General features: G+C 70.7%; 43 protein-coding genes (1 of these 43 only partly in view). 25 read left to right on the forward strand and 18 right to left on the reverse strand.

Annotation, left to right across the window (positions count from 1 at the left end):
* Positions 1 to 412 precede the first annotated feature (412 nt).
* Positions 413 to 1108: an A24 family peptidase gene (locus tag O7632_RS03600; protein WP_278111404.1), complete on the forward strand. Its 696-nt coding sequence runs from the start codon at positions 413 to 415 to the stop codon at positions 1106 to 1108.
* Positions 1109 to 1287: 179 nt separating this feature from the next.
* On the opposite strand, the gene O7632_RS03605 is transcribed toward O7632_RS03600, so the two are convergent.
* The 6 genes from O7632_RS03605 to O7632_RS03630 form a co-directional block, all read right to left on the reverse strand.
* The gene (locus tag O7632_RS03605) at positions 1288 to 1485 is read right to left on the reverse strand and encodes a DUF397 domain-containing protein (protein WP_278111406.1); all 198 of its coding nucleotides are present in this window, start codon (positions 1483 to 1485) and stop codon (positions 1288 to 1290) included.
* A 179-nt stretch (positions 1486 to 1664) separates the two neighbouring features.
* Positions 1665 to 2144, reverse strand: a complete 480-nt coding sequence (locus O7632_RS03610; protein WP_278111407.1) for a nuclear transport factor 2 family protein — start codon at positions 2142 to 2144, stop codon at positions 1665 to 1667.
* A gap of 89 nt (positions 2145 to 2233) precedes the next feature.
* Positions 2234 to 3124 (reverse strand): SDR family oxidoreductase, encoded by an 891-nt coding sequence (locus O7632_RS03615; protein ID WP_278111409.1) that lies wholly within the window; start codon positions 3122 to 3124, stop codon positions 2234 to 2236.
* Positions 3121 to 4614, reverse strand: a complete 1494-nt coding sequence (locus O7632_RS03620; protein WP_278111411.1) for a hypothetical protein — start codon at positions 4612 to 4614, stop codon at positions 3121 to 3123. Before O7632_RS03620 ends, O7632_RS03615 begins: the two co-directional genes overlap by 4 nt.
* Positions 4611 to 5789: an FAD-dependent monooxygenase gene (locus O7632_RS03625; protein ID WP_278111413.1), complete on the reverse strand. Its 1179-nt coding sequence runs from the start codon at positions 5787 to 5789 to the stop codon at positions 4611 to 4613. Before O7632_RS03625 ends, O7632_RS03620 begins: the two co-directional genes overlap by 4 nt.
* Positions 5786 to 13144: a non-ribosomal peptide synthetase gene (locus tag O7632_RS03630; protein WP_278111415.1), complete on the reverse strand. Its 7359-nt coding sequence runs from the start codon at positions 13142 to 13144 to the stop codon at positions 5786 to 5788. The genes O7632_RS03625 and O7632_RS03630 overlap by 4 nt, the downstream gene beginning before the upstream one ends.
* Positions 13145 to 13614: 470 nt before the next feature.
* Between O7632_RS03630 and O7632_RS03635 the strand changes: the two genes are divergently transcribed.
* The 16 genes from O7632_RS03635 (at position 13615) to O7632_RS03710 (ending at position 33179) form a co-directional block, all read left to right on the forward strand.
* Positions 13615 to 14982 carry a cytochrome P450 gene (locus O7632_RS03635; RefSeq protein WP_278111416.1) on the forward strand — a complete coding sequence of 456 codons (1368 nt, stop codon included), beginning with the start codon at positions 13615 to 13617 and terminating at the stop codon, positions 14980 to 14982.
* On the forward strand, positions 14979 to 16424 hold the full coding sequence (locus tag O7632_RS03640; RefSeq protein ID WP_278111418.1) for a glycosyltransferase: 1446 nt from the start codon (positions 14979 to 14981) through the stop codon (positions 16422 to 16424). Before O7632_RS03635 ends, O7632_RS03640 begins: the two co-directional genes overlap by 4 nt.
* The gene (locus O7632_RS03645; RefSeq protein WP_278111420.1) at positions 16421 to 17530 is read left to right on the forward strand and encodes a sulfotransferase; all 1110 of its coding nucleotides are present in this window, start codon (positions 16421 to 16423) and stop codon (positions 17528 to 17530) included. Before O7632_RS03640 ends, O7632_RS03645 begins: the two co-directional genes overlap by 4 nt.
* Positions 17531 to 17851: 321 nt before the next feature.
* Positions 17852 to 18940, forward strand: a complete 1089-nt coding sequence (locus tag O7632_RS03650; RefSeq protein ID WP_278111422.1) for a Glu/Leu/Phe/Val dehydrogenase dimerization domain-containing protein — start codon at positions 17852 to 17854, stop codon at positions 18938 to 18940.
* A 44-nt stretch (positions 18941 to 18984) separates the two neighbouring features.
* On the forward strand, positions 18985 to 20070 hold the full coding sequence (locus tag O7632_RS03655; RefSeq protein ID WP_278111423.1) for a class I SAM-dependent methyltransferase: 1086 nt from the start codon (positions 18985 to 18987) through the stop codon (positions 20068 to 20070).
* Positions 20070 to 21164, forward strand: a complete 1095-nt coding sequence (locus O7632_RS03660; RefSeq protein ID WP_278111425.1) for a class I SAM-dependent methyltransferase — start codon at positions 20070 to 20072, stop codon at positions 21162 to 21164. Before O7632_RS03655 ends, O7632_RS03660 begins: the two co-directional genes overlap by 1 nt.
* A complete protein-coding gene (locus tag O7632_RS03665) occupies positions 21157 to 21993 on the forward strand; it encodes a hypothetical protein (protein ID WP_278111427.1) in 837 nt (278 codons plus the stop codon). The genes O7632_RS03660 and O7632_RS03665 overlap by 8 nt, the downstream gene beginning before the upstream one ends.
* Positions 21994 to 22025: 32 nt before the next feature.
* On the forward strand, positions 22026 to 22907 hold the full coding sequence (locus O7632_RS03670; protein WP_278111428.1) for a DUF3291 domain-containing protein: 882 nt from the start codon (positions 22026 to 22028) through the stop codon (positions 22905 to 22907).
* Positions 22908 to 22979: 72 nt separating this feature from the next.
* Entirely contained in the window at positions 22980 to 24500 is a 1521-nt protein-coding gene (locus O7632_RS03675) for an aminotransferase class V-fold PLP-dependent enzyme (RefSeq protein ID WP_278111429.1), read from the forward strand.
* Between the two features lie 610 nt (positions 24501 to 25110).
* Complete coding sequence (locus O7632_RS03680) at positions 25111 to 25815, forward strand: hypothetical protein (protein ID WP_278111431.1); 705 nt, start codon at positions 25111 to 25113, stop codon at positions 25813 to 25815.
* A 331-nt stretch (positions 25816 to 26146) separates the two neighbouring features.
* Positions 26147 to 27169, forward strand: coding sequence for an Inducer of phenazine A (locus O7632_RS03685; protein WP_278111433.1), 1023 nt, complete (start codon positions 26147 to 26149; stop codon positions 27167 to 27169).
* A gap of 48 nt (positions 27170 to 27217) precedes the next feature.
* Positions 27218 to 28570, forward strand: a complete 1353-nt coding sequence (locus tag O7632_RS03690) for an aspartate aminotransferase family protein (RefSeq protein WP_278111435.1) — start codon at positions 27218 to 27220, stop codon at positions 28568 to 28570.
* Positions 28567 to 29532, forward strand: a complete 966-nt coding sequence (locus O7632_RS03695; protein WP_278111437.1) for a dihydrodipicolinate synthase family protein — start codon at positions 28567 to 28569, stop codon at positions 29530 to 29532. The genes O7632_RS03690 and O7632_RS03695 overlap by 4 nt, the downstream gene beginning before the upstream one ends.
* Positions 29533 to 29608: 76 nt before the next feature.
* Entirely contained in the window at positions 29609 to 30904 is a 1296-nt protein-coding gene (locus tag O7632_RS03700; RefSeq protein WP_278111439.1) for an ATP-grasp domain-containing protein, read from the forward strand.
* On the forward strand, positions 30901 to 32136 hold the full coding sequence (locus tag O7632_RS03705; RefSeq protein ID WP_278111441.1) for a hypothetical protein: 1236 nt from the start codon (positions 30901 to 30903) through the stop codon (positions 32134 to 32136). The genes O7632_RS03700 and O7632_RS03705 overlap by 4 nt, the downstream gene beginning before the upstream one ends.
* Before the next feature lie 242 nt (positions 32137 to 32378).
* Positions 32379 to 33179 carry a BTAD domain-containing putative transcriptional regulator gene (locus O7632_RS03710; RefSeq protein WP_278111443.1) on the forward strand — a complete coding sequence of 267 codons (801 nt, stop codon included), beginning with the start codon at positions 32379 to 32381 and terminating at the stop codon, positions 33177 to 33179.
* A 32-nt stretch (positions 33180 to 33211) separates the two neighbouring features.
* On the opposite strand, the gene O7632_RS03715 is transcribed toward O7632_RS03710, so the two are convergent.
* Positions 33212 to 34861, reverse strand: coding sequence for a ricin-type beta-trefoil lectin domain protein (locus O7632_RS03715; protein WP_278111445.1), 1650 nt, complete (start codon positions 34859 to 34861; stop codon positions 33212 to 33214).
* A 244-nt stretch (positions 34862 to 35105) separates the two neighbouring features.
* Here O7632_RS03715 and O7632_RS03720 point away from each other — a divergent pair, with 244 nt between their 5' ends.
* The 4 genes from O7632_RS03720 (at position 35106) to O7632_RS03735 (ending at position 40800) form a co-directional block, all read left to right on the forward strand.
* A complete protein-coding gene (locus O7632_RS03720; protein ID WP_278111446.1) occupies positions 35106 to 35864 on the forward strand; it encodes a response regulator transcription factor in 759 nt (252 codons plus the stop codon).
* A 7-nt stretch (positions 35865 to 35871) separates the two neighbouring features.
* Entirely contained in the window at positions 35872 to 37500 is a 1629-nt protein-coding gene (locus tag O7632_RS03725; protein ID WP_278111448.1) for an ATP-binding protein, read from the forward strand.
* A 125-nt stretch (positions 37501 to 37625) separates the two neighbouring features.
* A complete protein-coding gene (locus O7632_RS03730) occupies positions 37626 to 38576 on the forward strand; it encodes a DUF2993 domain-containing protein (protein WP_278111451.1) in 951 nt (316 codons plus the stop codon).
* Positions 38577 to 38778: 202 nt separating this feature from the next.
* On the forward strand, positions 38779 to 40800 hold the full coding sequence (locus O7632_RS03735; RefSeq protein WP_278111453.1) for an ATP-binding protein: 2022 nt from the start codon (positions 38779 to 38781) through the stop codon (positions 40798 to 40800).
* A gap of 63 nt (positions 40801 to 40863) precedes the next feature.
* Here O7632_RS03735 and O7632_RS03740 read toward each other — a convergent pair whose 3' ends face one another.
* Together O7632_RS03740 and O7632_RS03745 are read right to left on the reverse strand one after the other, a co-directional pair.
* Complete coding sequence (locus O7632_RS03740; protein WP_278111454.1) at positions 40864 to 42900, reverse strand: AAA family ATPase; 2037 nt, start codon at positions 42898 to 42900, stop codon at positions 40864 to 40866.
* Positions 42901 to 43093: 193 nt separating this feature from the next.
* Positions 43094 to 43672 carry a hypothetical protein gene (locus O7632_RS03745; protein WP_278111457.1) on the reverse strand — a complete coding sequence of 193 codons (579 nt, stop codon included), beginning with the start codon at positions 43670 to 43672 and terminating at the stop codon, positions 43094 to 43096.
* Positions 43673 to 43779: 107 nt separating this feature from the next.
* On the opposite strand from O7632_RS03745, the gene O7632_RS03750 reads away from it, so the two are divergent.
* Complete coding sequence (locus O7632_RS03750) at positions 43780 to 46020, forward strand: ATP-dependent RecD-like DNA helicase (RefSeq protein WP_278111458.1); 2241 nt, start codon at positions 43780 to 43782, stop codon at positions 46018 to 46020.
* A gap of 262 nt (positions 46021 to 46282) precedes the next feature.
* Here O7632_RS03750 and O7632_RS03755 read toward each other — a convergent pair whose 3' ends face one another.
* From O7632_RS03755 to O7632_RS03780, 6 genes are all read right to left on the reverse strand, one after another.
* On the reverse strand, positions 46283 to 46981 hold the full coding sequence (locus O7632_RS03755; protein WP_278111460.1) for a hypothetical protein: 699 nt from the start codon (positions 46979 to 46981) through the stop codon (positions 46283 to 46285).
* Between the two features lie 69 nt (positions 46982 to 47050).
* A complete protein-coding gene (locus O7632_RS03760) occupies positions 47051 to 47392 on the reverse strand; it encodes a hypothetical protein (RefSeq protein WP_278111462.1) in 342 nt (113 codons plus the stop codon).
* A gap of 47 nt (positions 47393 to 47439) precedes the next feature.
* Positions 47440 to 47694, reverse strand: coding sequence for a hypothetical protein (locus O7632_RS03765; protein ID WP_278111464.1), 255 nt, complete (start codon positions 47692 to 47694; stop codon positions 47440 to 47442).
* Positions 47695 to 47742: 48 nt separating this feature from the next.
* Positions 47743 to 47922, reverse strand: a complete 180-nt coding sequence (locus O7632_RS03770) for a hypothetical protein (RefSeq protein ID WP_278111465.1) — start codon at positions 47920 to 47922, stop codon at positions 47743 to 47745.
* Positions 47923 to 48079: 157 nt separating this feature from the next.
* The gene (gene mscL, locus O7632_RS03775) at positions 48080 to 48550 is read right to left on the reverse strand and encodes a large conductance mechanosensitive channel protein MscL (protein ID WP_278111466.1); all 471 of its coding nucleotides are present in this window, start codon (positions 48548 to 48550) and stop codon (positions 48080 to 48082) included.
* Between the two features lie 105 nt (positions 48551 to 48655).
* Positions 48656 to 49363: a FadR/GntR family transcriptional regulator gene (locus O7632_RS03780; protein ID WP_278111467.1), complete on the reverse strand. Its 708-nt coding sequence runs from the start codon at positions 49361 to 49363 to the stop codon at positions 48656 to 48658.
* A 242-nt stretch (positions 49364 to 49605) separates the two neighbouring features.
* Between O7632_RS03780 and O7632_RS03785 the strand changes: the two genes are divergently transcribed.
* Entirely contained in the window at positions 49606 to 50826 is a 1221-nt protein-coding gene (locus O7632_RS03785) for an MFS transporter (protein WP_278119801.1), read from the forward strand.
* A 24-nt stretch (positions 50827 to 50850) separates the two neighbouring features.
* Here O7632_RS03785 and O7632_RS03790 read toward each other — a convergent pair whose 3' ends face one another.
* Together O7632_RS03790 and O7632_RS03795 are read right to left on the reverse strand one after the other, a co-directional pair.
* Positions 50851 to 51207 (reverse strand): STAS domain-containing protein, encoded by a 357-nt coding sequence (locus O7632_RS03790; protein WP_278111469.1) that lies wholly within the window; start codon positions 51205 to 51207, stop codon positions 50851 to 50853.
* Between the two features lie 211 nt (positions 51208 to 51418).
* Positions 51419 to 53515, reverse strand: coding sequence for a S9 family peptidase (locus O7632_RS03795; protein WP_278111470.1), 2097 nt, complete (start codon positions 53513 to 53515; stop codon positions 51419 to 51421).
* Positions 53516 to 53667: 152 nt separating this feature from the next.
* On the opposite strand from O7632_RS03795, the gene O7632_RS03800 reads away from it, so the two are divergent.
* On the forward strand, positions 53668 to 54990 hold the full coding sequence (locus tag O7632_RS03800) for an FAD-binding oxidoreductase (protein ID WP_278111472.1): 1323 nt from the start codon (positions 53668 to 53670) through the stop codon (positions 54988 to 54990).
* 74 nt (positions 54991 to 55064) lie between these two features.
* On the opposite strand, the gene O7632_RS03805 is transcribed toward O7632_RS03800, so the two are convergent.
* Positions 55065 to 57143 (reverse strand): SpoIIE family protein phosphatase, encoded by a 2079-nt coding sequence (locus O7632_RS03805; protein ID WP_278111474.1) that lies wholly within the window; start codon positions 57141 to 57143, stop codon positions 55065 to 55067.
* A gap of 111 nt (positions 57144 to 57254) precedes the next feature.
* Here O7632_RS03805 and O7632_RS03810 point away from each other — a divergent pair, with 111 nt between their 5' ends.
* On the forward strand, positions 57255 to 57671 hold the beginning of the coding sequence (locus O7632_RS03810; RefSeq protein ID WP_278111475.1) for a HAMP domain-containing protein. Its footprint extends 3963 nt past the window's final position; only the first 417 of its 4380 coding nucleotides appear in the window; the start codon lies at positions 57255 to 57257; its stop codon lies off the right edge, out of view.

The raw sequence follows: 57671 nt of genomic DNA on the forward strand, positions 1-57671 counted from the left end.
TCCCGGCAGTAGTGCATCACTCAAGGGGGGAGCATAGGCTGACGGTCGCGACAGCAACAGGGGCAATTCAGAACAACACTCAGCGTTACGATCTTCGGGTCCGGTGTCGTCGTGAGGTGATTCGATGTCCGTCCATTGCGGTCGACTCGCCGTGGGCGGGGGCCGCCATCGGGCGCGACAACGATTGGTGATCAAAAACAGTCTGCGACTCTAGTGAATTGCCAGCAACGGACATGTTGTGTCCCATTTGGAAGCAGGTCTGATGCTCACCCGCCATCGATCCGCCCCCGCGTCGACGCGCCAGCGGGAATCCTCCGCGACGGCTGTCCCGGGGGTGCCGTCCCCCGAGTCCAGCGATCATGAAGTTACTCAAAGTCATCAACCGTGGTGGGCTCGGGCGCTCGGCGTACTCATGATCACGCCCGGGTCGCGCTGGGCCGTGGCCACCCACGCGGTCGCCCCCGGCGAACCGTGGCGGCGGGACTGTCCACGGTGCCGGACCAAGATCGGCGGTCCCGGCCTGTCGCGGGCGTTGTCGCCAATGGCCCGGTGCGGCGGCTGCGGCGACCGGATCGGAGCGCCACCGCTGCTCGTCGAGGCTGCCGTGCTTCTGGCGCTGGCCGCCGTGCTACTCGCCGGCCACCCGCCACTGGTGAGCATAACCCTGCTGTGGTGGTCGGTCTGGATGGTGCCATTGGTCTTCGTCGACGTCGCGGTGCACCGGTTACCTGACCGGCTCACCTATCCGGCGGCGGCCGGGACCTGGCTGCTACTCGGCCTGGCCGCGGCGGTGTCCGGCCAGCCCGGTACCTGGCTGCGGGCGCTGGCCGCCGGCATCGCGATGGCCCTGCTGTTCGCGACCACCACGCTGCTGTTCGGCGCCCGGGGGTTCGGGCTCGGCGACGCCAAACTGGCGCTGAGTATCGGCGCGGTGCTCGGCTGGTTCGGCTGGCCGGTGGTCGTCTTCGGGCTGTTGGTGGCTTTCGTCACCTCTGGTTGTTGGGCGCTGCTACTGCTGGCCGTACGGCGGATCCGGTGGTCGCATCATCTGCCGTTCGGACCGTTCCTGATCCTCGGCGCGGTCGTCGGGGTCGCCACCGCCGGCTGATCACCGACACCGGCCGATCACGGATACACGGCCACGCCGAGTTGAGGGCTCACGAACCCTAAAGCCTTCCGTAACGTGCGTGAGCCCTCAACTCGACAACCCGACAGCGAAGGGCCGACCTTGGCGAAGCAGGACTGGCGCGCTCGCACTGTCCTGCCAGGGCGGGAGGCGTCGGACTGTCAGTGGTGGTGCTTCGCCAGGCCGACGAACGAGCGCCACGCGGGCGGGGCAAAGGTCAGGGTGCCGCCGTCGCGGTTCTTGGTGTCCCGGACCAGGACGCGGCCTGGCAGGTTGTCGGCTACCTCGACGCAGTTGTTCTGTCCGTTGCTCCGGCTCGACGTGAACCAACGAGCCGCTGAAACGTCGCCAGTGATCATGTGCCCATCTCCTTCATCGCGTCCCTGATTGCCTGCCTCGACGCCTGTTCGTCGAGCGGGCGTCCCAGATGTTGCTGAATGCTTGCTCGTACCGGTCGATTTCATGGGGCTTGTCCAGGAACAGCCGCCCAGCGGAGCTGGCGGGGCGGATCGGACCCTGACGTGACGCGGGCCACGAGTCAGGCCACCCCGCGTTTGGCTGACGGGCGTACCAGGTCGACGATGCCCCGCCAGACGTGGCCGACCGTGGCGGCGGTCCGGATCGTCACCAGCGGGTTCCAGAAGTCCCGGAAGTGGACGATCTTGCCGTCCCGGAAGCGGACCACCGAGATGTAGGTCTGGTGGAACGGTCGTTTGGTGACCACGCCCCGGCCGTCGCCGACGAACTCGGCGATCACCAGTTCGGGATCGGTCGTCTCGTGGAAGGTGAGTCCGGAGAAGCGGACGGACAACTGCTTCGGAAAGTCCTTCATGTGCTCGTACAGTTCGTGGTGTCCGACGAACCGGGACGGCACACCCGGCAGCGGATAGGGGAACTCCAGCACCCCTTCCGGGTCGAACAGCTCCACCCACTCCCGGATCCGTCCCGCCGTGATGTGGTCGAGGTTGCGGGCGAACACCTCCTGCGCCTGCGCCCTGGTTTGCTGCTCTACGTCCACGATGGCCACCTTTCGAGGTCGGTCGTCATGAGTCGGGGTTCGGGTTCGGGGCCGGTCACCGGTCATTGCCGGGGACCGGGCGGCGGGAGTCAGCCCTCGCGCGGTCGGGTCTGCGCGGCGAGGTTGCGGTCGATCAGGGTGTCCGGCAAGAGCCGGGCGGCCAGGCTGGCGAACCGGACGTCCGGACCGACCGGATACCGGGTCTTCGGCCGGGTCGCGGTGAGGGCACGGGCGACCGTCCGGGCGTACCGCTCGGGTGTGGTCCTGCTGCGCCGCACCTGGCGGGCGTTGCCGCGTAGGAACGCCTGGAACGGACGCCTGTACAGCGCTGCGGTCGACTCCGGCGCGCCGTCGATGACGTCCGCGCCGGCCTGGTCGAGCTTCTCCCAGATCGGGGTACGGATCGCGCCCGGCTGCACCACCGACACCGTGACGCCGAACGGCCGCAGCTCGCGCCGCAGGCTGTCGCTGATCGCCTCCTTCGCGAACTGCGCCGCCGCGTACGCGCCGAGGTACGGCAGCGCGACCCGGCCCAGTCCCGAAGTGACGTTCACGATCCGGCCCCGGCCGGCCCGCAGCAGCGGCAGGAACCCCTGGATCGTCGCGACCTGCCCGATCACGTTCGTCTCCAACTGTCGCCGGAGCGCGTCAGCGGGCAGGCACTCCAACGGGCCGGGTTGGGCGACACCGGCGTTGTTGACCAGGCCCCAGAGCCCGGTCGCGCCGAGCCGCCCGGTCACCTCGTCGACCGCCTGCCGGATCTGCTTTGCCCGGGTCACGTCGATGAGCAGCGGAAACAGCCGGCCGTGCGTCGACTCCGCGCGCAGCTTCTCGCCGTCGGCCGCAGACCGTACCCCGGCGAAGACCTGGAAGCCGATCTGTTCCAGGTGCAGCGCCGCCGCCCGGCCCAGGCCGGTCGACGCGCCGGTGATCACCACGGTACGGCCGGCTGGCGTGATCCGCCGTGTCTGCTGGGTCATCGTGGACTCCGCTCCGTCTGGCCGCCGACCACGTTGGTGTGGCCGTCGATCGCGGCGGACACCGCGTCGACGCTCGCCGCCACCAGCGCGGTCGCCCGGTCCGCCGACAACGCGTCGGGTACGTAGGTGAAGTTCCAGGACAGCTGTCCGTGGCTGGTGTTCGCCGTGGACACGAAGTAGCCGACCACGGAAAGCCCGGCGACGAACTGGGCGCCGGACAGTCGCCACGGCCCGACGCGGTCGGGGAAGTCGTGTCGGCCGATGTTGGACAGGCACAGGTTGACCGGTCCGGTCCGTTCCATCATCTCGATGAACCGCCCGGCGGCGGCCACCGACTTCGGGCAGGAGAGCGTGACCAGGTCGACCATGGCGAAGTGGCTGCCCACCCGGCGTCGGGTCGCGAGGTCGTCGCTGATCGCGCGGGCGAGGTCCCAGAGTGACCGGTCCGGCCCGTACGCGACGAAGGTGGGCACGGTCGCGACGTAGGTGCCGACCGCCCGCTCGGGTACGGCCGGTTCCAGCGCGTCCCGGAAGGTGATCGGCGAACCGATCGTGACGTGGCCCGGTGCCGGGGAGCCGGCCTCGGCGGCCACCGCCAGCACCATCGCCGCCGCGAGCGCGCCGTGCACCGTGGTCCGCTCCCGCCGGCAGGCCGCCACCAGTGCCTCGACCTGATCGGGGGCGAGGGTTCGGGCGATCAGCCGGGTACGCCGTTCGGTGAACGGCACGAAGCGGCTCGGTACGACCCGGGCCGGCCGGTGTCGGCGTACCCGGAACAGGTCCTGGGCCAGCAGCCAGCGCAGCCGCAGCGTCCCGACCAGGCCCCGGAACCGGCGGGGGAACATCGCCTCGGAGCCGGGCAGCGCCGGCTCACCCACCTCGCCCGGCTCGCCCGACTCGGTGTCCACGGCGCTGTCGGTGCCGTCGGTGGCTCCGACGCGGACCCGCTCGGCGAGATCGATCCACTGCCGCAGCAGGGCAAGCACGGTGGTGCCGTCGGCCACGCAGTGCGGCATCGTCAGCAGCAGGTCGTGCGTCTCGTCGTCGGCCAACCCGGTGGCCGACGGGTGGGTGATCACCACGGCCCGGCACAGCGGACCGGTCCGCCAGTCGACCCGGTCGACGAGTTCGTGCTCGTCAACCCGCTGTACCCAGGGGGGCGGCGACCCGTCGCCCGGCGGCACCGCGTCGCCCGGCGCGACCGGCGCGTCGGCGGTGACCAGCCGCAGCGGGATCGGCCGGTCGCTCGGCACGAACCGGGGGGACCGCCCGTCCGGCTCGGCGGCGATCGCCACCCGCAGCAGCGGGTGGCGCCGACGCAGCCGGTCCAGCGCGGCGCGCAGCAGCGGTTCCGGCAGGTGCCCACGCACCTGGACCCGGCCGATGACGTTGAGCGGCGACACCTGGTCGGCGATCCAGTACCAGCGTTCGAGCGGGCTCAGCGCCCGCCGTACCTCGGTCGGCGGCCGTCCGTCCGTCGGTGCCGTCATCGCGGAGCCACCGTTTCATCCAGCGCACCGGGGAAGGTGAGCGCGATCTCGTTGCGTCGGTCGAGCAGCGGGCCGGGCAGCCAGCGCAGGTAGAGGCGGCGGGCCAGGTCGGCGAGCGGGTGGGCCAGCTGCTCGACCCGACTCAACGCGTACGCCTGGTCGACCATCCAGCGGGTCCGCTCGCGCCGCGCGGCTTCGTAGCGGCGCAGGGCCAGCTGCAGGTCGTCGGCCTGACGCAGACAGTGGGCGAGGACGACGGCGTCCTCGACGGCGACCGCCGCGCCCTGACCGAGACTCGGCAACATCGGGTGCGCCGCGTCGCCGAGCAGCGTCACCGGCCCGTGGCCCCACCGGTCGAGGAAGGGCCGGTCCCGGGCCGGTACGGCGATGATCGCCGATTCGGGGGTCTGGGCGATCGCGGCCCGGACCTCCTCGGCCCAGCCGGTGTACGCCCGTTCGATGTCGGCCTTGCCGCCCCGCCAGTCGCGGGCCTGCGCCGGGGCCATGTTCGACGTGCCCCACCAGTAGACCCGGTCGCCGTCGAGTTGCACCAGGCCGAACCGTCGGCCCCGGCCCCAGTAGTGGGCGGCGTAGCCGTCCCGGATGATCGGGTGCCGCATGGGCAGGGTCGCCAGCCAGCAGACGTAGCCGGGTTCGCGGGGCTGCTCGGGCCCGGCGATCTGCCGGCGGACCACCGAATGGAATCCGTCGGCGCCGATGAGGAGGTCGCCGTCGGCGGTCCGCCCGTCGTGGAACTCGACCCGGACCCGGTCGCCGGTCACCTCGAATCGGCGGGCGGCGGCGTCGAGACGGACCGGCGGGTCGCCGGCCGCCGCGAGCAGGGCCTGGTGCAGTTCGGCGCGGTGGATGGCGAGGCTCTGCGCGCCGACCCGGTCGCCGAGGTGCGCGAACGGCACCGTCCTGATCAGACGGCCGGTGGCGGTGCGCAACTGCAGCGCCGGGTAGACCCGGCCCCGCCGTTCGAGGTCGAGGTCGATGCCGAGGGTGCGCAGCGCGACGCGTGCGTTGCCGGTCAGCGACAGCGCCGACCCGGCGGGTCGCAGCTCACCACCCTGTTCGTAGAGTTCCACGTCGATGCCGACCCGGCGCAGCGTGGCCGCCGCCGCCAGTCCACCGATGCCCGCTCCGACGATCAACGCCTTGGGCGCGGTCACTGTGCACCGCCGACCGGTGCGGCCAGCAAGTCGGTGATCCGGTCCGCCACCCCCGTCACGTACGGCGGTTCCATCAGCGCCAGATGGTTGCCGGGTACGTCGCACACGTCGATCCGGCCGGTGGTCAGTTCGCCCCATCCGTTGCGGGGGTCGAGGTGCAGCGTTCCGGCGATGTCGTGCATCGGTACGAGCAGCGCCGGTAGTGGGTCGCGGGCCCGCAGCAGCGTGACGTCCTGGTCGACCACCTCGGGTCGGTACGTGATGATGGCCTCCCAGTTGGCCTTGAAGACCTCGAACAGTCGGCGGACCGCCGCCCGTGAGTCGCCGGCGCGCAGCAGCCCGGCGGCGCCGGCCCGGCGGGCGACGAAGTCGAGCTTCTCCTCCGGGGTGACCAGGTTCGCCGGGATCGGCTCCAGGACCGGCCGGTCCTGGTCGAGCGGGAGCAGTTCCCAGAAGAACCAGTCGATCAGGACGTCGTCGGCGACCGGCACCGGATCACCGGGCCGCCGGGCGATCGGGTCGATGAGGATCAGCTGCTCGACCTGGCCGGCCGCGACGGTGAGCTGGCGGGCCATCTCGAAGGCCACCACGCCGCCGAACGACCAGCCTCCGATCGTGTACGGGCCGTGCGGCTGCACTCGGCGGATCGCCGCCAGGTAGCTGGCCGCCAGCGCCGGTACGGACCGTTTCGGTTCGGTTCCGGCGTCGACACCGGACGCCTGCAGCGCGTAGACCGGTTGATCATCGGGTAGGTGCTTGGCGAGCTGGAGGTAGCACAGCACGTTGCCGCCGATCGGGTGCACCAGGAACAGCGGCCGTCGCCGCCCGCCGGTGCGGATCGGCACCAGCGGGTCGAACGACGCCGGGTCCGCGCCGCCGACCCGCAGCAGTTCGGCCAGGCTGGCCACGGTGGGGGCGGTGACGAAAGCGGAGACCGGTACGGCGATGTCGTACCGTTTCTCGATCAGGGTGACCAGGCGCATCGCGGTGAGCGAGGTCGCGCCAAGTTCGAACAGGTTGTCGTCGACGCCGATCCGGGGCAGGTGGAGCAGATCGGCGACGATCTCGGCGAGTACCCGTTCGTACCGGTTGCGGGGTGCCACCGACCGGGAGGCCTCCGCGCGCAGCGGCAGCTCCCGCAGCCGGCGGTCGTCGCGTTTGCCGCTCGGGGTCAGCGGCATCTGCGGCAGCCAGCTGAACTGGGTGGGCACGAGGTGTTCGGGCAGCGTTTCCCGCAGCTGTCGGCGCAGATCGGTGAGGTCGACCCGGGCCGGGTCGCCGACGAGGAAGGCGGCCAGGAAGGAGTCGACGCTGTCCCGGCGGCGGGCCACCACGGCCGCCTCGCGCAGGCCCGGATGCCGTGCCGCCAATTTCATGATCGCTATCTCGGCTTCGAGTGGTTCGACGCGGAAGCCCCGGATCTTGGTCTGGGTGTCGGTCCGGGCCAGCCAGACCAGGTCGCCGTTGGGCAGCACCCGGGCCAGGTCACCGGTGCGGTAGATCCGGTCGCCGGGCGGGCCGAACGGGTTGGGCAGGAACCGCTGGCTGGTCAGTGCGGGCTGGCGGTAGTAGCCGCGCGCCACTTGGATCCCGCCGAAGTAGAGCTCCCCGGCGACCCCGGTCGGCACCGGGCGGAGCCGGTCGTCCAGCAGGTACGTGTCGACGCCGGGGATCGCCGGCCCGATCGGGGGCAGGTTCGGGAAACGCTCCGGATCGCCGGCCATCGGGTACGCGGTGACCAGGTGGGTTTCGGTCGGCCCGTACTGGTTTTCCAGGATCGCGCCGGCCGGTAGCGCGGCGATGAACCGGCGGATCTCGGCGGTGACCCGCAGCTGCTCCCCCGACGAGATCACCACCCGCAGCGCGCGGGGGTAGATCCCGAGTGTCACCGCCGCTTCGGCGAGCTGCTGGAGGGCCACGTACGGCAGGAAGACCCGTTCGATGGATTCGCGGTCGATCAGCCGCAGCAGCTCCGGGGTGTCCCGACGCTGCCGCTCGTCGATGATCTGCAGCGTGCCGCCGGCACTGATCGTGGTGTAGATCTCCTGGAACGACACGTCGAAGCTGAGCGGGGCGAACTGCAGGGTGACGCCGCCCGCCGCCGCGCTGGCCGCCGCCACCTGCCACTCCTGGTAGTTGTCGAGGGCGGCGTGGGACATCGCCACCCCTTTCGGGACGCCGGTCGATCCGGAGGTGAACAGCACGTACAGCAGGTCGTCCGGCCGGATCGGCGGCAGCGGAGCCGGTGTGATGGCCCGCGACGGCGTGGGAAGGTCCTCGACGACGAGCATCGTGGCGGGGTCGCCGATCAGTTCGGCGTGCCGCCGCTCCGTGACGACTCGGGCCGGTCGCGCCTGGGCGAGCATCGCCGCGATCCGCTCCGGCGGGTAGGTCACGTCCAGCGGGACGCAGGCCGCTCCGGCGCGGGCGATGCCGTAGATGGCCGCGATCATTTCGGGGGAGCGGCCGACCGCGACGCCGACCAGGTCACCCGGCCGTACGCCGGCGTGGGTCAGCGCGTACGCGATCCGGTCGACTTCGCGGTGGAATCGCGCGTACGTCCACCGCCGGGTTCCGGCGGCGACCGCGACAGCGTCCGGGGTACGCCGTACGTGGTCGGTGAGGCGGCGGACGACGTCGCCGCGGGCCGCGCTCGGGGAGACGTCGGTCGGGGCAACGCTGGTCGGGGCAATGCTGGTCGGGGGGACGTCGGTCGGGGTCGGGGTGACGCTGGTCGACGTGACCAGGAACCCGAAGTCCGGTACGGCGTCGGGCTCGTCGACGATCCGGCCGAGGATCCGCAGGTAGGTGTCGGCGATCAGGCCGCTCTGCGCCCAGGTGATCGTCCGGCGGTCGGCGTCGATCCGCAGTGAGACACGCTGGTCAGCCGGGTGGACGAACACGTTCAGCAGCAGCGTGAAGTTCGTCTCCTCCCAGGCGTCGAAGCCGAGCGGTTCGATCGTGGGCAGTTCCAGCAGCGGCGCCAGGACGTGCATGTGCACGTAGTTGAAGGCCAGTTCGAAGACGGGTCCACCGCCCCGGTCGTGCTGGATGGCGTGCAGCGGATACCGCCGGTACGGCTGGCACTCCCGCTCCCGTCGGTGCACCTCGCGGACCGTCGCCAGCCAGGAAGCGGGCGCGGTGCCGGACTCGGTGCCGGACCCGGTGTCGGGCCCGAGGCGTAACGGCACCGTGTTGAGGAAGAGTCCGGCCATCCGGTCCGCCCCGGCCCGTTCCGGGCGGCCGTGGGTCACCAGCCCGACGGTCACGTCCGTGGTCCCGGAGTACAGCCGTACCGTCAGCAGGTAGGCGGCGAGGAACAGCGACTTCACCGGCAGCCCGTGGTCGTGGGCGAAGGCCCGTACCCGCTGCTCCAAGGCCTCGGGCACGGCGACCAGGCGGACCGGCGGCTCGTCGGCACCGGGCGGCTCGTACTGCCGGAAGCCGTCGAGCTGGGTCGGCTCGGCACCGGCGAGCCGGTCGGCCCAGAACTGTCGGGCCGGCACCGAGTCGAGCGTCCGGCGTTCCTCGGCGGCGTACGCGGCCGGTCCGGGTAGTGCCGTCTCGTCGACCGCCGCGATGCCGGCGCCGATCAGGTGCAGGTAGTCGCGGAACAGGTCGCCGACGACGGTGGCCACGCTCCAACCGTCCAGCAGTACGTGGTGGAAGCTGAACACCAGGTCGACCACGCCGGACGGGAGCAGGTGCGCCCGGAACAGGAACAGCGGGGGGCGGTCGAAGGCGTACCGGTGGTGGCGGCGCTGTCGCATGTGCGCCAGCACCTCGGCACCGGCGGCCGCCGGGTCGAGGGTACGCAGATCGGCGACGTCGAGGCCGCCGGCGATCCGGGTGTGCACGATCTGCAGTGGTTCGGTGAAGCCGCCCAGGTCGAAGGAGGACCGTAGGCCCGGGTGCCGGGCGACGAGCCGCTCGTACGCCGTACGGAACGCCGGTTCGTGCCAGGGCATCCGGACCGAGTAGCGGAAGACGTCGTGATACGCGGTGGCCGCCTCGTGTTCACTGCTGTGGTAGAGGAGTCCGAGTTGCATGGCGGTGGCCGGGGAGGCGTCGGCCGCTTCGCCGAGCCGGGCCCGGTCCAGCGGGGACACGAGTGCGAAGGGGCGGTCGCCGGCGGCCGAATCGGGTTCTTCGGCGGCCGTGCCGGCCTGCTGGTCGGCTGGGCCAGTACGCCGTACCCGGGTCGCCAGCGCCGCGACCGTCGGCTGTTCGGCCAGGTCGGCGAGGGTGAAGCGCAGGCCCCGCCGCTCCGCCTCGGCGTGCACCCGCAACGCCAGGATCGAGTCGCCGCCGATGGTGTAGTAGTCCTGATGGACGCCGACCGACGGCAGGTCCAGCACCTGGCACCAGATCGCCGCGAGGGTCCGCTCGACCTCGTCGCGGGGCTGCTGATCCGGCTCCCGCCGCTGGCCGGTCCCAGGCGCGGGCAACGCCGCCGCGTCGAGCTTGCCGCTGCGGGTGAGGGGAATCTGGTCCAGCCGGCTGAACACGGTCGGCACCAGGTAGTCCGGTAGATGGCGCAGCAGGTGGCCGCGCAGCCGGACCGGATCGAGATCAGACTCGGCCACGTAGTAGCCGGCCAGCTGGGTGTCCCGGCCGGCGGCGGTGTAGGCCACGACCACCGCTTCGCGGATCCCCGGGTAGCCGGCCAGGATCTGCTGGACCTCGCCGGGTTCGACCCGGTTGCCGCGAATCTTGACCTGCCCGTCGAGGCGACCGAGATACTCCAGGTCACCGTTGGCGAGCCGCCGCGCGAGGTCACCGGTGCGGTACATCCGACCCGCGCCGCGCACCGGGTCGACGCCGAACCGGGTGTCGGCCGGTGCCGCCGTACCCGTCGCACCAGTCCCGTTCCGCCCCAGGTAGCCCCGGGCGACGGCGACCCCGGCGACGCAGAGTTCGCCGGGTGCGCCGACCGGTTGCGGCTGGTCGTCGGGGCCCAGCACGTACAGCCGGACGTTGTCGATCGGGCGGCCGATCGGTATGCGTCGGGTCGGCCGGGCCGGATCGGGCCGGCACTCGTGGTAGGAGACGTCGACCGTCGCCTCCGTCGGCCCGTACAGGTTGACCAGCCGGGGGGCGCCGCCGGCGGCGGCAGCGGGCGGAAGCGGGAACAGCTGATGGAACTGGTCGACCCGCCGGGCCGGCAACTCCTCACCGCTGGCGAAGACCAGCCGCAGCGAGTCGGCCTGCCGACGCCGATCCGGTGCGCCGGCGAGCAGGTCGAGAAACGGCCCGAACATCGACGGTACGAAGTGGATGACCGTCACGCCGTACCGCGCCACGATGGTCGACAGCGCGCCCGGATCCCGGTGCGCCCCGGGTCGTGGCAGCACGAGCCGGGCACCCGCGAACGCCCACCAGAACAGCTCCCACACCGACACGTCGAAGGAGATCGGTGTCTTCTGCACCAGCACGTCGTCGCCGTCGAGCGGATATTGGCGCTGCATCCAGGCCAGCCGGTTGACCACCGACCGGTGCTCGACCATCACCCCCTTGGGCTCGCCGGTTGATCCCGAGGTGTAGATGACGTACGCGAGGTCGGTGGCGCGGGCGAGCGGCTCGACCGGGTCACCGGGGTAGGCCGTCAGGGTGTCGAGGTGGCGTACGGTCAGGCCGGGGACGGCGTCCGGGCCGCCGAGTTCCGGTGTCGCGTGCGCGTCGGGGGTCAACAGCACCGTGGCACCGCTGTCGACGAGCAGCCGCCGGATCCGGGCCGGCGGATGATCCGGGTCGATGGGCACGTAGGCCCCGCCGGCCTTCAACGTTCCGAGGATCGCGGCGAGCATCGCCGCTCCCCGTACGGCCAGGACGGCCACTCGGTCGTCGCGACCGACGCCGTCGGCGCGCAGTGCCCGGGCCACCTGGTTCGCGCGGGCGTCGAGGTCGGCGTAGCTGAGCGTCTCGCCGGTGCCGTCCACCACCACGGCGACCCGGTCGGGCGTGCGGGCCACCTGCTGTTCGAACAGACCGTGCAGGGTTGCGTCGGTGGGGTGGTCCACGTCGTCGCCGTGGGCGGAGCCGGTGATCTGGTCGCGTTCGGCGTCGGTGAGCATCGGGACGCGGGCCAGGGGTTCGGCGGGCCGGTCGAGCGCGTTGCCGATCAGCGTGTCGAGGTGCCGGCCCAGCGCTTCGATGGGGAAGTCGTCGTCGTACACGTCGAGGGAGTAGTCGACGTCGACCGTCAGGGAGCCGTCGTCGTACTCGTTGACCAGCACCGCGAGGGCGTCCTGTTCGTGGGCCCGGCTGGCGGCCACCGTCCTGCGGTGGGTGACGCCGGGGATCGCCTCCGGGCGGGGCCAGCGCAGCCAGGAGAGGGTGACGTCGTAGAGCTGCCGTGGCCCGTCCGGCGGGATGATCTCGCGCAGCAGTTCGCCCCGGGACAGGCGCTGGTGGGTTCGTAGCGAACGCAGGGTGTCCCGCAGCTCGGCGACCAGCTCGGGCATCGTCCGGGTGCCGCGCACGGTGACCGGCACCGGCAGTTCGTTGGCGAAGTGCCCGATGGTCTGCCGCTGCGCGTAGGTGCTCCGGTTGAGCACCGGTACGCCGAGGATGACCTGGTCGCGGCGGTGGATCCGGCCGAGGTAGACCGCGAGGGCCGCCGCGACGTAGGTGAACGGCGATTGACCGGCGGCCCGGATCCGGTCGACGTGCTCGGGGCTCAGGGGGAAGCTGTGTCGGGCGGTCCGGTAGCGGCCGGCGGCCTGGCGGGGGAACAGCGCCGGGGTGACCCCGTCGAGTCGGGCACGGAAGTATGCGACGTCGCGTTCGCGCTGTTCCGATCCGGCGTAGTCCATCATGTCCCGAGCGAAGTCGAGATAGGAGTATTGCCGGCGGACCGTGGTGGTGGCGCGTTCCGTGACGGCCGCGGCGTACCTGGCGCAGGCCTGCCGGAGCACCTGCCGGCCGCCCCAGCCGTCGGTGACCAGGTGGTGCGCGTTGAGGTAGGCGTAGGCGACGGATTCGCTCTCCAGCAGCAGCGCCACTCGGTACAGTCGGTTGCGGCGCAGCTCGAACGGCTGGGAGAACACCTGTGTCATCCAGGAATGGCATGCCTGGTGGGGGTCGGGAGTGCTGGTGAAATCGTGGACCTCGACGACCGCTGACTCGGGCTCCGCCCATTGGAAGAGCTGCCCGTTCTCTTCGTCGAAACGTAACTGAAACGCATCGTTAAATTCTACGGCCTGGCGGATGCAGGTCAGCAGGAGTTCATGGTCGAGCTGGCCGACGAACTGTTCGTATCCGCACACGTTGAACTGTGGTAGATCCGGAGATAGGCGGCTTGCAACCCAGATGTCTGATTGGTAGGTGGTTAGCGGCGTCCGGCCCGAAACCATCACTGGTTACCTTTCTGCTCGCTACCGCGCTCTGACCTGGTCTTATGCAAGTCGATGACGACCGCTTCCGGGTCGAATGCGCAGGTGACATCGCTGCAGTCGAAATTGGCCGCCACGGACGAATCACGCGGCGGCGGAGGCCATGCGAGGCTGGCTACCCGTTGTGCGTTCCTGCTCCCGACGTGCGCGCAGCACAACCTATTGGAGCTGCGCTTTTACGTCACCGCCTCCCCAGTTGATCACTCCGGGCCAGCGTACCTGAAAAGCGAGTCCATGTCATCGCTGTGAGTCAATCTTCATCGCTTCGCCGTGATGGTTGTCCGACCGGAGGCGTTGCGCGTCTAGCATCGACTGATGTATAAGTTTATTTGGGTCGCGACGTGATCACTAATGTCGATCGAGGTCGGCTCCGAGCTGTTTCGTCAGTGGTGGGAGCTGCTTTACCGCAACCTGGGAAGGGAATGGATCGGGTGGAGGCACTCCAGGGGCGGACCGAAGCCGGCGTCGCGCACCGGGTCAGGGGACCGTCGAGATCCGGGCTCGGAACCCTGCTGAGATGGACGACACGACACGGACTACTGCGGCTCGGCATCGCCGCCGCCGCGCGGCGAGGTGACGCCCAGGCCCGGCTCTTCCTCGACCCGGTGATCCGTGACGACCCGTACCCGTTCTATCGCCAGATCCGCCATGAGGGACCGCTCGTCCGTGGCCGTCTGATGTGGAGCACCACCCGGCACAACGTGGTCACCGACGTGCTGCGCGACGACGCGTTCGGCGTCAATCCGGACACCATGGCGGCACCCGCCGCGGTCGCGCTGCTGCGCCGCCTCGGCCGTCGACGGATGCCGATCGGGCCGATCGACCCGCCGTCGATGCTCGCCACCGACCCGCCCGGGCACACCCGCTACCGACGGCTGGTCGTCAAGGTCTTCACCGCGCGGGCGATCGAGAGCCTGCGGCCCCGCGTCGAACGGCACTGCGCCGACCTGCTCGACGAACTCGGCGACGCCGCCCCGGACGGCGGCCCGGTGGACCTGGTCGCCCGGTACGCCAGCCTGTTGCCGGTCACCATGATCGCCGAGATCCTCGGCGTACCGCCCCAGCTGCGGCAACGCTTTCTCGACTGGGGCTCTGCCGTGTCGCCCGTGCTCGACCTCGGCCTGCCGTACGGCCAGTTCCGTCGCGTCGAAACCGGGATCCGCGAGCTCAACCACTGGCTACGGGGACACTTCGCCCGGCTGCGCGCCGACCCCGGTGACGACCTGCTGAGCCAACTGGTGCGGCCGGACGGCGACGGTGAACGACTGACCGACGACGAACTCGTCGCGCTCGCCGGACTGCTGATGGCGGCGGGCTTCGAGACGACCGTCAACCTCTTGTCGACCGGCACCGCGCTGCTGTTGGCCCACCCCGAGCAACTCGCCCTGCTGCGCGCCGAGCCGCACCGGTGGCCCAACGCGGTGGAGGAGATCCTGCGCTACGACTCCCCGGTGCAGACGACCGCCCGCTTCTGCCGCGCCGACACCGACGTCGCCGGGGTACGGGTCCGGCGCGGCGAGGTCGTCGTACCGATGCTCGGCGGTGCCAACCGGGACCCGGCGGTCTTCGCCGACCCGGACCGCTTCGACGTGACCCGGGGCAACGCCCGCGACCATCTCTCCTTTTCCAGCGGGGCGCACTACTGCCTCGGTGCCAACCTGGCCCGGCTCGAAGGCGAGATCGGCCTGCGCCAACTCTTCGAGCGCTACCCCGATCTGGCGCTCGACGGCGTCGGGCACCGCCGGCCGACCCGGGTGCTGCGCGGCTACGACCAGCTGCCGGTACGGCTGCGGTCATGAGTCGGGACGCGTCGTCGCGCCGACCGATCATGTTCGCCAGTCCGTCACACCCCGGGCAGCTCAACCCGCTGCTGACCATCGCCGCCGAGATGTCCCGACGCGACGAGCCCGACCTCTGGTTCTGCGTCGACGCCGATGCCCGGCACCGGGTCGAATCGGCCGCCGTCGGCAGCCCGCTGCACTACCTTCCCGGCGCCGACGTGCCCGTACGGATCGAAGGCGACCTGTACGCCGCGATGGTCCGGGGACCGCGTACCACCGCCGGGGTGGCCGCCCTCGCCCGGACGCTGCGCACGGCCGACGCCACCACGCAGGTCTACCAGCGGACCCTGGCACACATCGACCGGGTCGACCCCCGGCTGATGGTCATCGACGTGCTGAACCTCGGTGCGCTCGACGCGGCGACGACCGCTGGCGTGCCCTACGTGCTGAGCGTGCCGTACCCGGTCAGCTCCGTCTATCTGCGACGGTTGCCGTGGAGCTACCCGGCACCGGCGTCCGGGCTGCCGCGTCGGCTGACCGGCGCCCAGCAGGTGACCAACGCGCTGTTCCGGGTACGGCTGCAGCTGGCGTTGCTGCGCGCGGTGGCCGGCCCGACCTGGCGGCGTCGGGCCCGGGGGCTGGCCAACCCGACCGGCGACCCCGCCGGGTACGCCGCCGACGCGGTCGCCGTCTTCGGCTACACCGTGTTCGGCCTGGAGTACCCGTTCCCCGCGCCGGACCACCTGCATCTGCTGGGCGCGATCGTGCCCGACGCGTTCACCCGGCCGGAACCGCAGGCCGGGCCGGAACCGCAGGCCGGGCCCGGTCAGGCAGAACCGCCCGCCGACGAGCTGACCGACTGGCTGGACCAGCAGCCCAGCGTCGTCTACGTCGGCCTGGGCACCCTGGCCACCCTGACCACCGCCCAGCTCGACGCGTTCGCCGAAGCCCTGGGTCGGATCGGCCCCGAGCACCGGGTGCTGTGGAAGCTCCCCGGCCACCAACGCGCGGTGCTGACCAACCCGCTGCCGCCGAACGTCCGGGCCGAGGAGTGGATCCCGTCCCAGCTGGCGGTGCTCGCGCATCCCCACGTACGGGCCTTCGTCTGCCACGGCGGGGCCAACGGCTTCCACGAGGGTGTGCACTTCGGGCAACCGATGCTGCTGACCCCGTTCTGGCTGGACTGCTACGACATCGCCGCGCGGGCGGTCGACGCGGGTGTCGGGCTGGCGCTCGACGACCCGCCCCGGGTGGACCCGGACGAGGTTGCCGGCAAGCTGCTCCGGCTGCTGTCCGAGGAGGGCTTCCGGCAGCACAGCCGGTACTGGGGCGAGCAGAGCCGTCAGGCGGGCGGGGTCGGGCGCGCGGCGGACCTGCTGCGTGACCTCGCCGGCCGCGACGAGCGGGCCCGGGACGACAGATGGGCCCGAAAGAACGATCGATCAGTGGAGATGCCATGACCGCGCAGGTGCTACGGATCGTCGACAAGGTGGCTCCGGGCGAGTTCTTCCCGGCCGTACCGCAGAATTTCGTGCTGCGGGAAGACGGCCAGCTCCCGGCGCGGGACCTGGCGCACCGACCCGACGTCGGTCTCTACTGCCTCGACCTCGACCAGCAGCTGGCGTACTTCGTCGAGACCACCCCGGGTGTCGACCTGACCACCGCGCCGTTTCTCTACCTCGCCCAGTACCAGCACGCGCGGCGACTGTTCGCCGTGTCGTACGAGACGCTGCACCGGATCGCCGACGAACTGCCGGACCCGGCGCGGCTGATTCTCGTCTACTCCGTCGGACGCTGCGGCTCGACGGCGATCAGCCACGCGCTCGGCGCGGTGCCCGGTGTGCGCGGCTGGTCCGAGCCGGACGTCTTCACCCAGCTCGCCGTGCTGCGGCACGAGGACCCCACCCGCGACGACGAGTACGCGAGGCTGCTGCGTAGCTGCGTGCGGCTGCTCGGCCACGGCACCGCGACGCTGGCCGTCAAGTTCCGGGCCGGCGGCATCCACCTCGCCGACCTGTTCCAGCGGGTCTTCCCCGACTCCCGTGGCCTGTTCCTCTACCGGCACGCCGAGCGGTGGCTGGAGTCGATGCACGAGGGCTTCACCCCGCACCTGCCCGGTCCCGAGCAGCAGCAGACGTTCCTGCGGTACGTGACCGCACAGGCCCCGCTGCTGATGCCGTTCGCGCTCCGACACCAGCGCCAACCCACGCCGGTCGAGGCGTACCTGCTTACCTGGCTCTCCGCGATGGAGGCCTGCCTGCGGTACGGCCGCGACGGTGTGCCGTTGCGGCCGGTGCGCTACGAGGACCTCAGCACCGATCCGGCGGCGACGCTGGCCGCGATCCTGGACCATTGCGGCCTGCCGGCCGACGGGTTCGACGCGGCGTACGGCACGCTCGCCGCCGATTCGCAGGCCGGCACGCTGCTGTCCCGGGCCAGCCGCCGGCGCGCCGAGACCCCGGCGCTGCGCGACGAGGAGTACGCGCGAACCCGCGCCGTGCTCGCCGAGTATCCGACCATCGGCGCGCCGGACTTCGTCGTACCGGACTTCGCCGTACCGGCATGAGAGAGGTGTCTGCGGCCCCGACGCGACCTCGGTTGCGATCCGCCATTCCTATCCAGCCCATAGGTAAGGAAGAATCTGCAGCTCGCGTGCATGATCAACTTTGCCGTCGACAGATCGCGGTCGCGCTGACCTCGTAATCTGTTATCAGGTGGTGACAGGACCATTGTCTAGGGCTAGGCTTCGTCTATGGCTGCGGGGGTTGGCCAGATCTCCGGCAACCTGCAGGTTTGCTCTTAGTTGAGCAATGTCACGTCTTGACATTGCTCCACCAATGTCGTCGCAAACTCGGCGGGAGTCACCGGTGCACACTGAGTTCTGGGCATGAGCACAGGGCAAACGATAATTGAGGCAAGCGCATTCGGCGTTCCGGCCTGGCTGGTCGTCGACCGCCTCGACAACACATTGGCTTTCGGCGGATTTCGGTTCAGCGACTCGGTGTCACTGGACCAGGTCAGCCTGTTGGCCAGCACGATGAGCTGGAAGCTCGCCGCGCACGGCCTGCCGGTCGGTGGCGCCAAGGCCGGGGTGCGGTGCCGGCCGGACCATCCACGGATCGACGCGATCCTGGCCGAACTGGCCTCGGCCTGGCGTGAACCGCTGTCCACTCACGTCGTTCTCGGCAAGGACATGGGAGCGACCGACGCGCTGCTCGACCGGCTGTACGAGCATCTCGGCAGGTCCCAGCTGCATCTGATCCAGGCGAGGGAGCCGAGTTGCCCCGGCCGGATCCGCGAACTCTCCGGCTACGTACGCGACATGACCGGCCTGGGTGCCGTGGTCGCGGCCGAAGGGCTGGTCGGATCACTGCGGGGCAAGCGCGTGCTGATCCAGGGCGCCGGGGTGGTCGGTGCCGGGGTGGCGGTGCGCGCGACCCGCCGTGGCGCCGTGGTGGTGGGCATGTCCGACATCGACCAAGCCGTGGTGTCCGTGGACGGACTACCGGTCGCGGAGCACGTACTCGCCGCGCGTGCGGCGCACCGACCCTTCCGGCTGGCATCGGTGGAAGCCGCCGGCGGCACCCGGCTCCGGCCGGACGACCTGCTCGGCACCGCAGCCGACATCCTGGTCCTCGCCGCCGGATCCCATGTGGTGTCGGCGGCGCTGGCCAGCGACATCCGGGCCGACGTGGTCGTCGAAGCGGCCAACTTCGGCCTGACCGAGCAGGCGAACACGGTGCTGTTCGAGCGCGGCGTCCCGGTCGTGCCCGACGTCATCAGCTCCAGTTCGAGCGCGGCGATGACGTCCTACCAGCTGGCCGACGGCAACCGTTGGCGACCCGACGCGCTCTGGGAGCGCATCGAAGGCAACATCCGTACCGCCGTGACCGAAGGGTCCCGTACGGCGACACAGCGGCGAACATCGATCCGCGAGGCCTACAAGTCGATGTACGCGCACGTGCTGTCGCGCTGAATCCGCTGCCCTCGGAAGGCCAGCACAACCCAAAGGAGAACGCCGTGACGACCGATATCGGCTACGACCTCCGGCACGAAGGTCGACGCGTCATGCAACAGCTCGAAGACGGGCCGAATCCTGTGGTGGAAGCCCGGCAGATGATGTCGCAGACAATTCTTGCCCACGTGTTGCTCGGCCTGTCCGACGCCGGCTTCTACGAATACGTGGCGGGCCGGGACGAATTCTCCATGGACAAGGCGATCGATTCGCTCGACCTGGACGCTTTCACCTTCACCGCGCTGGTCGAATACCTGCTCGGCTGCGGTGCGCTCGTACGCCGCGGCGACGACGTGTTCGGTGTCACCGCCAAGGGCGAACGGCTGTTCAACGTCTACACGCGTGGCGTCCTGAACGTGTACCTCGGTGGCTACCAGACCGTCCTGAAGTCTCTCGGCGAGGTCCTCACGACCCGGCTGCCCCTCAACGACCCCGCACTCGCGAGATCCACCCGGCACGCCGCCGCCGGTACGGCGTACTCGACGTGCGCCTTCACCCTCCCCGAGGTGTTCGCGGTGATGCGCGGCCGGGGCGGACGGATCTGCCTCGACCTCGGCTGCGGTACGGGCGACTTCCTGCTGCAGTGGGTGCTGCAGGATCCCGACGCACGCGGCGTCGGCGTGGACATGTCGGCGGCCGCGCTGGCCCAGGCGCGCGACAGCGCGGCACGCTGGGGAGTGGCCGACCGGCTGGAGTTCCACGAGGCACGGGTCGGGCCCGAGCCGCTGGCCGTGCCGCCCGGCGCGCTCGACCAGGTGGACGTGGTCAGCTCGATGTACATGCTGCACGAACTCGGCCGCGACGGACGTCGCGCCATCGTCGACGTGGTGCGGTCGCTGCGGGCGCAGCTGCCGGGCCGGCAGTTGCTGGTGCTGGAAGTGGAGTCCTGTGAACCCGACGACTTCGCCGCGCTGAGCCCACCTCCGCCCCATCTCGGCCGGCTCGACTACCGGCTGATCCACCAGCTGTCCGGTCAAGGGCTGCCCCGTACCCGGGCCGACTGGCACGGCATCTTCGACGAGGCCGGCTGCGCCGTGGTCGAGCCGGGCACGCCCACCGGTGGATCGCTCATCTACGTCGTGGACATGTGATGTCCGCCGACGCCGAGCAGCCGGGTGGTCAGCGGGGCAGCGCCGATCCGCAGGCATGGTTCCACCAACTCGCCACGCACTACGTCGAAGCGCAGATCTACTTCCACCTCAACCAGTGCGGAGTGTTCCAGCGGCTGCGCGCCGGCGGCACCGCCGGGGAACTCGCCGAGGCGCTGGACCTGGACGAGCGGGTGCTGGGCAGCCTGCTCGACTACGCGGCGAGCGTCGGGGAGATCATCCACGTCGACTCCGACGGCGTCTTCACCCTCACCCCGTTCGGGCAGGCGGTGACCGACCGGTACAGCAAGGTCAACGGTGACCGCACCAGCTACAACATGTTCGACGTCCGGGTCGGGGCCTGGGGGCCGGTGTGGGTCGGCCTGGGTGACATGCTGCGCAAGTCCAAGGTGTACGGCGTGGACCTGCACCGCGCCGGCGAGTACGCGGCCGACGGGCTGTTCAAGCTCGCGGCACCCCTGGCCGACGCGGTGCACCGGGCCGCCGACCGGTTGGCCGCCACGGCGGTCGTGGAACTCGGCCCGACCAGCGGCATCCTGGCGCAACTGGCCGGCGCGCCCGGCGGCGACACCCGCCGCTACGTGGGTGTGGACATCAACCCGCAGAGCCTGGAACACGCCGGTCGACTGGCCGCCGAGCGCGGCGTGAACTCGATCGCCTGGTACCACGGTGACGCCTTCGAACCGGCGGGATGGGCGGCGGCGCTCGCCGAGGAGCGGCGTGTCCTCTATTTCTCCTGCCACTTCCACGAGTTCCTCGCGCACGGCGAGGACGTGGTCGAGCGCGGGTTGCGGGAGCTGACCGCGGCACCCAACACCGCCGGTGTCCTGATCCTGGAGCAGCCCCGCATGGAGCCCGAGCTGCGGGAGACCACCTCGTCGACGCGCTGGCTGTACGCACAGTCGAACGTCCTGATCCACCATCTGATCAAGAACGCCCGGATCCTGTACGGCTCGCAATGGCAGCAACTGCTCCACCAGGGTGGCTGCGACGACGTCACGGTGGAACAGACCAACGGCTTCGGTTTCACCGCCTACCTCGGAGCGAGGTCCGGCCGGGGAATCCGGGATGTCTGACCAGGCGGCCTTCGTCGAGCCGTCGGCGCGGCCACTGAGCCGGGACGCGGCACCACCGTCGGATCCGGACGCGGCACCACCGTCGGCTCCGGACGCGGCATCTTCGGTTGCCGGCGGGTTGCGGGTCACCAGTCAGTGGCGGCGCCCGCTGCTCGAACCGCTGCTGTGGCAGTTGCGCGAGGAGAGGTGCGGGCACGTGTGGCAACCGGCGCTCGCCGCCGCTGCGAGGTCGGACTCGTTCCGGGTGTTCGAACGCCAGATCACCCAGGGCCGGCCCACCACGGTGTTCACCTACTACCTGTCGCGCGACGGACGCGACGAACCGGTGGCCGTCGCCACGCTGAGCCCGCGAGTGGCCCGGGACTCGCCCGAAGACGGCATTCCCGTGCTGGGACGGGCCTACGTCCGCCCCGAATTCCGGGGCAGGTCGGTGTACCGGCTCGTGCTGCGGCACCGGCTCGACCTGTGTCGCAGCACCTGGGGTCCACGCCTGCTCGGTGTCCATCTCGGCACCTCGTCGCCCAGGGTGGCGGAGGTGTTCCGGACGACGTTCCCGGGCCGGACGGTCCGGCTCGGTGAGGAGGACCTCGGCGAGGCCGGTACGGTGACCGCCCTGCTCGGTCTCACGACAGACACCGACCGGCAGCTGGCCCTGCCGGTGCCCCGGCGGCTGGCTGGCGCGCACCAGCTGGTCAGCGACTATCTCGCCGGGGGCTCCGGCGCGGTACGACCCGCTGAGGTCGTCCCCGCCCTGCGAACGCTCGCCGACCAGCAGGATGCCTACCGCCTACTCGGCCACCTGCTGGCGGCGTTGCCGACCCTGCGTTGAGCCGCGCGGACGGCCCCGACCGGAGGATCGACATGGACTACCACTACGCCCAGTTCAACGTCGCGTGGCTCCGTGAGCCCCTGGACCATCCGGCGTTGGCCGAATTCACCGAGGCGATCGATCCGCTGCACGACATCGCCGATCGGACGCCCGGCTTCGTCTGGCGGCTCAAGGCCGAGGGCGACGACGACGCGACGGCGCTGCGTCCGCTCGGCGAGGACGGGATCATCAACTTCACGGTGTGGGAAAGCCGCGAGGCGATGGCCGCCTGGGTGTACCGCCACGGGCACGGTGCCGCCCTCAAGCGCCGCCGGGACTGGTTCCGTCCGCCGCTGGAGCCCAACGTGGTGATGTGGTGGATTCCGGCCGGTCACACGCCGACGCTCGACGAGGCGATCGATCGACTGCAGTATCTGCGCAGCAGGGGACCGACGCCGCTGGCGTTCACGTTTCGCGACAAGTACCGCCCCGAGGACGCGATGGCGTATCGGCCGGACGCGGACGTACCACCGCTTGGTGCCCCGTACATCGGTGCCGACCAGGCGCGGCGCTGCGTCGACGCCTACCTCGCCGCCTGGAACGAACCCGTGCCGGACCGGCGGACGCGGATGCTCGCCCAGGCCACGACCGACAGCTGCAGCTATGTCGATCCGGACCACCAGCTGCGGGGCCGCGCCGATCTGGTCGCGTACATCGACGAATTGCTGCACCGGGCGGGGGATCACGGCCAGGACCGGCGGGTGGTCCGGACCAGCGAGGTCGACGTTCATCATCTACTGTGCAGATTCGGGTGGCGGCTGGACCGCCCCGGCGGGCCACCGACCGTGGACCGTACCGATCTCGTCGAATTCAGCAGGGACGGCAGGATCCACCGCGTCACGGGCTTCGTCGGCCCGCTGCCGTCCTACCCGTGACCTTCGAGTCGAAGCCCGACATCCGACATCTGATTTCTGACATCCGACCAGGCTGACAGCGAGCGAGGGACTGTGACCGGCACCGTGGAAGAGAACGAGTCGTCGACCGGCTACCTGCGGCCCAGCACCGAAGCGGCGATGACGACCGGGCTGACCGCCGCCGTGGAGCAGGTGTTGGAGCCGTTGGAAGCTTTCCTGCGCTTTCCCGACGGAGCCGACCCCGCCGGTCGCCGGTCGCTCTGGCGTACCGCGCTCAACGAGCCGCTGCCGCAGCAGGGCCAGGGCCCGCAGGCGGTGCTGGACGCGCTCAACGAGGTGGTCATCCCGAACGGCCTGCGCATCGGCGCGCCCGGGTTCTCCGGCTGGATCACCACCATGCCGTCCGTCGTGCCCGCCGTGGCCGGCTTCGTCGGCAGCCTGGTGGCGGCGCAGCGCTGGTATGCCTCCCCCGGCAACTTCCTGGAGGTACTGGCGTTCAGCTGGGTCGGCGAAATGCTCGGCATGGGCGCGACGTGCGGTGGCACCTTCACCAGCGGCGGCGCGGTGGCCAACCTCGTGTGTCTGGCCGCGGCACGTCAGCACGCGGGCGAGCGGATCGGCGTGGATCCGGCCGAACAGGGCGCGGCCGGCATCCCGCGGCCGCGGGTGTACGCCACCGCCAGCCTGCACGACGTCGGGGTACGAGCGTTGTCGGTCCTGGGCCTGGGCGCGGCGGCCATGCGGACCATTCCGATGGACCGCGACCGCCGGGCGGACTGCGCCGCGCTCAGCGCGATGCTGGACGCGGACATCGCCGCCGGCTGCACCCCGGTGGCCGTGATCGCCACCTCGGGCGACGTGCGTACCGGCACCATCGATCCGATCGACGCCATGCGCACGATCGCGCACGATCGTGGGGTGTGGCTGCACGTCGACGGCGCCTACGGGGGATTCGGTGTCCTCGACGAACGGGTACGGCCACGGTACGGCGACATGTCGAAGATCGACTCGCTGGCCGTGGATCCGCACAAGTGGATGGCCGTACCGCTGGGCTGCGGGGCGGCGATCGTCCGGGACGGCGCGCTGCAGCAGCGCTCCCTGGTGATCGGCCGGCCCGACTTCCACCACTTCGACCCGGCCAGTCTCGCCGACGTGGGATCGCCCTTCGACGAATTCGGTGAGGGGTCGCCGTACAGCTCGGTGGACTTCTCGGCGCGGGCCCGGGGCCTCACGGTGTGGGCGGCGCTCAAGGAGATCGGCGTGGAGGGGATGCGGGCCCGGGTGGGCCGACATCTCGACTGCGCCCGCCGTGTGGCGGAACTCGTCCGCGCCGACGACCGGCTGGAACTGGTGGCCGAGCCGGAGTTGTCGATCTGCTGCTTCCGGTACGTCCCGTCGGGGGTCGGCCGCGACGTGTCACCCGCTCTGGACACGCTCAACGAAGCCGTCCTCAAGGGCGTTCGGGCGCGTGGCCGCTGTGTGCCGTCCAGCGCCGTGGTCGACGACAAGTTCGTGATCCGGCCGGCGTTCGTCGGCCCGAACACCGAGATCGCCGACGCCGAGGCGTTGGTGAGCGAGGTGTTGGCAGTCGGGGACGAGCTGAGCCGACGGTGACGCGCGCACGTGGGTTGCGGCTTCCCGACCACGACGGCCTTGGTGCGGTCGACGCCACCCTCTCGACCCCTGATCGGCACGCCGGGCGGACCGGACCCGTGCCCAAGGTTTGATCCCGCCCGAGTCCGATCACCGCCGGTCCGGCACGGTGTCCCTACGGTCTGTGCCGGGGTGAACCGCCACTGCTGGCTGGTGTCGCCGTGGCAGCCCCACCCCACCGACAATCTCGACGAATACCTGGATCCGGGCATTCCGAGCAGCGGCGACGTTCGCCACCGACCCGACGCGGGCCGGCGTCCGTTAGACTGCGTTCTCATCTCGGTGCCGGCCTCGGCGGGCCGGCACCAGACCCACCCCGGCGCGTATCGGTCTTCGGCGAGCCGATGCGGGATCCCGCCGGTCGACACCAACGGAGGAGTTCCTTCGTGTCCGCAGATCGCCGAATTCGTGAATCCTCGGTCAGCGTGGGCCGGTCGTCCGCCGGCACCCGACAGGGGACGTTCCCCAGCCGTACGGTGGAGACCGACCAGCGCCAACTCTTGCCGCTGGCCCGGTCTGCCCGTGTGCCGGCCTCACGGGTTGCCTCGGATCTCCTGCAAGGTTCCTCGCGATGAACAACAGGACTCGAACCCGGCCGTCGGCCGCGCGTAAGACCCGGCAGGTCACCCCAGCGGCACAGGGCACGTCCGCGACGCTACGGCGACTGGCTCCGCTGGCCATCGCGTTCGCGCTCGGGGCCCTCCTCGCCGGGCCGATCGGTGCCGTGACGGCCGGCGACACGCCGTCGACCGACGACCCCGTCGCGGTGTTGCAGGCACAGGAAGCCGAACGAGACGCGGCGCAGGTCGTGGAGCTGACCGAGATGGCCCGGCGTACCCAGGAAAGCCTCGTGCCCGTGCTGGACGGGCTGGCGACGGCGGTGCCGGTCAGCCAGCCGCCCGGTCCGGCGGCCACCGCGCCCGAGGTCGAAGGGTGGCAGGCGGTCACCGACCAGTTGGTCGAAGACTTCGCCAACCCGCCGTCCGGTGGCACCGGGGTCAACATCGCCCGTTCCGGTCTGGCCGCAGCGGTGCGTACGCTCGACGCCGCGGTCGACCTGTACGCTGCGGCGCTGGTCCAACCGGCGGACTCCCGTGGGCCGCTGCTCGAACTCGCCGGCCGGCAGCGGGACATCGCGGTCGCCACCTGGTCGACGGCGGCGACTCAACTCGACGTGCTGAACATCGAGGCCGGCAACGGCCACATCCACATCTTCCTGCCAGCAGTGCCGGGGCAGGGAGCCTTGACCGCCGACGGCGCACCAGAAGGAAACTGACCCTTCGAACGGATCCGGTGAAACGGCGGGCTCGGCTGTGTGCCGAGCCCGCCGTGTCGGTGTTGTTGGCGGTGGTGTCGCGTTGGCCATATTCAATTCCTGCTCAACAGTTGCTCAACCGTCGTCGGGTTGACTGAGGACGCTCTCGCACCGAGCGAGGGTGGTGGACGTCTGGGCGGGGTCGCCCTGGCGGTGCCCGGCACCGCCGTGGTCACGAGGGTCGCCGCGACGTGGCGTCGTGGCCCGCGTCGTGGCGACGGGGGGCTGCCGCGTCGTGACGGCGACCGACCTGCGGCCTGCCCGCGTACCTGTGTCACGGAGGAGACCGATCGTGAGCGCGCGATCCGAGCTGACCCCGCAGATGCTCGCGTACGACGAGAAGTTCGCGGACGACGGTGCCGTTCGGTGGTTGCCGCATCTGATCTACTTCCATCCGCCGAACCACCGGTCACCGGTGGTGAACACGGACGCGGCCGGCTTCCGGTTCTCCCGGCGAGGGAACCACTCGTACTCGGTCGCCGACTGCGCGGACCTCGAATCCGTCCGGCTCATCGCGGGCAGTTCGACGGTGTTCGGCATCGGCGCCAGTTCGGACGCGTGGACCCTCGCCTCGCGGATGTCCGTTCACGACCAGCGCGACCAGCCGTGGGTCAACTTCGGTGGGCGTAGCTTCAATTCGACCCAGGAGTTGCTGCTGGTGACCCTCTACCGGCATCTGCTGCCCCGGGTCGCGGAGATCGTCCTGTTCTCGGGATTCAACAACCTGGGACTGGCGCGCATGCCGGAAAGCGCAGTCGAGGAGCACGGGGCGTTCTTCATGTACCACCGGTACCGTGCGGCGCTGGACGAGGCGGATCGCCGGTCCCCGAGGTTCTCCGTCGGCCGAGCGTTGCGCGGGTTGGGCGGCAGGTCACCGAGGCGGGACCGGCCAGCCGACCGGCGGGTCCCCGACCTGCCGGAACAGCTGTCGCGCGCCGTCGAGTTGACCACGCGCCACCTCGACGGGTGGCGGATTCTCGCCGAGGACTGGGGTGCCAAGCTGACCTACGTGTTGCAGCCACTCTCCGGCTGGGTACGGGCCCGGGGCACCCCTGAGGAGGAGCGACTCTTCGCCGAGCTGGATGCGACGGGTGGCTTCAGCCAGGCGTACGGCGACATTCTCACCCCCGCTGTCTGCCAGGAGTACGCCACCCTCCTCGCCGACCGTACGAAGGAACTGGGCGTCAATCTCGTCAACCTGAGTCCGATCCTGTCCGACGTGCTGGCACCCGACCAGTGGGTGTTCGTGGATCGCATCCACTTCACCGACGACGGTCACGATTTCGTCGCCCGGACGCTGCTCGAATCCATCTGACCTCCGCCCGTCCGCCATCCGTCTGACATCCGTCCATCGGAGAATTCCATGCTGAAGTCGACGTCGTCGTCCCATGTCATCTACAAGGCGGTCAACGGCACGCCGATCCGGGTCGTGGACGGTGCCGGGGTCTGGCTGACCGACGAGGACGGCAACCGCTACCTGGACACCTGCGGCGGGGTGGCGGTCTCCAGCCTCGGACATCGGCATCCCCGGATCGTCGCGGCGATGCGACGAGAGGCGGACCGCCTCGCCTGGGCGCACGCCGGCAGCTTCACCACCGATGCCGCCGAGGAGCTGGCGGATCTGCTCACGGCGGCGGCACCCGGCCTCGACAAGGTCCAGTTCCTCTCCGGCGGTTCCGAGGCGGTGGAACTCGCCCTGAAGATCGCGTACCAGTACCACTGGGAGCGGGGCGAACCTCGGCGGACGACCGTCATCGCCCGGCGGCAGAACTACCACGGCAGCACCCTGGCCACCCTGGCGGTCTCCGGGAACGTCCAGCGTCGGTCGATCTTCGAGCCGATGCTACGACCCACCGAGTTCGTGTCCCCGTGCTACGCCTACCGAGATCAGCGTCCGGGCGAATCACCGGAGCAGTACGCGGAGCGCCTTGCCGCCGAACTGGAGGAGCGGATCGTCCGGCTCGGCCCGGACACCGTCGCCGCGTTCATCGCCGAAACCGTCGTCGGGTCGACCGCCGGCGCGGTCGCCCCCGTCGCCGGCTACTTCCGCCGGATCGCGCAGGTGTGCCGCACGTACGGGGTGCTGCTGATCCTGGACGAGGTGATGGCCGGCATGGGACGTACGGGCCTGCCCTACGCCTATCTGGCCGACGACGTCGCGCCGGACATCGTCGTGGTCGGCAAGGGGTTGGCCGCCGGATACCAGCCGATCTCCGCGATCGCCGTCACCGCCGACGTCCACGCGGCACTGGCCGCCGGCTCCGGCGTGCTGCGCAACGGCCAGACGCACGTCAACCACCCGTTCGCCTGCGCGATCGCACTTGAGGTGCAGCGGACGATCATCGACGACGACCTGCTCACCAACGTCTTCACCCGGGGCCGGCAACTACGCCGCCAGCTCACCGAGGCCTTCGCCGACGTGGACTGGGTCGGCGACGTACGTGGTCGGGGTCTGTTCGTCGGCGTCGAGTTCGTGGCCGACCGCCGGACCAAGGCACCGCTGCCGGAGGGCGACCGGTTCGCCGCCGTCCTGAAACAGCAGGCGCTGCGCCGTGGACTGCTCATCTACCCGGCGGCCGGGACGATTGACGGGGTGGTGGGCAATCATGTGCTGTTCGCCCCGCCCTTCATCGCCACCGAGTCGGACATCGCCGAGATGGTCGACAGGTTCGTCGCGGTGGCCCACGACTGCGTCGAGGAGTTGTCCAAGACATGAGCGTTGACCCTGTCGAACGGATGCTCACCTTCACCGGCTCGCTGGTGGCCCTGATTACCCCGTTCAACCAGGACGGCAGCATCGACTACGGCGCGTTGTCGGACCTCGTGGCCCGACACGAGCACCAAGGCACCGCCGGGCTGTTCTTTCTCGGTGTGGCCGGCGAAGGATCGACCTTGGACGACGCCGAGTTCACGGACTTCGTCCGGACCGTGTTGAGCGCGGACCGTCGCCTGCCGCACTTCATCGGCTGCACCGGCCACTCCACGGCGGATGCGATCCGCCGGGTGGCGACCGCCGCCGAGTACGGGGCCGACGGGGCCATCCTGACCGTACCGGCCAACATGGGCCCGGATCAGACCCAGGCGGCCCGCTACTTCCTCGACGTCGCCGACGCCAGCACCATTCCGATCGGGACGTTCAACAATCCGGCCCGGCTGTTGACGGACCTGGACACCGCCACCATGCGGACGATCCTGGCCCATCCCCGGATCGTCCTGCACAAGGAGGGATCTCCCCGGACCGGCCAGATCGGCGAGCTGCTGGCCGAGCGCACCCAGGTGTGCTTCCTTGCCGACGACAGCCCAGACCAGGACATCATGGTCACCTCGCTGGCGCTGGGCGCCCGGGGCATCGCCAACGCGAGCGGCAACCTGCTGCCCCGCGAACTCGCCATCCTCGCCCAGCCGTGGGAGCCGGCGACGCACGCCAGGGACCTCGACTCCTTCCGGGCGCTGTACTTCCGTACCCTGCCGGTGATCAAGTTCCTGTACAGCCGGCGCAGCCCGATCGCGATCAAGTCGATGATGCGGGCGGTGGGGCTGCCGGCGGGACACCTGCGGGCACCGTTGACCCCTATGGACGGTACGGAGGTCGCTGCGGGGTTGGCCGTTCTACGGCAGTATGTGGACTCGTGCCGGGAGCTGGGTCTGACCACTCCGACGGCGACACTGTCGATCTAGGGGCGTCGCCCGGCGGTCCGATCTACGATCGTCGGCCCGGCGACCCGGCGACCCGGCTATCTACTCTGGAGGGCACGTGGCGCACATCGTCTTCGTGGACAGCGGACCGACCGGCCTCGCGGCGCTGGAAACCGCCAAGGACCTCGGCCACGACGTCACGTTCGTGCAGGCCCGGGACCTGTCCACCCTACGGCTGACCTCGACCCCGGCCGAGCACGTCGCGGCGGCGCTGGCGCACGCCGACCGTACTGTCACCGTCGACACCCTCGACGACGACCTCGTCGACGAGGTCGTCCGGATTCACGCGGCCACGCCGGTGGACGCCGTACTCACCACTTCCGAGCTCGCCGTACTGCCGACCGCGCGGGCGGCCGAGGCGATCGGGGTCCGCGGCACCGCCCCCGACCGGCTGCGCCGGGCGGTCCGCAAGGACGAATGTCGGGACGCGCTGCGTGCCGCCGGGATCCGCTCGGCCCGACACGCGGCGGTGACCGACCTGACCCAGGCGCTGCTGGCGGCGGACGGGATCGGATATCCGCTGGTGGTCAAGCCGAGTCGTGCCACGGCGAAGGAATCGGCCGCGATCGTGCACTCGGAGGCGCAGCTGCGGACCTACTTTGACGGGCTGCGGCGGGAACGCCAGGCGCGGGACAGCGCGTTGGAGGCGTTCATCGGCCCGCGACTGGTGATGGAGAGCTATCTCGACGGGGTGCTGTACTCGGCCGAGATCCTGGGCAACGGCGGCGACATCCGCGTCATGATGCTGACCCGGCGGGAACGGGCCGCGCACAACCAGCTCTTCGAGGTCGCGGCCGTCATGCCCGGGGGCCTGTCCGACGCGCAGGCCGCCGACGTCGACGACTATCTGCGGACGATGTTCAGTTCCCTGGGTCTGACGGTCGGCATGTATCACGTCGAATTCATCATGACCGCCGCCGGTCCGGTACTCGTCGAGATCAACGCGCGGATGATGGGCGGGATGTCGCCGGTGGTCTTCGCGCACGTCACCGGCGCGGATCCGTTCGAACTGTTGATTCGGGAGCAGTTGGGCGAAGCACACGAGGTGCCGGCACCGCCGTACCGGACGGCGGGGATCGTGGTGGCGGTCGGCAGCGTCGCCGGGGGTGTCGTCCCGCTGGGCGCGGTGGAGCGCGTCGAGCAGATCACCAAGGCGTACGAGCCGTTGAGATCGTCGCTGCGGCTGCGCGCCGGGCAGCGGATCGCGCGGCTGGCGGGTAACTACACCGTGCTGGGATACTTCTGCCTCGCGGCCACTTCCACCGACGAGGCGCGTGCTCGTGGCCTGGAGTTGCTTTCGGATTTGGAGGACGCGGTGGGACTCGAACTGGCGAAGTACCCGACCTCTGCATGAAGCCGTGGCGTGGCGACACCCGTACCACCCTGCTGCCGGCGCTCGTCTGGACGGTGAACGCCAGTTCGGTGTCGGCGAACGTGGCCGTCTACCTGTACTGCGCGCACGTCGTCCTGCGGCAGACCGGTTCGGTTTTTCTGAGCAGTCTGGTGTTCTCGGCACAGTGGGTGCTGCCGATCGTGCTGGGTGCCTTCGTACCGCGGATCAACGCGCGGTGGTCGTCGCGGTCGGTGATCGCGGTGGCGGTGCTGCTGGAACTGCTGGTGCTCGTCGCCCTTCCGGGCGTACGGATGTCGATCGTGCCGTTCGTGATCGCGCTCGTCCTGGGCGGCCTCGAACTGGTCGTCAAGGTGACCCGGCTGGTGCTGCTCAAGGAGTGCTCGGCACCGGACCTGCTGAGCCGGCACGTGGCGGTCACGTCGACCGGGCAGTTCGTCGGCGCGGCGTTCGGCGGTGTGGTGTTCGCGTTATTCGTGTCCCGGCCGTTGGCTGCCCTCGCGGTGGCGTTGCTCGTGCTGTACCTGACGGCGTTGACCTGCGCGGTGCTGCTTCCGGTGCCGGCCGGGTCGGGGGGTGCGCGGCGGGGCGCCGACGACCGGCGTGGCTCGATCCGGATGGCGGTGGTCGCGATGGCGGCCGACGGTCTGCTGGTGCGTGGACTGGTCGGCCTGGTGGCGGTCAGCGGGCTGCTGCAGGGCTTCCACAACGTGGCGAGGGTGGATCTGCCCGGCAGCGCGTGGGGTGCCGGTGACGCCGGCGTCGGGCTGTTGCAGGCGGTCGCCGCCGGGGCGACCGTGCTGGGGGCGTTCGCCTTCTCCGCCCGGCCGAAACTCTTCGCTCGGACCGGGCCGCTGCTGGCGGCCACCGTCGTCAGCGTTGTCACGATGTGTGCCGCGACGCTGCCTCAAGGGCTCGGACCAGGACTCGTCGTCTACGGCGTCTACATCGTGTTCTTCGAGATCTGCTTCATGAGTTACCAGGCGGTCGTCGCGCAGCGGTCGAGTGTCGAGGCGATCTCGTCGATCGTCTCGGTGCAGTTCATTATGGTCAACGTGGCGTTGGCCGTTCTGATCACCGCCGGTGGTCTGCTCGCCGAGGTGGCGGGGATCGGCGTCACGGCGGTCGTCTTCGGCGCGGCGTGCCTGCTGCTGTCGGTGTGGTGTGCGCGGCGGCCCGCCGAGACGGAGGTGGGGCGGCGGTCGGAGGTGCCGACCGTGCCGACCGCCACCTGACGATGCTGGCACCCGGAGCTGTCTCGACGATCAAGATCCGATCATAAGCCAATTGAAGTGATCGTTTGCCGAATATGCCCGTCAACCAGTCAAAAATGGTCGGCTGCGAAATGGGTGCGTGGCGACTTGGTGGCCCTGTCTCGCCGTCCTGTGTAGTATCGATGTTCATGGTTCGATGAACGCGTCGGGTCGAAGTGTCGGGTTGAAGTGTCGGGTTGAAATTGTCAGTTGTCAGTTGGCCGGTGATTGTCGAGTATGCGGGGATCGCGATGCGTATCACGCTTCTGGGCCCTGTCCACGTCACGATGGACGGCGTTCGGGTAGATGTGGGACCCTCCAAGCAGCGAGCCGTGCTGGCGATTCTCGCCTTGGCCGCGAACTCCGTGGTCTCCACCGACCAACTCATCGCACGGATCTGGGGCGAGTGTCCACCGCGACGGGCGCGGAACGTGCTGGCGACGTACGTCACCCGACTCCGGCGAGCCCTCCGCGTGGCCTGCGACGGCGGTGAAGCGCAGCTGGTGCACCGCCGTAACGGCTACTCGATGGAATGTTCCCCGGAGATCGTCGACCTGTTCCGTTTTCGACGTGTCGTCCAAGACGCCGCCCTCGCGGATGGTTCCCAATTGGCGTTCCGACTGATGTCCTCCGCGCTCGACGGCTGGCAGGTGAGGGCGCTGTCCGACATCGGCGGAGAATGGTTCTCCATCACTCGACGCGGACTACAGTACGAGCGCAGAGATGCGCTCGTGCACTTTGCTGATCTTGGTGTCGAAATCGGCGAATACGGACGCGTCGTCCGATGTCTCGATGCCTATCTGACCGACGAGCCGTTCGACGAATTGATGATACAAAAGGCAATGGTGTGCCTGCACCTGTCCGGCCACACCGCCCGCGCTCTGGAGATCTACGCCGAGACCCACCGACGTTTCGTCGACGTCCTGGGCTTCGAACCCGGCGACGACCTTCGCCGTACGCAGCATCAACTGCTGTGTCGAGCTGGTGTCCTGACGGAGCCGGCACATCGATCCCGCCGCCCGTAGCGCCGACTACCCCCCCGCGCCCGTAGCGCCGACTACCGCAGCGACCAAGTCTGCTTGGGGTTGGCCACGCAGTACCAGATGTTCAGCGGCGCGCCGACCCCGTGACCGTCCACGTCCAGGCACTTGTTCGTCGACGTACTGACGATCATGCCGTTGTTCAGTCGCCATCCCTGAGCCGGGTTGCCGCTACAGTAGGCGACCTGCACGGGGGTGCCGTCCGCACTGGCGCCCCAGGCGACGTCCATGCAGAGACCGTTGGCCCGGATGGTGCCGTCGCCGCGTACCTCCCACCACTGGGTCTTGTCCTCCGTACACCGTTGCAGGGTGAGCCGGGCACCGTCGCCGGTCGTACCGGCGCTGACACAGAGCCCGGTCTCCTTGCCGACCAGCTGGCGCGCGTTGGCGGGCCGGACCGGTGCCGGTGGCGGGGTGGGCTTCGGCGCCGAGGTGGTGGCAGCCGGCGGGTTCGCGGGCGGATCGGCTGGCGGGTTCGCGGGCGGATTCACCGGCGCGGCGGCGGGCGGCGACGACGGTACGGCCGGCGACGGCGTCGCCCCCGGAGTCGGCGACCCGGACGGGGTGGGCGACACCGACGGGGTCGGCGAACCGGTGGGCTCGACCGCCAGCCGGGCATCGGCACCGTAGAACTCGGTGAACCGCCCGACCGCCGTCAACAAGGTCCGCGTCTCGTCGTCGATGGCACCGTCCGCCTCCCGCAGCGCGGTAGGGCCGAGGTGGTACGCGGCGAGCGCCAGCAGGTACGGATCCTCGCCGGCCGCCGCACCGGATTCCTCGATCAGTCCGCACATCGCGGCGCCGAGGGCCGGGACGGCGGCCGTCGGCTCCCACGGGGTCGCCTCGGCCGGACCGTACCTCTGCCACACCTCGGACTGGAACTGCGCGATGCCCTGCCGGTCACCCGGTCCGAGCAGATTGGCGTCGAAACCCGACGACGCCATCAGCTGCCCCGCCACCGCTGCCGGCGTGACCTGGGGGCAGATCGATCCCGCTTGGACGATCAGCGCGACGAGCTCCGCTGGCACGGCCTTCGGCTGCCGGGCCGGGCCGGGCGGTGGCTGACCGTCGCCGGCCCCGCCGAACTGGGGCAGTTTGCCGTAGTAGGCCGCGTAGCCACTGGCCGAGCCGACGTACGTGATCGCGCCGTCCGGCACGCCGTTGCTCCGCTCGACCTCGCCGAGCTCGGTGTGGAAGGCGGCGAGCGCCAGCCACCAGGGGTCGCCCGGCACTTCGGCCGCCCGCAGCTTCCCACTCAGCTGGCACATCTGGCGGGCCAGCGCGACGATGTTCGCCGCCGCGTCGTCGCGGCGGGCGTCGGGCCAGGGTGCCCAGTCGCGCCAGTCCTTGTCGTCGAGGCCGGCGATGCCCTGCCCGCCGGAGGTGGTGCGGGTCGCCGACGGATCCAGCCCGGACTCCGCCATCAACTGGCCGGCGAGGCGGGCCGGGGTGAGCATCGGGCAGGCACGGGAGGCGTACATGATGGTCGACAGCTGATCGTCGGCGACCGGACGCCCGGTCAGATCGTCGTCGCGCGCCGCCGCGATGCCCCACCCGATCGTGGCGACGACCAGGCACAGGACCGCCATGCCGGCGAAGATCGCGGCGGCGGTACGGCGTCGTAGCGCACCGAACCGGCGCTGGATCCGCTGGACGTGGGCAAACACAGGTCATCCGCCTTCGGCATCGAGACGACGAGGATTGTCACTGTGATGGCGGGCAGGTGGATCTGGGTCATTGAATCCAGCTGTCCGCCGGCCGTCAACGTCGAGCCGGCCCATCCTCGGCATTCGCGCAGTGACGTGCGCCATGCGGGTCGATGCCCACGCCGGTCGGGCGAGTCACGCCGCGCCGGCCGGCCATGGCCGGTTCTCATCCTTTTCCCATGATTCCGTGGTCTGATCGGAAGACATGAGCGGCACCACCGGACGCATCCTGGTCGTCGACGACCAGCCGAACATCGTCGACATGCTGGTCACCGTGCTCACCTTCCACGGGTTCACGGTCTACTCCGCCACGACCGCCGAGCAGGCAGAGCGGCTCGCCCGGCTGGCCCGGCCCGACCTGGTCATCCTCGACGTGATGCTGCCCGACGGCGACGGATTCGAGCTGTGTCGCCAGTTGCGCACCACCGGTCATCGATTCGGCATCGTGTTCCTGACCGCCCGGGACGCCCGCCGCGACCTGGTGTCCGGGCTGACCCTGGGCGGCGACGACTACTTGACCAAGCCGTTCGCGATGGAGGAGCTGCTGGCCCGGATCCGCGCGGTGCTCCGCCGGATCGGCAGCCCTGCCGGGGCGGCCGCTGGTGCCGCTGGTGCCGCTGGTGCCGCTGGCGCCGGCGGCGGATCGGCCCTGGCGGACTCGCCGGTACTGCGCTACGCCGACCTGGAACTCGACGAGGAGACCCTGCTGGTGCAGCGGGCCGGCAACCCGGTGCGGTTGTCGCCGACCGAGTTCAAGCTGCTGCGCTACCTGATGCTCAACGCCGGGCGGGTGCTCTCCCGTACGCAGATCCTCGAAGCCGTGTGGAGTTACGACTTCGGCGGTGAGTCGAACGTCGTCGACACCTACGTCGGCTACCTGCGGCGCAAACTGGATCCGCTCGGCGAACCACTGATCGTCACCCATCGCGGTTTCGGCTACGCCCTGCGTACCAGTGGGCCGTGACGCCGCCGTGCCCACCGACCGCGACCGTCAGCCCGCCGACCAGCCGGCGGACCAGTCAGCCGACCCGCCGGCGGACCAGTCAGCGGACCAGTCAGCGGACCAGTCAGCGGACCAGTCAGCCGACCCGCCGGCCGCCGACTCGACCGACCCGCCGGCCGCCGGTCCGGGGGCGACCGACCGGCCCCGCCGCGCGCCCCGGTGGTCACTGCGTCGATCGCTCATCGCCGGGACCGTCTCGCTGACCTGCGCCGCTCTGCTGATCACCGGCGCGGCGAGCGCCGTCGCGCTGCGGCAGCAGCTGATGGACCGTACCGACGACCAGCTCGCGACGGCGGCGACGCTGGTCGCCAGCGGGAGCCGGCAGCTCGCGCTGGCCGGCAAGCGGGACCAGACGGTACGGGCGGTGGTCGGACCCACCGAGTTCCTCGTCGAGATCCGCACCGGGGACGGCGGGCTGACCCGGTTCGCCTCCACCACGCCGCTGCCGTCGACCCCGCTGCTCGACATCGCACCCGTACCGCCACCGGGCGGCCAGTCGCCGCTGACCACGGTGACCACCGCAGCCGGAAAGTACCGGGTGGTGACCATCGACGCCGCCCCCACGGTGGTGCTGCTCGGGCTGCCGACGGCCCCGGTCCGCGACACCGTGGCCCGGCTGCTCGGCATCGAAGTGCTGGTCTCCCTCGTGGTCGCGCTACTGCTCGGACTGCTGGCCCGGACCCTGATCGTGGCCCGGCTGCGCCCGCTCGACGACATCGCGCACACGGCCGCCGCCATCGCGGGCGGGCAGTGGGATCGGCGGGTCCCGCTCGCCGACGACCCTCGACGGGTACGCCGTACCGAGGCGGGCCGGCTCACCCTGGCGGTCAACGGCATGCTGGACCGGATCCACGCCGCCCTGGCCGCTCGGGCGCGTTCCGAGGAACGGATGCGGTCCTTCGTCGCCGACGCCTCCCACGAGCTGCGGACCCCGCTGACCGTGATCCGTGGCTACACCGAGCTGCTGCGCGCCGGCATGGTCGACGAGCGACGGCGGCCCGACGTACTGCGCCGGCTCGACGACGAAGCGGCCCGGATGTCGAAGATGGTGGTCGACCTGTTGTTCCTGGCCCGGCTGGACGCCGAACCGCAGCTGCGCAGCGAGCCGATCGACATCGCGGTGGTGGCCCGGGACGCGATCGCCGACGCGCTCGCCGTCGAACCAGAGCGGGTGATCGCGCTGGACGCGCCAGCGCACCTGTGGGTCGCCGGGGACCTCGACGCGCTGCGTCAGGTGCTGGCGAACCTGCTGGCCAACGTACGGGCGCACACGCCGGTCGAGGCGAGCGCCGAGGTGTCCGTACGGCCGGTCGGCGTCGCCGGCCCGGTCCGGGTCGCGGTCTGCGACACCGGGCCCGGCCTGGCCCCGGAGGCGGCCGAACGGATCTTCGACCGCTTCTACCGGGCCGGCGGGTCGGCCGCCGCCGCCGACGGCGGCGCGCCGGGCAGCGGACTCGGGCTGGCGATCGTCGCCGGCACCGTCCGCGCGTTGGGTGGCGAGGTCGGTGTCGACACGTCGCCGGGTGCCGGAACCACCATCTGGTTCATCGTGCCCGCCGCCCCACCACCGGCTGCGGGCGAACGGGGGACGGGGTGACTTCGTCCGCCGTGCCGTCCGTCCAGGCGGCGGCCGCAGCCACCGCCTGGACATCGCTGGCGATTCTTAACGGGTTCTCATCGGCTTCCCGTCCGGCATCCATCCGTACCGGGTGAGATCGCAACATGCGTACCTGGCGACGGCGCGGCAAAGGCGGACGTATCCGGCGACCACGCGGCAGACGGGCCTGGCTGCTGGTCGCCGTGGCGGTGGTCGGGCTCGTCGCCGCGACCCTGGTCACCGCCGACCGGATCGCAGCCCGGGTGGTCGCCGGCCGGCTCGCCGACACCGTCGCCTGCCTCGCCGGGCTGACCGAACCACCCGAGGTCACGGTGCACGGGTTCCCTTTCCTCCACCAGGCGACGACCGGACGGTTCGCCGGGGTCACCGTGACCGCCGACGAGCTGGGTAGGCTCGACCTGCCGGTCACCGAGCTGACCGCCGAGATCCGCGACGTCGAGATCGACGGCGACCTGCTCGGTGGCGACCTGCTCGGCGGTGACGGCGGCGGCGGCGGTGACGGCGGCGGCGACGGTCCGCCGGCGTCCGACGTCGACCAGCCGGTGGTCCGGATCGGCCAGCTGCGGGTGGCGGCCACCGTCGCCTTCGCGGAGCTCACCGAGCTGGCCGGGACCGGATCCGACGGGACCGGATCCGACGGTGGCCTGCTGTCCGATGCTGGTCCACTGGCCGGTGCAGACCTGCGGATCCGTGGCGACGACGCCGGCCGACTGGTGGTCGACGTGACCGCCAACCTGTTCGGCCAGACCATTCCGGTCACGCTGTACGCCGTACCGGCGCTAGACGGTCGCACGCTGCGGATCGAACCGGTCGAGGTCGAGGTGCTCGGGATGCGCCGTTCCGCCGACCGGCTGCCCGGTGCCATCGGCGACCGCCGCATCGAGCGCGAACTGCCAGACCTGCCGATCGGCCTCGAATACCACGACCTGACGGTGACCGCCGACGGGCTGTGTCTGGAGATCACCGGAGAGTCGATCAGCGTCGGCGGTGACGACCTGCCGACACCCCGGCAGACCACCGCCCGAGACACCGGCGAGTGCGGGGATCGGCCGTGACCACGTTCGGGGGACCCGAGCCGGCCGACAATGACGGAGGCGGTGGACGCATGGTGGTCCGTCGACCATGATGGGTGATCGTCGGGTGGGTGATCGTCGCCGGACCGCTCACCACCCATGTCGGACGGCCGTTCACCGCCGACGATGACCCACCGTAGTATGCCCCCGAGACCAGATCCCGGGGGGCGCGGTGGCTGGGCGATTGGCGGACAGACTGCGTACGGCACGTGACGGAGCATTCGTCGGCCGTACCGCCGAAGTCGCCGCCTTCCGGGCCACACTGGCCGGCGCACCCGGCACCCGCCCGGTGTGGTACCTGCACGGACCCGGCGGCATCGGCAAATCCATGCTGCTGCGCCGGTTCGCCGTCGAGGCCCGCGACGCCGGACGGATCGTCGTCCAAGCAGACGGAGCCGGCATCGAACCGTCGCCGGACGGGTTCACCGCGGCCGCGTACGCCGCGACGAGCGGGGCACCCGCGGTGCTGCTGGTCGACACGTTCGAACGCTGCCAGGGTCTGGAAAGCTGGCTGCGGGACCGGTTCCTGCCGCAGATCTCCGACGGGGTCGTCGTGGTGATCGCCAGTCGCCGGCCACCGGACCGGGAGTGGGAAGCCGACCTCGGCTGGTCCGACGTGCTGCGCGTGGTGGCCCTCGGTGACCTGCCACCGGACGCGGCGATGGAACTGCTCGACCGGCGCGGCGTCGCGTCGGAGCTGTGGGACGCAGTGCTGCGCTTCGCCGGTGGCCACCCGCTGGCGCTCAACCTGTCGGCGGCGGTGGCCAACAGCGACCACGACGCCGACACCACCTGGGCACCGACGCCGGACGTGGTGGCCACGCTGCTGCACCAGCTGGTCGGTGAGGTGCCGTCGCCGCAGCATCGGCTCGCTCTGGAAACCTGTTCGCACGCGCTGACGACCACCGAGGACCTGCTGCGGGCGGTGGTCGGTGAGCCGGCCGCCGAACTGTTCGCGTGGCTGCGGCGGCTGCCGTTCGTCGAGTCCGATCAGGACGGTATCGTGCCGCACGACGTGGTCCGCAGCGTGCTCGACGCGGACCTGCGGTGGCGGGATCCGCGCGGATACCGGGTGATGCACACCCGGGTGGCGGCCCATTTGCTGCACCGGGCCCGCGCCGCGAGCGGCGACGCGGCGCTGCCAGCGGTCCGGTCGCTCTACCACATCCTGCAGGACAGTGCCGTCATGGCACCGTTCGCACTCCGCCACGGCGGCGGTGCCGTCTATCCCGACCAGGCGCGCCCGGCCGACCATGCCACGCTTCGGCAGCTGGCCCGGCAGGCCGACGGGGCCGACGACCTGGTCGGCTTCTGGCTGGAGCGGCAACCCGAGGCGTTCGACGTGTACCGGCGATCGCGTGACGGCGCCATCGACGGCTTCCAGGTGACGCTACGGCTGCCCAGCCCGGCACCCGAGGAACTGGCGGCCGACCCGGTGGTCGCGGCGGTCTGGGCGCACGCCGCGTCCGCCCCGCCCCGCCCCGGCGAACACATCCTGCTCACCCGGTTCGGCTATCCACTGCCCGACCAGCGGCGATCCGCGATCCGCGACCTGATGAACATCCGTACGCTGCAGTGGTGGATCCGCTCGGAGCGGCTGGCCTGGTCGTTTCTGACGTTGGCCGACGAGGCGGTCGGGGTGGCCGAATTCATCGATCACCTGCCGATCCATCCGCGTCCGATCGTCGACGGCCGGCCGTACGACCTGTACGCCCACGACTGGCGGGCGGTCCCACTGGACATGTGGGCCCAGCGGGTCACCGCGTGGCCGTTGGCGGGGCTGGCCACCGTCCCGGAGACCGTGACAGCGGAGCTGACCGTGCTGTCGCGTCCGCAGTTCGACGCGGCGGTCCGCAGCGCCGTCAAACACTTCCACGATCTGCCGCAGCTGCGGACCAACCCGTTGGCCCGCAGCCGGATGGTGGCCGAGCACGAGTCCGGCCGCGACGGCGATCCCGAGTCCGCTCGCGACGACGATCCCGCCGTGACGTTGCGCGGCCTGCTCACCGAGGCGACGGAGCTGCTGCGCGCCGACCCCCGCGACGCCAAGCTGCACCAGGTCCTGGTGACCACCTACCTGTCCGGACGGATCACTCAGGAAGCCGCGGCGCAGCGGCTCGGCCTGCCCGCCAGCACCTACAAGCGGCATCTGCGCGGCGCGCTGCATCGGCTGTGCGAGTCACTGTGGCGGCGCGAGTCCCGGTAGCGCGGACCAGACCGGTCGCGGTGCCGCTGCCGGCGTACGGGTCAAGCCGGCGTACCGGTCGGGTCAGCCGTGCAGTTCCTGTTCCCACAGCAGGTCACTGAGCCGGTCCAGGGCCCGGGCCAGGTGCCGGCGATAGGTGCTGAACGGCAGACCCAGCCGATCCGCAGCGGCTTCCTGGGTCGGCGTGCCGTTGAGAAAGGTGGTGACGAGCACGCGGTGCGACCGTTCGTCGTCGCGGAGCCGGTCGACCGCACCAGCCAGCGCGTCCCGCAACGCCAGCCGGGGGTCGGTGCCGCCCTGGTTGACGACCAGCCGACTGCGGGTCAGCGGATTCGTGGCCAACTCGTCGGGACGACGCCAGGTACGCAGCCCGGCCCGGACGGCGGCGTCGAACTCCGGCCGGGACAGCACCAGCAGCTCGGCGCTCTCCTGCGCCGGCCGGGGCTGCATGCCGTACAGCAGCTGCTGCTGGTTGTGCGCCAGCCACTGCATCAGCGGAGTCAACCGCCAGTCGTGGAAGTACAGGTGGTACGGGCGGCCGCCGACCTTCGGCACCGTACCGACCGGATGGTCGTCGAAGTAGGCCAGGTGCGGCTGCCAGAACTCGGCGTCCCGCAGCACCAGGTAGTGCGTGGCCAGGCCCTTGTCGTGCAGGAACCAGGCCAGCATCCGCATCTGGACCAGGTCGGTCACCGGCGACGGCCGCTGGTACGCCGGCGGATGCACCATGAACCGGGCGATCCCGATGTGCTCCCCGCAGCGCAGCGGCGCGGTCGATCGGCAGTGCCGCCACGCCGTGGCGACCACCGGATCGGTCTGCAGCTCCTGCGGATCCGGATCGGACAGGCTCAGCCAGATCATGAACGCGACCACGGCGTCCGTCGCCGAGCTCCGGTAGACGAAGCAGTTTTCCGGCTGACGGTCCAGCCAGAACCGTACGATCGAGGCAGACTCCGCGCCTTCGGCCTCGGTGGCCAGCGCCGTCACGGCGTCCCGGTCGGCGGGGCGGTAGCTGTCCTCGAACACCTCGCCCTCGCCCTGCCAGGTGAAGTACCGCCGGATCACCTGGGCGTGGCGTTGCAGGTACATCATCGCGCCGACGGTGGGCAGCACCGCCGAACCGGTCGCGGCCAGCGCCTCGCCCAGCAGGTAGCTGTGCAGCCGCCGGTGCATGGTCTCGAAGCCCTGCGGGTCACGCCAGCGAAGATCGTGGTTGAGGGCGTCGCGTACCACGTCGTGGGGGTGCAGACCCCGGGCGTCCGACTCGATGAACGGTAGCTCGCGCAGCCAGGCGAAGATCGGACCGGGATCAGTGTCCAGAGCCGCCCTCAGCAGTTCCTCGGTGGTGGTACGGGCGTGCGCGCACACCTCCAGGGCGTGCCGGTGCAGTGGCGACGGGGTGTCCCCGATCAACTGGGTGAGCAGCGTCTCCACCACGTTCTGGCTGGGCTGCCAGGCTGAGGTGACGGAGGCGTCGGAGGTGACCGCGACCTCGGCGGCCAGCCGGAGCGCCAATGGGTGCCCGCCAGCGAAGGTCAGGACCGATTCGTGGAGCTCGGGCGGTACGCCACGGCGGGTCAGTAGCGCGACCGCGTTCTCCGGCGGCAGGTTCCGCAGCGGAACCACCTTGAGCAGGTCCCGCCAGGCCGGATCGGCCCGCCACTGCGGACCCGGCCCGTCCCGTCCGGCGAGGACCACCGGTACGGTGTCCGGCAGCCGGGGCAGGAAACGGTCCCGCAGCCAGTCCTCCAGCCCTTGGCAGTGCTCGAACGAGTCGACCAGCAACACCGCCGATTCGTCGGCCAACGCCGCACCGGCGGCCGACTCGAACCGGGCCGGTGACGGGCTGACCGCCCGGCCGTCGACGTGCACCACCCGGCGACCGGCGGACGTGGCCTCGTCGCCGAAGTGCCGCAGCAGGGTGGACTTGCCGATGCCACCCGGCCCGTGCAGGTAGAGCACGCTGAACGGCTCCGAGGCGTTGCTGAGCGCCCGGCGCAGCAAAGCCAGTTCGGCCGTACGGCCGACGAAGTGATGCTCTCGGGTCTGCTTCAGACGCTGGCCGAGACTGCTGCTGCTGTCGCCACATCCGGCCGTCACAAATCGATATCTTAGTGAGTCTCGGTTCGCGCCAGGGCCCCGGTCCGGGTGCACCGACCGGGGCCACTCACCGTAACCTGAGTGGAGTCGATTGTTGATCCGCCGACTGTCCGAGCCGGTCGGTCGGCGGCTTTCGCGTCGGTGGCGCGGGGTCTTCCATGTCGGCGGCCTTCGCGTCGGCGGTCGAGGGCCGTCACCGGCCTTGCAGGGCGTCCAGGGCGACCGCCATCGCGATGACCAGCCGGCGATCCACCTGCGGGTGCGCGATGTCCACCCGGTAGCTGTCCCGCAGACCCCACTTGCGAACCACCGAGAAGACCGGCTGGTCCTGCATGGTGAAGTCGAAGTGGTAGGGCAGCCAGGACAGCGCGTCGCTGAACCGCCGCAGCACCGCCACGACGGCGTTGCGTTCCTGGCCGACGATCGCCCCGAAGCCGGGCTGTTCGAGGTGCCAGGTGGAGCGCAGCAACGACCGGGCGAAGTCCTTGCGGAACAGGCCGATGGGTCGGCCGTCCGGGTCGAGCACGTCGTAGGTGGCACCGAGGTCGATGACCTGCCGGGCCTTGAAACCCAGCACCGGCTGCTGGCGCTGGTCGTCGGTGTAGAGGGTGACCTGTTCGCGGAAGGCCATCCGCTTCTGCTGTGCGAAGGCGAGCAGCGGACCGTCGGCGCCGTCCGGCAGTACGCCGCGCACCTCGTACTGGTTGACCATCAACCGGATGCGTTGCCGGACGATCAACTGCTGCTGGGCCTGCAGATGCTGCGGGTTCATCGAAGTCCTTTCCTGGATCGTTGGCGAGTCTGCCAGGTGCGGGCAACCCGCCCCGGCCAGGTCCGGGCAGGTCGGTCGGGCCGCGACCGGGTCGGGATAATCGTCCGGTGACGTCGACCACTCCACCGGTAGCCGCGCCGACCGGGCCGCCGCGCGGCTCGGTGCTGGAAGCCGTGCTGGAACGGATCACGTACGCCAACGAGGAGACCGGATACACCATCGCCCGGGTCGCCACCGACCGCTCCGGGGCCGATCTGCTGACCGTGGTTGGCTCGCTGCTCGGCGTACAGCCGGGGGAGAGCGTGCGGCTGGTCGGCCGCTGGGGGTCGCACCCCAAGTACGGCCGGCAGTTCGAGGTCCACTCGTACACGACCGTACTGCCGGCGACGGTGCAGGGCATCGAACGCTACCTCGGATCCGGCCTGATCAAGGGGATCGGGCCGAAGATGGCCGGCCGGATCGTCGCCCATTTCGGCGCCGACACGCTGCGGGTCATCGAGGAAGAGGCGACCCGCCTCGTCGAAGTGCCCGGTCTCGGCCCGAAACGGACGTCGCTGATCGCCAAGGCGTGGATCGAACAGCAGGCGATCAAGGAAGTGATGATCTTCCTGCAGGGCGTCGGGGTGTCCACCTCGCTCGCCGTACGGATCTACAAGAAGTACGGCGACGCGTCGATCTCGATCGTGCGCAACGAGCCGTACCGGCTGGCCGCCGACGTCTGGGGCATCGGCTTCAAGACCGCCGACACGATCGCGCAGGCGGTCGGCATCCCACACGACAGCCCGCAACGGATCAAGGCCGGCATCCAGTACACCCTGTCGGAGGCCGCCGACAACGGCCACTGCTACCTGCCGGAACCCAACCTGTGCACGGACGCCGCCGGCATTCTCGGCGTCGCCGTCGAACTGGTCCGGGACGCGCTCGCCGCGCTGGTCGCCGAGGAAGGCGTGGTACGCGAGGCGGTGCCGAACCCGACCAGCGACGGCAGCACCATCCCGGCGGTCTACTTGGTGCCGTTCCACCGCGCCGAATGCTCGCTGGCCGGCAGCCTGCTGCGGCTGCTGCACCACCGTGCCGACCGGCTGTCGGCGTTCGCCGACGTCGACTGGGGCCGGGCGTTGGCCTGGCTGCGGGCCGGGACCGGCGCGGACCTCGCCCCCGAACAGGAGCAGGCGGTACGGCTGGCGCTGACGTCGAAGGTCGCGGTGCTGACCGGCGGGCCGGGCTGCGGCAAGTCGTTCACCGTCAAGTCGATCATCACTCTGGCCGCCGCCAAGGGCGCCAAGATCGTGCTGGCCGCGCCGACCGGCCGGGCGGCGAAACGGATGACCGAGCTGACCGGCCATCCGGCCGCCACCGTGCACCGGCTGCTGCAACTGCGGCCGGGCGGGGATCCGACGTACGACCGGGACAACCCGATCGACGCGGACCTGATCGTCGTCGACGAGGCCTCGATGCTCGACCTGATCCTGGCCAACAAGCTGGTCAAGGCGGTGGCACCGGGAGCCCATCTGCTGCTGGTCGGCGACGTCGACCAGCTGCCGTCGGTCGGTGCCGGCGAGGTGCTGCGCGACGTGCTCGCCGCGCCGGCCGTACCGCAGGTGCGGTTGACCCGGATCTTCCGGCAGGCCCAGGAGTCCGGGGTGGTGGTCAACGCGCACCGGATCAACGCGGGCGAGCAGCCCCGCACCGACGGGATGGCCGACTTCTTCCTGTTCGCCGCTGACGACCCGGAGGCGGTCGCCGGCCTGGTCGTCGACGTCGTCGCCCGACGCATCCCGCGTAAGTTCCGGGTGCCCGCCCGCGACATCCAGGTGCTCGCCCCGATGCACCGGGGCCCGGCCGGGGCGGGCAACCTCAACATCGCGTTGCAGGAGGCGCTCGCGCCACCGCGTGACGACCGGCCGGAGCGGCGGCACGGCGCGCGGGTGTTCCGGATCAACGACAAGGTCATCCAGATCCGCAACAACTACGACAAAGGTACGGCCGGGGTCTTCAATGGCACCATCGGCGTGGTCACCGCGATCAGCACCGAGGACCGCAAACTCACCGTCCGCACGGATGAGGACGAGGACATCGAGTACGAGTTCGACGAGCTGGACGAGCTGCAACACGCGTACGCCATCACGGTGCACCGCTCGCAGGGCAGCGAGTATCCGGCGGTGGTCATCCCGATCACCATGAGCTCGTACACGCTGCTGCAGCGCAACCTGCTCTATACGGCGGTGACCAGGGCGAAGAAGCTCGTGGTGCTGGTCGGCTCCCGCAAGGCGATCGCGATCGCGGTCCGTACGGCCGGGGCGGGCCGCCGGCACACCGCACTCACCCACCGCCTGGCACCCGACTGACCCGGCGTGGACGTCATAGGTCGGTGTCCAAGATCAATGTGAGCGCCATGGCCCTCAAACCAGCGATGTAAGGGCCATAGCGCTCACATTGATCTTGTCTTTCGGATCCGGCGGAGCCGGTCCACTTGGTCAGGTCGACGAATCCACGCCGCTCCGCCGTCTGCCTCAATGAAGGGCAGCTCCCGAGAGGGCTACGAGGCGCGCCCACCGCCACCTACCAACTACCACCACCATGGTGATTCCGCGAAGGGCGATCAAGCGGTCACCGGCCGGCCGGCGTACGGCTGGCCCGGCCGCCGCGTCCGCCGCCCTGCGCCGGCACCTTCGGCGGGCTCGCCGCCGCCGCTGGCGGCTGGCCGGTCGACGCGCGTTGTCGGCTGGCCGGCCGCCAGGTGCGGCCGTTGGCGTAGACGATCCGGAACCCCAGGTACGCCGCGAGTGGCGCCCAGTGCGCCGAGCCCATCCGTAGCTCGGCGGCGTTGTTGTAAACCCCGTTGGCGAGTACGTCGAGCAGCACTGTCTCGAAGGCCGCCGATTCGACCCAGTCGACCTCCCGGGTGTAGCCGCAGATCAGTGCCGCCCCGGTGGTGGCGAGGAACTCGCGCAGTTTGGTGTCGGTGGCCCGCAGCACCGAACAACTACCGAAGTAGAGCCGCTTGCCGGCACACCGGCCGGCCATCTGGTCGGCGACATCGTCCAGGTCGACCTGGTGTCGCTCGGTCAGGCACAGTCGGGTCGGTTCGCCGTGCATCGCGAAGAAGCCGACCCGGTAGTCGGCGTACTGGCGCAGCAGCCACCGGTCCAGGAAGTAGGCGAGTTCGTCCGGGGTCGCGGCGTCGCGGTGGATGAACCGGATCCGGCCGAGCCGTTCCAGCAACTCCAGCGTGGGCAGCACCGAACCGCGTTCGTTCAGGTCCCGATGCCACTGGCCCTCGATGCAGAAGACCCCGCCCCGTGCCACGCCACCCCCAACCGTCGGGTCCGGTCGTGACCCTACCGCCGATCCGGTACGCGGGTCAGCCCCGTCGGGTCAGCCCCGTCGGGTCACCTCGGACCAGGCGACGGCGAGCCGTACCGTCGTGGTGTCCACCGCTGAAATCTGGTCGAGGCCGACGTACCCGGCGGCGCCGGGCACCGCCGTATGAATCTTGACAAAGCCGGTACGGAGCAGTCGCGCGGCGACATCCGGGGAGGTCGCCGGCTCGTCGCCGGTCTGCGGGTGTGGGAGATCTGGGCCGATCTCGTCCTCGGCGTCGACGTCGCCTTCGACGGTGACCGCGTTGGCGTCCGGTGCTCGTACCAGACCGACCGTGCCGACGGTGTGTCCCGTGGCGTCGACCACCGGCATGCCCGGTGTCATCCAGGTGGCCATGTCGGTGGAGCTGACTGCGTCGGAAGTCCGGAATGCGTCGGCGGAGGTCATGGCTGACCGGTTCCCCGCACAGGTGGGAGGCAAACCGCCGCCACCTCACGCCACTCGCCCGGCCCGGTCAACAGGTGCCGGACCGTGTCGTACGCGGACTCCTCGTTGTCGTGCTCGGTGAACCGCGACACGCCTTCGGCACCGCCGCTGCGCGCCTCGACGTGCCAGCGGTCCGCGTCGGCCCGCAGGAAGACATCCCGCCGGGCCAGTCGGCCCCATCTGCCGTTCCACCAGTGCTTACGCTGCTCCACCCGGGCAGCTTATCGAACACATGTTCTATTGTCCGGCTGGGTCGGCGGTTAGTCGGTCTCCGGGCGCTGGTAGCAGTTTCCGCAGGTCGGATCGTCGCAGCGGCCGTGCTCGCGCGGGAAGACCGATCCGGTACGGCCGGTCGGGCGGGCTGCTGCCCGGTCGAGGTTGGCGGCGGGCCGGCGCGCGGTCGAGTAGTCCGGGGTCAGGGTTCCGGCAAACTGATCCATACGTTCAGTGTTACCTACATCACCTAAAGTTGTCGCCGATTTTTTCGGGCACCGCCGAGACCCGACCGTCGCCGCCACCGGCGGCTACGGGTCCCGGCGGCCCGAAATTCGCACCAGGCGTAAGTTGTGCCGCAACACCCCTAACCCGGATGGATCATCAGCGGTACCGCTGGTCCTCTCCACCGGGGCGGCCGAGCAGATCGTCGGCGGCCGGGCGGGGCGCGCCGGGGCGGGCGCCGGCGACGAGTGCGTCCCGGATCTCGGTGAGCAGCTTGATCTCCTCGCTCGGCGCGGCCGGCGGCGGCTCCTCGCCCCGGCGACGACGTTCGGCCAGCCGGTTCATCGGGAGCACGACCAGGAAGTAGAGCGCGGCTGCGGTGAGAGCGAACGTGATCACCGCGTTGACGAAGGCCGGCCAGTCGAACGACACGCCACGAATGGTGACCACCGATCCGGCGATGCCGTCCTCGCTGCCGGTCACGATCACGGTGAACAGCCGGATGAACGGTTCGAGGAACGACTTGGTCAACTGGGTCACCACGGCGGTGAAGGCCGCTCCGATGACGATGCCGACCGCCAAGTCGATCACGTTGCCCCGCAGGATGAAATCCTTGAAGCCCTTCAACATGTGCACTCCCAGCGCCAGGTCGCGATTCTCGCCGACAACCTACCGTCAGGTCGACTTCCGGACACCACCCGTGGCCCGCCCGAACCGGCCGGCACCCCGCCCGACTCAGTCGGTCGTCAGATAGGCCGCCGCCTCGTGCGCGGCCCGGTCCGGGTCGCGGTCCCGGATCGCCTCGACCAGCCGCGCGTGGTCGACGTGCTGGTCGGGATGCAAGTGTGGGCCGACCGCCTCGGCCACCGTGGCCCGCATCGCGGCACCGATCGAGGCGTACAGCTCAGCGAGCATGTCGTTGTGCGCGGCGGCCAGGATCGCCGTGTGCAGGGCGACGTCGGCCTCCACGAACTCGGTCAGGTCGCCGCCGTCCCAGGCGGCCTCCCGGGCGGCCAGGGCTCGGTCGAGCGTACGAAGATCGGCGTCGGTACGCCGTAGCGCGGCGAGCCGGGCCGCCTCGACCTCGAAGGCGCGGCGGACTTCGACGGTCTCCGCCCAGGCGGCGGTGGCGCACCGCCGGGCCACGGCCCCGGCCAGTTCGTCGGTGGACACCACGTAGGTGCCGGAACCCTGACGGCACTCCAGTACGCCCGCGTGGACCAGGGCCCGGACCGCTTCCCGGACGGTGTTGCGACCGACACCGAGCGCTTCGGCGAGCTTGGGCTCGGTGGGGATGCGGGAGCCGAGCGGCCAGTCGCCTGCGGCGATCTGTTCCCGTAGCGACTCGATCGCCTGGCGGACCAGGGTCTGCCGAGACCGGGCGGGCCGGGCGACGGCCGTAGGGGACGGAGGGGACGTAGGGGAAGGTGCCGGTGGTGTCATCCGTTACATCACCCGACCATAAATCATCCCATGATTTTAGGATGGCAGGCATGACTCCGCCAACCGCCCTGGCCACGGGGACCGCCGCGCCCATCGGGACAGCACCGGCCCCGGACCCGGCCGACCCGCCGGTCGTCCGGCAACCGGACGCCGGCGGGCGTGGGCAGCACCGTGCCACCACCACCACTACCCACCGCCAGCAGGTCCGGTCCGGCCAGGGCGCGCTCTTGGTGCTCGCCGCGATGGTGCTCGTCGCGCTCAACCTGCGGATGGCGATCACCAGCCTCGGCCCGCTGCTCGACGAGGTCCGTACCGGTTTGCCGATGTCCGCCCTGCAGGCCGGGGTGGTGACCACCCTGCCGGCGTTGGCCTTCGCCGTGGTCGGGTCGGCCACCCCGTGGCTGGTCCGCCGGTTCTCCCCGCCGCGACTGCTGGTGGCGGCGATGGGCGCGCTGGCGCTCGGCCAACTGCTGCGGGTGGCGACCGGCAACGCCTGGCTGTTCGTGTCGACCAGCGCGCTGGCGCTGGCCGGGATCGCGGTCGCCAACGTTCTGCTGCCCATGCTGGTGCGGCAGTACTTCCCGCACCGGATCGGCCTGGTGACCGGCGCGTACAGCATGTCGCTGACCGTCGGTGCCTCGGTGGCCGCCGGGTCGGCGGTGCCGATCGCCCACGCGGCGGGCGGCTGGCGCGTCGGGCTCGGCTTCTGGGCGCTGGTCGCGGTGGCCGCCGCCGCGCTGTGGGCGCCGATCGCCTGGCGGAGCCGGCGACGGGCCAGCGGTGCCCGTACCGGTGTTGGTGTTGGTGTTGGTGCCCCGCGCCCGGCGGTTGCCGGCAGGGCTCGGATCCGGGCGGGCCGGACGCGGTTGGGTTGGCTGATGGCGGTGTTCTTCGGCGCCCAGTCGTTCGCCGCGTACGCGCAGATGGGCTGGTTGGCGCAGCTGTTTCGGGACGCCGGCTTCCGGGCGGAGACCGCCGGGCTGCTCCTGGCCGGCGTCACGGCGGTCAGCGTGCCGATCGCGATGGCGATGCCGACGTTGGCCGGCCGGATGACCAGCCTGCGGCCGCTGGTGCTGGGCACCGCGTTGGCGTCCGGGCTGAGCTACGCCGGGCTGCTGTGGTCGCCGTACGACCTGGCGTTGGTCTGGATGGTGCTGCTCGCCCTCGGTCAGGGCACCTTCCCGATGGCGCTTGCTATGATCGGGCTACGGGCCCGGACCGGTGCGGGCATCGTCTCGCTGTCGGCGTTCACCCAGAGCGTCGGTTACCTGATCGCGGCGCTCGGTCCGCTGGCGGTGGGCCTGCTGTACGGGCGGACCGGTGACTGGGTTGCCCCGATCGGCCTGCTCTTCGTGGCGTTGCTGGTGCAGACCGGCACCGGCTGGTCGATCGCCCGGCCGCAGTGGATCGAGGACGAGCTGCGCGGGCCGGCCGATCGGCCGGAGGCGGCCTCAGCCGGCTGAGCCGACTGAGCCGACTGAGCCGGCTCAGTCGGTGGGCGCGGGTAGCGGTGCGGAGACGGCCTCGTCGACGGTCGGAAAGGTCTGCAGCACCTCGACCAGTCCGCTGACCTCCAGGATCCGCAGCACGCCGCGTTGTGGTGCGGCCAGCCGGACGATGCCGCCGGCTTCGTCGCAGCCGTTCTTGGCCCGGACGAAGACCGACAAACCGGTAGAGTCGCAGAACGAGACGTCCGCTAGGTCGAAGACCAGCTGGCTGCGACCTTTGTCCAGTAGATCCGTTATCTGATCCTGGAGCTGTGGTGCGGTGGCCATGTCCAGCTCACCACCGACCGACACGACGACGACGTCACCGCGCTGCTCTGTCTGCACCGTCAAGGACATTCGCGACCTCCAGCCATTCGCTCGAACGGTACTCCACTTGCTGTCGTCCGTGCAGGACCGGGAGTTCGTTGTCGATGCCACCATAATCGGTGCCCAGACGGCCAGTCGCGTCACCAGGCACCTTTCCCACGACCCACGACCCACGACCCAGGTGCCAGGTGCCAGGTGCACGCATCCGGGCTTGCGCGGACGCGTGCACCTGGGCCGGTGGCTAGCTGCCCGCGTCGGCGTGACCGATCCGGTCGAGGATCCAGGCGGTGACGAACGCCTCCTCCTGCCAGGCGTCGTACCGGCCGCTCGGGCCGCCGTGCCCGGCCCCCATCTCCGTCTTCAGCAGGTAGATCCCGTTCGGGGCGACCGCCCGCAGCTTCGCGATCCACTTCGCCGGCTCGTGGTACAGCACCCGGGTGTCGTTCAGGCTGGTCACCGCGAGGATCGGCGGATAGCTCGTCGACACCACGTTCTCGTACGGCGTGTAGGTGCGCATGTACGCGTACACCTCGGGATCCTCCAGCGGGTTGCCCCACTCCTCCCACTCGGTGACGGTCAGCGGCAGCGACGGGTCGAGGATCGTGTTCAACGCGTCCACGAACGGCACCTGGGCGACGATCCCACCGAACGCGTCCGGCGCGAGGTTGACCACCGCGCCCATCAGCAGGCCACCGGCGGAGCCGCCCCGGGCGACCAGCCGGTCCGAGGTGGTCCATTCCGACTTGACCAGGTGGCGGGCGCACGCCACGAAGTCGGTGAACGAGTTCTTCTTGGCCAGCATCTTGCCGTTGTCGTACCAGTGGCGCCCCAGTTCACCGCCACCCCGTACGTGCGCCACCGCGAAGACCACTCCCCGGTCCAACAGGGACAGTCGGGGGATGGAGAACCACGGGTCCATGCTGATCTCGTACGATCCGTACCCGTAGATGACGCACGGGGCCGAGCCGTCGCGCGGGGTGCCGGCCCGGCACACCAGGGAGATCGGCACCCGGGTGCCGTCGTCGGCGAGCGCCCATTCCCGGTGCTGTTCGTAGTCGGTCGGCTCGTAGCCGCCGAGCACCGGCTTGCGCTTGCGCAGCGCCATCTCCCGGGTCACCAGGTCGTAGTCATACACCGAGTCCGGGGTGACCAGCGAGGTGTAGCGCAGCCGGATGGTGGTGGTGGAGTATTCCGGGTTGGAATCCAGGCCGACGCTGTAGATCGGCTCCGGGAACTCGATGTCGAACGTCTCGGTGCTGCCGGTGGGCAGCACCCGCAGCCCGGTGAGCCCGTCGGTGCGCAGCGACACGACCAGGTGGTTGGCGAAGGCGTCGACCGATTCGAGCCGGGTGCCCGGGGAGTGCTCGATCAGCGGCACCCAGTCGCCGGGGGCGTCCGCCGAGGTGTACGCGAGCGCGAAGTCCTCCGCGCCGTCGTTGTGCAGGATCAGGAACCGGTGTCCGTGATGCTCGACCGAGTAGTCCACGCCCTGCCGGCGCGGGGCGACGACCACCGGCTGCGCGGTCGGGTCGCCGGCCGGCAGCGCCCGTACCTCGCTGGTGGTCTTGCTGTGCGCGTCGATCAGGATGTACCGCTCGGAGCGGGTCAGTTCGACACCGACCCAGAAGCGTTCGTCGTCTTCCTGGTAGACGACGACGTCGGTGTCGGCGGCGGAGCCGATCTGGTGTCGCCAGACCCGGTTGGGCCGCCAGGCGTCGTCCACGGTCAGGTAGAACAGGGCGCTGCCGTCGGCGGACCAGGCCGATCCGTAGAACGTGTCCGGGATCTCGTCGGGCAACGACTCGCCGGTCCGCAGATCCTTGATCCGCAGGGTGAACCGTTCGTCGCCGGTGAAATCCGTGGAGTACGCCAGCCATCGGCCGTCCGGGCTCACGTCGAAGGTGCCCAGGGCGAAGAAGTCGTGCCCGTCGGCGAGGGCGTTGCCGTCGAGCAGGATCTCCTCGCCGGCCGGCGGCGTACCGTCCGCTGTGGTCGGCGGGGCGGTCTCGTCGGGACGGACCGGGCGGCGGCACTGGATGCCGTACTGCTGGCCCTCGACCGTTCGGGTGTAGTACCAGTGGTCGCCCTTGCGGGCGGGCACTGACAGATCGGTCTCTTGAGTACGCCTTTTCGTCTCGGTGAACAACGTCTCGCGCAGCGCGGCGAGGTGAGTCGTGGCACTCTCGGTGTAGCTGTTTTCCGCTTGCAGGTACGCGATCGTGTCCGGATCGTCCTTGACCGCGAGCCAGGCGTACTCGTCGATGACGGTCTCGCTGTGGTGGGTGCGTTCGGTCGGGACGCGTTTGGCGGCAGGCGGGGCGGGTGTCTGGATCGTCACCCGGTCACGGTACCGCCCGGTGGGGTCGGGTCGGCTCCCGTGACGCGCTCGGGGGTCGTCGCTCGGTATCGATTAGTACAGGTGTACGATGCGCGCGGGGCATGGCGAACTGCTGGGCGATTGGCCGAACCCGGGCCGGAGAGAAGAGGGCCGTGGCAAACGAAGCCGGGGGGAACAAGGCTGTCTCCGACCCGCGCCGGGGCAGCAAGGTGGCGGCGAACAGCGACGTGGCGCGGCGACTGACCGACATCTGCGGACCCGGGTACGCCCGGGCGGCGGGACCGGCCGACGACGTCGCCACCGCCATGCCCCGCTGGGTGGCCGCCCCGCCCACCGTGGCGGCGGTCGCCGAAGTGCTCCGGCTGTCCGCGGAGCACGATCTGGCGCTGGTGCCCCGTGGAAGCGGCAGCAAGATGCACTGGGGCGCGACGCCGTCGCACGTCGACATCGTGCTGGACACGGCCCGGTTGGCCGGGGTCTGGCACCACCCGCCGGACGCGGCGACCGCGCAGGTCGGGGCTGGTACGCCGCTGCGCAAGGCACAAGCGGCGGTCGGCCGCAAGGGCTGGCGGCTGCCGTTCGATCCACCGTCGGCCGGGGCGACCGTCGGTGGTGTGGTCGCCGCCGACGAAGCCGGTCCGATGAGTTACGGGCACGGCTCGCCGTGTCGGCACCTGATCGGCGTCAACTACGTTGACGCCAGCGGCACCCTGGTCCGGACCACCCCGGACACCAGCGACGGCAGGGAGGTGTCCCGGCTGTTGTGCGGATCTCAGGGAGCGCTGGCGGTGCTGGTGTCGGCCACGGTCCGGCTCCAACCCGAACCCGCCGACCGGCTGTGGGTACGCCGCTCGGTGCGTACGCCGCTGGAGGTGCACGACCTGGTCGCGGAGTCGACGGTCGCCGGACTGCGGGCGGCGGCGATCGAGCTGGATCTGCCCGGTGCCGAGCCGCCGCCCCGGCGCGGTCCGCTGCGGCCCGGCCTGCTGGCCATGCTGTTCGAGGGCGACGCGACCCAGACCCGCCGCCGTGCGCAGCGGGCGGCGGACCTGCTCGGCGCGGACGCCAGCGTGACCGACCAGCCGCCCACCTGGTGGCAGCGCTACCCGTTCGCCGCCGGGGACATCGCGATCCGTCTGGAGGTGCCGGTCGCCCACCTGCACGCGGCCATCTACGCCTTGGTGGACGCGGCGAGAGCGCCGATCCCGGTGCGCGGGGCGGTGGCCACCGGCCTGGTGCACGCCGTCCTGCCCGGTTCGACCCCGCCGCACCGGGTCGAGGAGATCCTCGTCGGGGTCCGGACCGTGCTGCTCGCCCGTGGCGGCAGCTGCCGGGTGCTCTCCGCCCCGGCCGCGGTCCGCCGGGTCATCGACATCTGGGGCGACGTGCCCGGTCTGCCCCGGCTTCGGGAGCTCAAGCAGCGGTTCGATCCGCATCACCGGCTGGCCCCGGGCCGATTCACCGGCGGCCTCTAGCAGCGCGCCTTCACCGGCGGCCTCTAGCAGCGCGCCTTCACCGGCGGCCTCTAGCAGCGCGCCTTCGGCAGCGGTCAGCGCGACTCGTTGCGGACCACCAGGATCGCGATGTCGTCGCGCGGCGGCTCGGTCGAGAAGTCGAGTGTCGCGGTCCGCAGCCGGGCGGCCACCACGTCGGCGGAGAATCCGGCGAGCGGAGCCGCCGCCCGGCGCAGCCGTTCGGTGCCGAACAGCTCCCGCTCGTTGCGCCGTTCGGTGACCCCGTCGGTGTAGAAGACCAGCGCGTCACCCGGACCCAGACTCAACTCCACCGACGGCGCGGTGATCTCGTCCAACAGTCCCAGCGCGGTGCCGCCGGCCCCGACGAACCGGGACCGGCCGTCGCTACCGACCAGGACCGGACGATCGTGCCCCGCGAGGTGCAGACGTACGTCGAGATGCTGGTCGGCGGTGACCCCGACCGCGGCCATCGCCAGTGTGCAGTAGCGGCCGCCACCCCGTTCGACGAGCGTGTCGTTGAGCCTGGCCAGCACCTCCGGCAGCGTCTTGCCGTCGCGGACCAGCACCCGGATGACGTCGCGGACCAGGCCGGTCACGGTAGCGGCCTGCACCCCTTTGCCGGAGACGTCACCCACCACCACCAGCCAGCGGCGTTCCGGCAGCGGCACCACGTCGTAGAAGTCGCCGCCGACCTCGACCGCGTCGCCGCTGGGCACGTACTCGGCGGCCAGACCGATGCCCTCGACGGCCGGCAGCACCGGCGGCAGCAGCGACTGCTGCAGGGTGTGCGCGACCCGCCGCCGTTCCTGGTGGATGCGGGCGTTGTCGATGGCCAACGCGGCGCGGCGGGCGACGTCCTCCAGGACGGCCACCTCGTCGGGATCGTGGCGGTGCCGTTCGTGCCGACCGACGGCGAGCGTGCCGAGCCGCTGACCACGAGCCACCAGGGGCAGGGCGAAGCCCTCCAGGGGGGCGCCGATCGGCACCTGTGATCCGATCCGCGAGGCCTCCCGCAGCCGGGTCGGCACCGAATCCGGCCCGGTCTCGCGCAACGTCGCGTGCAACTGCGGCAGTACGGTCTCGTCGGCGTGGCTGGCGGCGGCCAGCTGCAACTGACCCCATTCGTCCGCGGTGTGTACGGCGCACCACTGGCCGAGCCGGGGCACCACCAGCTGCGGGATCAGCGCCATGGTCAGGTCGACGTCCAGCGACTGGGCGAGGAGTTCGCTGGCTTCGGCGAGAAACGTCAGCCAGGTCTGCCGGCGCAGGTCGGCTCGGCGCAGCCGGTCGTTCTCCAGGTGCAGCGAGATGCGTTCGGCGACCAGGGTGGCCAGCGGCCGGGCGTAGTCCGACGGCGCGGCGTCCAGTTCGAGCTCGCCGGAGTAGGGGCGGTGCACGGTGAGCGGGACCCGCAGCAGCGGCTCGCCGGGTCGGGGCTGGCGTCCGTACCGGGCCAGGATCTGGACGCCGCGTCCGTCGCCCCGGTCGAGGCGGATGGTCGCACCGGCGGCACCGACCAGGTCGGCGACCCGGCCGAGCAGGTTGCCGGCCAGGTCGGTGAGGGGATCGTCGGCGTACGGATCGGGACCGGTCTGCAGCAGCGTGGCCAGCATCGCGGCGCTCGGCGCGGCCGGCTGCCGTACGGTGTCCACCGGTCCGGCCTGATCCGGCGCTCCGGGCCAGGGCGGCGCCCACTCGGGCGTGGCCGTACCGCCGTCGCGGTCGAGCCGGAACCAGACGCCTTTGCCGGTCCGCAGGTGGGTGGTTCCCCACCGGCTGGCGAAGTGGTCGACCAGCAGCAGCCCTCGGCCGCGTTCGGAGACCTCGGTGATGTCCTGCCGGTCGTTGCGGGGCAGCGCGGCGACCTGTTCGATCGGTCCGGCGGCGAAGTCGGTGACGGTGACGGTCAGGCCGTCCGGGTCGGCGACCACCTCGATGATGAGTTCCGTACCGGCGTGGACCACGGCGTTGGTGGAGAGTTCGGTGGTGAGCAGCAGTGCCTCGTTGACGAGTTCGTCGAGGGCTGCTTCGGCGAGCACGGACCGGACGACGGCCCGTGCGGTGGCCGGCGTTCGGCGGTCGGCCGGCAGGCGTACCCGCCGGACATGTTCACCCTCGGTCTCGGTGATGGAACGCTCGGCCCTCGCTGACACCTGCCAGTTCCTCCGATCGCCTGGCCCGTAAATGCGGGCGTGCACCTCGCATCTGCCACCGTAGTCGAGCAATGATGAGGTCAGCCCACTCCCTGAGCTGAGCGAGGAGCCATGACCAGCGCACAACAGCTGCCCACCGACCAGCGTCCGAACCCTACCGAGACGGCACTGCTGGCCGAGTTGGCCGAGGCGTTGCGCCGGGTCGGGCAAGGGGATCTGAAGGTACGGCTGCCTCGGCGGATCGGTGTCGCCGGTGAGGTGGCGGACGCCTTCAACGAGGTCGTTTCGCTGCAGGAACGGCAGCACCTGGATCTGCGCCGGATCAGCCGGATCGTGGGACGCGACGGCCGGCTCACCGAACGCCTCGACGAGGAAGGCTTCGGCGGGGCGTGGGCGGACAACCATCGGGCGATCAACGCGCTGATCGACGACCTGGGCCGGCCGACCACCGAGATCGCCCGGGTCATCCGGGCGGTCGCCGAGGGCGATCTGTCGCAGCACATGGAGCTGGAGATCGACGGTCAGCCG

Origin of the sequence: Solwaraspora sp. WMMD406, assembly GCF_029626025.1 — a bacterium.
Lineage (GTDB): Bacteria > Actinomycetota > Actinomycetes > Mycobacteriales > Micromonosporaceae > Micromonospora_E.

Excerpts from the sequence above, each read along its gene's own strand:
- O7632_RS03600 (WP_278111404.1), top strand. The coding sequence starts at position 413 with ATGATCACGCCCGGGTCGCGCTGGGCCGTGGCCACCCACGCGGTCGCC.
- O7632_RS03605 (WP_278111406.1), bottom strand. The coding sequence starts at position 1,485 with ATGATCACTGGCGACGTTTCAGCGGCTCGTTGGTTCACGTCGAGCCGG.
- O7632_RS03615 (WP_278111409.1), bottom strand. The coding sequence starts at position 3,124 with ATGACCCAGCAGACACGGCGGATCACGCCAGCCGGCCGTACCGTGGTG.
- O7632_RS03620 (WP_278111411.1), bottom strand. The coding sequence starts at position 4,614 with ATGACGGCACCGACGGACGGACGGCCGCCGACCGAGGTACGGCGGGCG.
- O7632_RS03630 (WP_278111415.1), bottom strand. The coding sequence starts at position 13,144 with ATGGTTTCGGGCCGGACGCCGCTAACCACCTACCAATCAGACATCTGG.
- O7632_RS03640 (WP_278111418.1), top strand. The coding sequence starts at position 14,979 with ATGAGTCGGGACGCGTCGTCGCGCCGACCGATCATGTTCGCCAGTCCG.
- O7632_RS03645 (WP_278111420.1), top strand. The coding sequence starts at position 16,421 with ATGACCGCGCAGGTGCTACGGATCGTCGACAAGGTGGCTCCGGGCGAG.
- O7632_RS03650 (WP_278111422.1), top strand. The coding sequence starts at position 17,852 with ATGAGCACAGGGCAAACGATAATTGAGGCAAGCGCATTCGGCGTTCCG.
- O7632_RS03660 (WP_278111425.1), top strand. The coding sequence starts at position 20,070 with ATGTCCGCCGACGCCGAGCAGCCGGGTGGTCAGCGGGGCAGCGCCGAT.
- O7632_RS03665 (WP_278111427.1), top strand. The coding sequence starts at position 21,157 with ATGTCTGACCAGGCGGCCTTCGTCGAGCCGTCGGCGCGGCCACTGAGC.
- O7632_RS03670 (WP_278111428.1), top strand. The coding sequence starts at position 22,026 with ATGGACTACCACTACGCCCAGTTCAACGTCGCGTGGCTCCGTGAGCCC.
- O7632_RS03680 (WP_278111431.1), top strand. The coding sequence starts at position 25,111 with ATGAACAACAGGACTCGAACCCGGCCGTCGGCCGCGCGTAAGACCCGG.
- O7632_RS03690 (WP_278111435.1), top strand. The coding sequence starts at position 27,218 with ATGCTGAAGTCGACGTCGTCGTCCCATGTCATCTACAAGGCGGTCAAC.
- O7632_RS03695 (WP_278111437.1), top strand. The coding sequence starts at position 28,567 with ATGAGCGTTGACCCTGTCGAACGGATGCTCACCTTCACCGGCTCGCTG.
- O7632_RS03705 (WP_278111441.1), top strand. The coding sequence starts at position 30,901 with ATGAAGCCGTGGCGTGGCGACACCCGTACCACCCTGCTGCCGGCGCTC.
- O7632_RS03720 (WP_278111446.1), top strand. The coding sequence starts at position 35,106 with ATGAGCGGCACCACCGGACGCATCCTGGTCGTCGACGACCAGCCGAAC.
- O7632_RS03730 (WP_278111451.1), top strand. The coding sequence starts at position 37,626 with ATGCGTACCTGGCGACGGCGCGGCAAAGGCGGACGTATCCGGCGACCA.
- O7632_RS03745 (WP_278111457.1), bottom strand. The coding sequence starts at position 43,672 with ATGAACCCGCAGCATCTGCAGGCCCAGCAGCAGTTGATCGTCCGGCAA.
- O7632_RS03760 (WP_278111462.1), bottom strand. The coding sequence starts at position 47,392 with ATGGCCACCTGGATGACACCGGGCATGCCGGTGGTCGACGCCACGGGA.
- O7632_RS03770 (WP_278111465.1), bottom strand. The coding sequence starts at position 47,922 with ATGGATCAGTTTGCCGGAACCCTGACCCCGGACTACTCGACCGCGCGC.
- mscL (WP_278111466.1), bottom strand. The coding sequence starts at position 48,550 with ATGTTGAAGGGCTTCAAGGATTTCATCCTGCGGGGCAACGTGATCGAC.
- O7632_RS03780 (WP_278111467.1), bottom strand. The coding sequence starts at position 49,363 with ATGACACCACCGGCACCTTCCCCTACGTCCCCTCCGTCCCCTACGGCC.
- O7632_RS03785 (WP_278119801.1), top strand. The coding sequence starts at position 49,606 with ATGGTGCTCGTCGCGCTCAACCTGCGGATGGCGATCACCAGCCTCGGC.
- O7632_RS03790 (WP_278111469.1), bottom strand. The coding sequence starts at position 51,207 with ATGTCCTTGACGGTGCAGACAGAGCAGCGCGGTGACGTCGTCGTCGTG.